The sequence below is a fragment of the Roseateles sp. GW821-FHT03B02 genome, from assembly GCF_059421025.1.
Genome location: NZ_JBWKUV010000007.1, coordinates 1 through 56,448 on the forward strand (window position 1 = coordinate 1; position 56,448 = coordinate 56,448).

Annotated in this window: 47 protein-coding genes and 1 tRNA gene (1 of these 48 only partly in view); 22 read left to right on the top strand and 26 right to left on the bottom strand. The window is 68.8% G+C overall.

The window, feature by feature from the left end:
• The coding region (locus AC07VX_RS18280) for an IS3 family transposase (RefSeq protein WP_493166085.1) at positions 1-513 on the top strand (513 nt) is incomplete at its 5' end.
• 49 nt (positions 514-562) lie between these two features.
• Here AC07VX_RS18280 and AC07VX_RS18285 read toward each other — a convergent pair.
• Positions 563-835: a hypothetical protein gene (locus tag AC07VX_RS18285; RefSeq protein WP_493166084.1), complete on the bottom strand. Its 273-nt coding sequence runs from the start codon at positions 833-835 to the stop codon at positions 563-565.
• Positions 836-844: 9 nt separating this feature from the next.
• On the opposite strand from AC07VX_RS18285, the gene AC07VX_RS18290 reads away from it, so the two are divergent.
• A complete protein-coding gene (locus AC07VX_RS18290; RefSeq protein WP_493166083.1) occupies positions 845-1,099 on the top strand; it encodes a hypothetical protein in 255 nt (84 codons plus the stop codon).
• On the top strand, positions 1,099-1,422 hold the full coding sequence (locus AC07VX_RS18295) for a hypothetical protein (protein ID WP_493166082.1): 324 nt from the start codon (positions 1,099-1,101) through the stop codon (positions 1,420-1,422). Before AC07VX_RS18290 ends, AC07VX_RS18295 begins: the two co-directional genes overlap by 1 nt.
• Positions 1,423-1,532: 110 nt before the next feature.
• Here AC07VX_RS18295 and AC07VX_RS18300 read toward each other — a convergent pair.
• The 3 genes from AC07VX_RS18300 to AC07VX_RS18310 form a co-directional block, all read right to left on the bottom strand.
• A tRNA-Val gene (locus tag AC07VX_RS18300) sits at positions 1,533-1,609 on the bottom strand.
• A gap of 45 nt (positions 1,610-1,654) precedes the next feature.
• Entirely contained in the window at positions 1,655-3,922 is a 2,268-nt protein-coding gene (locus AC07VX_RS18305) for a RelA/SpoT family protein (RefSeq protein WP_493166081.1), read from the bottom strand.
• Entirely contained in the window at positions 3,919-4,803 is an 885-nt protein-coding gene (locus AC07VX_RS18310) for an alpha/beta fold hydrolase (protein ID WP_493166091.1), read from the bottom strand. Before AC07VX_RS18310 ends, AC07VX_RS18305 begins: the two co-directional genes overlap by 4 nt.
• A gap of 45 nt (positions 4,804-4,848) precedes the next feature.
• On the opposite strand from AC07VX_RS18310, the gene AC07VX_RS18315 reads away from it, so the two are divergent.
• A complete protein-coding gene (locus AC07VX_RS18315; RefSeq protein ID WP_493166080.1) occupies positions 4,849-5,619 on the top strand; it encodes a 3-hydroxybutyrate dehydrogenase in 771 nt (256 codons plus the stop codon).
• Positions 5,620-5,694: 75 nt separating this feature from the next.
• Here the strand turns inward: AC07VX_RS18315 and AC07VX_RS18320 are convergent, their stop codons facing one another.
• Positions 5,695-6,390, bottom strand: coding sequence for an SIMPL domain-containing protein (locus tag AC07VX_RS18320; RefSeq protein ID WP_493166079.1), 696 nt, complete (start codon positions 6,388-6,390; stop codon positions 5,695-5,697).
• A 137-nt stretch (positions 6,391-6,527) separates the two neighbouring features.
• Between AC07VX_RS18320 and ompR the strand changes: the two genes are divergently transcribed.
• The 3 genes from ompR to AC07VX_RS18335 are packed head-to-tail and all read left to right on the top strand — an operon-like array spanning position 6,528 to position 9,317.
• Positions 6,528-7,262, top strand: coding sequence for an osmolarity response regulator transcription factor OmpR (gene ompR, locus AC07VX_RS18325; protein ID WP_493166078.1), 735 nt, complete (start codon positions 6,528-6,530; stop codon positions 7,260-7,262).
• 3 nt (positions 7,263-7,265) lie between these two features.
• On the top strand, positions 7,266-8,585 hold the full coding sequence (locus AC07VX_RS18330) for an ATP-binding protein (RefSeq protein ID WP_493166077.1): 1,320 nt from the start codon (positions 7,266-7,268) through the stop codon (positions 8,583-8,585).
• A gap of 24 nt (positions 8,586-8,609) precedes the next feature.
• Positions 8,610-9,317, top strand: coding sequence for a substrate-binding periplasmic protein (locus AC07VX_RS18335; protein ID WP_493183939.1), 708 nt, complete (start codon positions 8,610-8,612; stop codon positions 9,315-9,317).
• On the opposite strand, the gene ispF is transcribed toward AC07VX_RS18335, so the two are convergent.
• The gene (gene ispF, locus AC07VX_RS18340; RefSeq protein ID WP_493166075.1) at positions 9,307-9,798 is read right to left on the bottom strand and encodes a 2-C-methyl-D-erythritol 2,4-cyclodiphosphate synthase; all 492 of its coding nucleotides are present in this window, start codon (positions 9,796-9,798) and stop codon (positions 9,307-9,309) included. The genes AC07VX_RS18335 and ispF overlap by 11 nt on opposite strands.
• 78 nt (positions 9,799-9,876) lie before the next feature.
• Here ispF and AC07VX_RS18345 point away from each other — a divergent pair, with 78 nt between their 5' ends.
• The 3 genes from AC07VX_RS18345 to AC07VX_RS18355 all read left to right on the top strand — a co-directional run bounded on the left by AC07VX_RS18345 (position 9,877) and on the right by AC07VX_RS18355 (position 13,605).
• A complete protein-coding gene (locus AC07VX_RS18345) occupies positions 9,877-10,656 on the top strand; it encodes a substrate-binding periplasmic protein (RefSeq protein ID WP_493166074.1) in 780 nt (259 codons plus the stop codon).
• Between the two features lie 30 nt (positions 10,657-10,686).
• Positions 10,687-12,882 (top strand): patatin-like phospholipase family protein, encoded by a 2,196-nt coding sequence (locus tag AC07VX_RS18350; RefSeq protein ID WP_493166073.1) that lies wholly within the window; start codon positions 10,687-10,689, stop codon positions 12,880-12,882.
• Between the two features lie 231 nt (positions 12,883-13,113).
• The gene (locus tag AC07VX_RS18355; RefSeq protein ID WP_493166072.1) at positions 13,114-13,605 is read left to right on the top strand and encodes a hypothetical protein; all 492 of its coding nucleotides are present in this window, start codon (positions 13,114-13,116) and stop codon (positions 13,603-13,605) included.
• A gap of 1 nt (position 13,606) precedes the next feature.
• On the opposite strand, the gene ispD is transcribed toward AC07VX_RS18355, so the two are convergent.
• Genes ispD through AC07VX_RS18370 form a run of 3 tightly spaced genes read right to left on the bottom strand, consistent with a single transcriptional unit; the run spans position 13,607 to position 16,109 of the window.
• Positions 13,607-14,308: a 2-C-methyl-D-erythritol 4-phosphate cytidylyltransferase gene (ispD, locus tag AC07VX_RS18360; protein ID WP_493166071.1), complete on the bottom strand. Its 702-nt coding sequence runs from the start codon at positions 14,306-14,308 to the stop codon at positions 13,607-13,609.
• Complete coding sequence (locus AC07VX_RS18365) at positions 14,308-15,255, bottom strand: bestrophin family protein (RefSeq protein WP_493166070.1); 948 nt, start codon at positions 15,253-15,255, stop codon at positions 14,308-14,310. Before AC07VX_RS18365 ends, ispD begins: the two co-directional genes overlap by 1 nt.
• Positions 15,256-15,287: 32 nt before the next feature.
• Positions 15,288-16,109 (bottom strand): class II aldolase/adducin family protein, encoded by an 822-nt coding sequence (locus AC07VX_RS18370; RefSeq protein ID WP_493166069.1) that lies wholly within the window; start codon positions 16,107-16,109, stop codon positions 15,288-15,290.
• Between AC07VX_RS18370 and AC07VX_RS18375 the strand changes: the two genes are divergently transcribed.
• A complete protein-coding gene (locus tag AC07VX_RS18375) occupies positions 16,108-17,154 on the top strand; it encodes an RNA methyltransferase (RefSeq protein WP_493166068.1) in 1,047 nt (348 codons plus the stop codon). The genes AC07VX_RS18370 and AC07VX_RS18375 overlap by 2 nt on opposite strands.
• Here AC07VX_RS18375 and AC07VX_RS18380 read toward each other — a convergent pair.
• From AC07VX_RS18380 to AC07VX_RS18395, 4 genes are all read right to left on the bottom strand, one after another.
• Positions 17,139-18,497 carry a sigma-54-dependent transcriptional regulator gene (locus AC07VX_RS18380; RefSeq protein ID WP_493166067.1) on the bottom strand — a complete coding sequence of 453 codons (1,359 nt, stop codon included), beginning with the start codon at positions 18,495-18,497 and terminating at the stop codon, positions 17,139-17,141. The genes AC07VX_RS18375 and AC07VX_RS18380 overlap by 16 nt on opposite strands.
• Before the next feature lie 10 nt (positions 18,498-18,507).
• Positions 18,508-20,298, bottom strand: coding sequence for a sensor histidine kinase (locus tag AC07VX_RS18385; RefSeq protein ID WP_493166066.1), 1,791 nt, complete (start codon positions 20,296-20,298; stop codon positions 18,508-18,510).
• 13 nt (positions 20,299-20,311) lie between these two features.
• Positions 20,312-21,655 carry an MFS transporter gene (locus AC07VX_RS18390; protein WP_493166065.1) on the bottom strand — a complete coding sequence of 448 codons (1,344 nt, stop codon included), beginning with the start codon at positions 21,653-21,655 and terminating at the stop codon, positions 20,312-20,314.
• Between the two features lie 164 nt (positions 21,656-21,819).
• Complete coding sequence (locus AC07VX_RS18395; RefSeq protein ID WP_493166064.1) at positions 21,820-23,589, bottom strand: DUF885 domain-containing protein; 1,770 nt, start codon at positions 23,587-23,589, stop codon at positions 21,820-21,822.
• A 121-nt stretch (positions 23,590-23,710) separates the two neighbouring features.
• Here AC07VX_RS18395 and mfd point away from each other — a divergent pair, with 121 nt between their 5' ends.
• Positions 23,711-27,178: a transcription-repair coupling factor gene (gene mfd / locus AC07VX_RS18400; RefSeq protein WP_493166063.1), complete on the top strand. Its 3,468-nt coding sequence runs from the start codon at positions 23,711-23,713 to the stop codon at positions 27,176-27,178.
• A gap of 23 nt (positions 27,179-27,201) precedes the next feature.
• Positions 27,202-27,918: a phosphoserine phosphatase SerB gene (gene serB / locus AC07VX_RS18405; RefSeq protein ID WP_493166062.1), complete on the top strand. Its 717-nt coding sequence runs from the start codon at positions 27,202-27,204 to the stop codon at positions 27,916-27,918.
• 24 nt (positions 27,919-27,942) lie between these two features.
• Here serB and AC07VX_RS18410 read toward each other — a convergent pair whose 3' ends face one another.
• From AC07VX_RS18410 to AC07VX_RS18440, 7 genes are all read right to left on the bottom strand, one after another.
• Positions 27,943-28,161: an RNA-binding S4 domain-containing protein gene (locus AC07VX_RS18410; protein WP_493166061.1), complete on the bottom strand. Its 219-nt coding sequence runs from the start codon at positions 28,159-28,161 to the stop codon at positions 27,943-27,945.
• Positions 28,154-29,866 carry a thiamine pyrophosphate-binding protein gene (locus tag AC07VX_RS18415; protein ID WP_493166060.1) on the bottom strand — a complete coding sequence of 571 codons (1,713 nt, stop codon included), beginning with the start codon at positions 29,864-29,866 and terminating at the stop codon, positions 28,154-28,156. The genes AC07VX_RS18410 and AC07VX_RS18415 overlap by 8 nt, the downstream gene beginning before the upstream one ends.
• 31 nt (positions 29,867-29,897) lie before the next feature.
• Positions 29,898-31,001 carry an AI-2E family transporter gene (locus AC07VX_RS18420; RefSeq protein WP_493166059.1) on the bottom strand — a complete coding sequence of 368 codons (1,104 nt, stop codon included), beginning with the start codon at positions 30,999-31,001 and terminating at the stop codon, positions 29,898-29,900.
• Positions 31,002-31,067: 66 nt separating this feature from the next.
• A complete protein-coding gene (locus tag AC07VX_RS18425; protein ID WP_493166058.1) occupies positions 31,068-31,463 on the bottom strand; it encodes a hypothetical protein in 396 nt (131 codons plus the stop codon).
• Positions 31,464-31,553: 90 nt separating this feature from the next.
• Positions 31,554-33,122, bottom strand: a complete 1,569-nt coding sequence (locus AC07VX_RS18430; RefSeq protein ID WP_493166057.1) for a methyl-accepting chemotaxis protein — start codon at positions 33,120-33,122, stop codon at positions 31,554-31,556.
• A gap of 139 nt (positions 33,123-33,261) precedes the next feature.
• Positions 33,262-35,187: a bifunctional diguanylate cyclase/phosphodiesterase gene (locus AC07VX_RS18435; RefSeq protein WP_493166056.1), complete on the bottom strand. Its 1,926-nt coding sequence runs from the start codon at positions 35,185-35,187 to the stop codon at positions 33,262-33,264.
• 13 nt (positions 35,188-35,200) lie between these two features.
• Entirely contained in the window at positions 35,201-35,878 is a 678-nt protein-coding gene (locus tag AC07VX_RS18440; RefSeq protein WP_493166055.1) for a transglutaminase-like cysteine peptidase, read from the bottom strand.
• 72 nt (positions 35,879-35,950) lie between these two features.
• Here AC07VX_RS18440 and AC07VX_RS18445 point away from each other — a divergent pair, with 72 nt between their 5' ends.
• Positions 35,951-36,850, top strand: coding sequence for an HDOD domain-containing protein (locus tag AC07VX_RS18445; protein ID WP_493166054.1), 900 nt, complete (start codon positions 35,951-35,953; stop codon positions 36,848-36,850).
• 5 nt (positions 36,851-36,855) lie between these two features.
• Positions 36,856-37,422, top strand: a complete 567-nt coding sequence (locus AC07VX_RS18450) for a hypothetical protein (protein WP_493166053.1) — start codon at positions 36,856-36,858, stop codon at positions 37,420-37,422.
• Here the strand turns inward: AC07VX_RS18450 and AC07VX_RS18455 are convergent.
• The 4 genes from AC07VX_RS18455 to aceE all read right to left on the bottom strand — a co-directional run bounded on the left by AC07VX_RS18455 (position 37,419) and on the right by aceE (position 43,949).
• Complete coding sequence (locus tag AC07VX_RS18455) at positions 37,419-37,631, bottom strand: hypothetical protein (RefSeq protein WP_493166052.1); 213 nt, start codon at positions 37,629-37,631, stop codon at positions 37,419-37,421. The two genes, AC07VX_RS18450 and AC07VX_RS18455, sit on opposite strands and share 4 nt — an antisense overlap.
• A 122-nt stretch (positions 37,632-37,753) precedes the next feature.
• Entirely contained in the window at positions 37,754-39,547 is a 1,794-nt protein-coding gene (lpdA, locus tag AC07VX_RS18460) for a dihydrolipoyl dehydrogenase (RefSeq protein WP_493166051.1), read from the bottom strand.
• Positions 39,548-39,562: 15 nt separating this feature from the next.
• Positions 39,563-41,218, bottom strand: coding sequence for a dihydrolipoyllysine-residue acetyltransferase (gene aceF / locus AC07VX_RS18465; RefSeq protein ID WP_493166050.1), 1,656 nt, complete (start codon positions 41,216-41,218; stop codon positions 39,563-39,565).
• A 19-nt stretch (positions 41,219-41,237) separates the two neighbouring features.
• Positions 41,238-43,949 carry a pyruvate dehydrogenase (acetyl-transferring), homodimeric type gene (gene aceE / locus AC07VX_RS18470; protein WP_493166049.1) on the bottom strand — a complete coding sequence of 904 codons (2,712 nt, stop codon included), beginning with the start codon at positions 43,947-43,949 and terminating at the stop codon, positions 41,238-41,240.
• A 193-nt stretch (positions 43,950-44,142) separates the two neighbouring features.
• Between aceE and AC07VX_RS18475 the strand changes: the two genes are divergently transcribed.
• The 7 genes from AC07VX_RS18475 to AC07VX_RS18505 all read left to right on the top strand — a co-directional run bounded on the left by AC07VX_RS18475 (position 44,143) and on the right by AC07VX_RS18505 (position 53,232).
• Positions 44,143-46,734 carry a PAS domain S-box protein gene (locus AC07VX_RS18475; RefSeq protein ID WP_493166048.1) on the top strand — a complete coding sequence of 864 codons (2,592 nt, stop codon included), beginning with the start codon at positions 44,143-44,145 and terminating at the stop codon, positions 46,732-46,734.
• On the top strand, positions 46,731-47,354 hold the full coding sequence (locus tag AC07VX_RS18480; protein ID WP_088483486.1) for a response regulator transcription factor: 624 nt from the start codon (positions 46,731-46,733) through the stop codon (positions 47,352-47,354). Before AC07VX_RS18475 ends, AC07VX_RS18480 begins: the two co-directional genes overlap by 4 nt.
• A gap of 60 nt (positions 47,355-47,414) precedes the next feature.
• Positions 47,415-48,275, top strand: coding sequence for a bifunctional methylenetetrahydrofolate dehydrogenase/methenyltetrahydrofolate cyclohydrolase FolD (gene folD, locus AC07VX_RS18485; RefSeq protein ID WP_493166047.1), 861 nt, complete (start codon positions 47,415-47,417; stop codon positions 48,273-48,275).
• A gap of 2 nt (positions 48,276-48,277) precedes the next feature.
• Complete coding sequence (locus AC07VX_RS18490) at positions 48,278-50,266, top strand: M3 family metallopeptidase (protein WP_493166046.1); 1,989 nt, start codon at positions 48,278-48,280, stop codon at positions 50,264-50,266.
• Positions 50,267-50,394: 128 nt separating this feature from the next.
• Entirely contained in the window at positions 50,395-50,976 is a 582-nt protein-coding gene (locus tag AC07VX_RS18495) for a hypothetical protein (RefSeq protein WP_493166045.1), read from the top strand.
• A 62-nt stretch (positions 50,977-51,038) separates the two neighbouring features.
• Positions 51,039-52,709 (top strand): amidohydrolase, encoded by a 1,671-nt coding sequence (locus tag AC07VX_RS18500; RefSeq protein WP_493166044.1) that lies wholly within the window; start codon positions 51,039-51,041, stop codon positions 52,707-52,709.
• Position 52,710: 1 nt separating this feature from the next.
• Positions 52,711-53,232, top strand: a complete 522-nt coding sequence (locus AC07VX_RS18505; protein WP_493166043.1) for a DUF1697 domain-containing protein — start codon at positions 52,711-52,713, stop codon at positions 53,230-53,232.
• Positions 53,233-53,241: 9 nt separating this feature from the next.
• On the opposite strand, the gene AC07VX_RS18510 is transcribed toward AC07VX_RS18505, so the two are convergent.
• A complete protein-coding gene (locus AC07VX_RS18510; protein WP_493166042.1) occupies positions 53,242-55,398 on the bottom strand; it encodes a DNA/RNA non-specific endonuclease in 2,157 nt (718 codons plus the stop codon).
• A gap of 177 nt (positions 55,399-55,575) precedes the next feature.
• A protein-coding gene (locus tag AC07VX_RS18515; protein WP_493166041.1) for a patatin-like phospholipase family protein crosses the window boundary here: on the bottom strand, positions 55,576-56,448 show its 3' portion. It continues 234 nt past the right edge of the window; only the last 873 of its 1,107 coding nucleotides appear in the window; its start codon lies off the right edge, out of view — the gene reads right to left on this strand; its stop codon occupies positions 55,576-55,578.

A 56,448-nucleotide genomic window follows, 5' to 3' on the forward strand; every position in this document is an offset into this window, starting at 1 on the left:
CCGGCAGCGCCGGATCGCGTGTGGACGAGCGACATCACCTACGTGGCCACGGACGAAGGCTGGCTGTACCTGGTGGCTGTCATCGATCTGTTCAGCCGCCAGGTGGTGGGCTGGTCGATGAAGCCACACATGCGGCGAGAGATGGTCATCGACGCCCTGCGAATGGCCTGGTTCCGACGCAGGCCCGAGGCCGGGCTGATCTTCCACAGCGATCGCGGCAGCCAATACTGCAGTGGGGACTTCCAGGCGGCGCTGGCCGAGTACGGCATGCGCAGCTCGATGAGCCGCAAGGGCAACTGTTGGGACAATGCGCCCACCGAAAGCCTGTGGGGGTCGCTGAAGGTCGGTAGGCTGCACGGGCAGCGCTTCGAGACCCGGCGCGCGGCGATGGACGAGATCGTCGATTGGCTGACGTTCTACAACCACCGGCGGCTTCACTCGTCGCTGGGCTACGTCAGTCCGATGCAATTCGAGAGGGCATGGCTTGCCGCCCAGCAAAGGCAAGCCGCGTAACGGTCTCAGCTATGGGATCCGGGAAACGCGGGCAAGGTCATCCAGAAACTCAGTCGGCCACTCGCGCCTCAGCAGGCTCGCTCTTCAGCGCCGCGGCGTACAGCGCATTCGCCGGCATCGCGTGCAGCAGGAATGGACGGAATTCGCCGCGCCCGCCAACCACGCGCACGGCGTCGCCCAGCTGCTCTAGCGTCGGCCCTGCCAGGGCACCGACGCCCGCGCCGCCATGGTTCACGTCCTTGAGCACGTCCACGCCGAACTGGCCGACGCCGAGCACGCGAGGGCTGAGCGTGCTGGGTGGACGTTGCGGTTTCTCAACCATCCTCGGGCCATGGGCTTTGCCCTTACGACTCACGTTCCTCGTGATGACGTGCCTTCGGCCTTCAAGGACCATCTCGATGTCTGGGAATACGTGCTGCGCTATTCCGATTCACAACGTCAGTGCCGCGCCGCTGTTGAGTTCATGGCCAAGTGGAACCCGATCAAGTTTTTGTCGGTCATCGAGTCACCCCGCGCTGCTAAGTTCCGCGGCAAGGATTGGCTGGAGGTCTGCGTCGTCAGCGCTCAACTCCGAGGAGGTGAGTGATGGACGACTTTGCGGCCTGGTGCCACGACCATGAGCCCTTGGCCGTCATGCAAGGCTGGCAACTTATCGACAACGGCCCGCGTTACAGCATTCAGCGAATCGACAGCCCCGAGCCCAGCCAGAGCTGGTTCGACAGCGACATCTCTGCCTGGCGCCACGTGCTGGAGTCTGCGCCCCACGACGCAACGTGCATGGCCGCGCTGCAGTTCCTGCTGAAGCACTGCCCTGATGAGCTGGTCTTCATGGTCGGCGGGTGGCACGTCCCGGCCGAAGTTCGAGTGATGCTGGTCACCGCGGAGTTGACGATGAGCACTGTGACTTAGATCGTGTCCACGGGCTGCGTTCTCACGTTGCTCTACGCTGTTCTCACTGAGATCGGCGCAAAACAAAAGGGTTAGCGTTGCCGCTAACCCTTTGTTTTTCCTACCAAATTTGGTAGGCGCGATTGGATTCGAACCAACGACCCCCACCATGTCAAGGTGGTGCTCTAACCAACTGAGCTACGCGCCTGAAGAGCTGCGCACTATAGCATGGATTTTTCCGACCTGTCCAGACTCACTTCCGGCGCGCTGAACGGACACCTGAAATCGCACAGAGATCGCGCAGCACCTTCGCGAGCCTGGAGGCATCCGACAGCTCCAGCGTGAAGCTCATCCAGGCCGTGTCGCCGCCGCCTGCCCTGGGCTTCACGGCGCCGGGCTTCATCGACTGGGTGTTCACGGCGACGACGTTCATCTTCTCCTTGGCGAACACCTCCAGCACGTCGCGCAGCAGGCCCTGGCGATCGCCGGCTTCCACCAGCACATCGACCGGGTAGACCGGCGCGTTCCTGCCCGCCGCCTCACCGCCGCCCCACTCCACCTCGATGACGCGCTCGGGCGACCGGCGCTTCATCTCGGCGAGATTGCTGCAATCGCTGCGATGGATGGCCACGCCCTTGCCACGCGTGACGAAGCCCTGGATAGCGTCTGGCGGCGCGGGCCGGCAGCAGCGCGACAGAGTCGTCAACAACGAGTCGATACCAACGACCAGCACCCCCCCGCGCGACCCGCTGCTGGCGCTGCGCGTGTGCTTCTGCGCCAGCAGTTCGTCCTCGTCGGCTACCGGCTCGGGCGGGCGCAGCAGCAGCTCGATGTTGCGCAACGAGTACTCGTCCTTGCCGACCACCTCGAAGAGTGCGTCCGCCCCCTTGAAGCCCAGGCGCGCGGCCAGCTCGTCGAGCTTGAGCGCCGTCCTGCCCTCACGCTGCAGCAGCTTCTCGACCAGTTCGCGGCCCTTGGCAATCGTCTGCGCCTGCTGCAGCGCGTTGAACCAGGCCCGCACCTTGGCGCGCGAGCGCTGGCTCTGCAGATAGCCGAGCTCGGGGTTGAGCCAGTCCAGCGACGGGCCGCCCTCCTTGGCTGCGATGATCTCCACCGTCTGGCCACTCTGGAGCGGCGTGTTCAGCGGCAGCATCTGGCCGTCGATGCGTGCGCCGCGGCAGCGGTGGCCGAGGTCGGTGTGCACGGCATAGGCGAAATCCACCGGCGTCGCGCCCGCTGCCAGCTCGACGACGGTGGCCTGCGGCGTAAAGACGTAGATGCGGTCGCTGAACCCATCCCTGTCGGGGCCGCCCTCGGCCTGCGCCGTGTCGCGCTCCCAGGCCAGCAACTGGTTCAGCACCGCCTTGCGCGCCCGCGCCACCTGCTCCTCGAACTCGCCGGCCGCGCTGACTCCCGCATAGCCCCGCGCGCCCGCTTCCTTGTAGGCCCAGTGCGCGGCCACGCCATGTTCGGCATGCTCGTGCATCTCGCGGGTACGGATCTGCACCTCCATGGCGCGGCCGTCCGGCCCGAGCACGACGGTGTGCAGCGACTGGTAGCCGTTGGGTTTGGGCTTGGCGATGTAGTCGTCGAACTCGCCGGGCACCGGCGGGTAGATCTCGTGCAAGCGCGCAAGGGCCGCATAGCAGTCCGGCACGCTGGCGACGATGACGCGCAGCGCGCGCAGATCGAAGACGCGGTCCAGCGACAGATCCTTGCCCTGCATCTTCTTGTGGATGCTGTAGAGATGCTTGGGGCGTCCCTGCACCTCGGCGGCAAGACCCTGGGCGTAGAGGTCGGCCTGAAGCGCCGCACGGGCGGCCTCGACGCGCTGCTCGCGCTCGACGCGGGTCTCGTGCAGCGCCCTGGCCAGGGCCTTGTAGGTCTCGGGCTCGCGGAAGCGGAAGGCCAGGTCCTCCAGCTCCCATTTGATCTGCCAGATGCCCAGGCGGTTGGCCAACGGCGCAAACACCGCCTGCGATTCATCGGCCAGCTCGGCAGGGCAGGCCTGCTTGCTGGCGGCATACCAGCGCAGTGTCTGCAGCCGCGAAGCCAGGCGCAGCAGCACCACGCGCAGGTCTCGCGAAAAAGCCAGCAGCATCTTGCGCACGCGCTCGGTCTGCTCCGCGCGGACCTCCGTGCGGCGATCGGTATGGACCTTGGCGTCGCGCGCGGCGCGCTGCAGCTGCACCAGGCGGCGCGTGTGCGTGACCAGGCTGGTGTAGCTGTCACCGAAGGCTTTGGCAACAACTTCTTCGGGCTTGTTCAAGAAGTCGGCCGCATAGACCAGATAGGCCGCCGCCTGCAGTTCTTGGGCGGCACCCACGGCGTGCAGGATGGCTGCCACACCGTCCGCGTGGGCGAGCGCGTTCTCGCCGGTATCGAGCAGTTCACCGCCCAGCAGCGGCTCCGCGAAGGCACGGGCGCGCACGACCTCGGCGTTGGAATGGGCAGCACCGGCATCCAGCAGCGCAACGATGGGCGCCGTGGCCGCGCCCTCAGGCATCAAGCCGGTCTTCATGAACTCAGGAAATCCCTCACGATGGAGATCTGATCGTCGTGGATCAGCGTCGGCGCGTGGCCGACGCCGGGCAGCTCGACGAGTCGGGCGTTCGGGCCGCGCTGGGTCATCGCACGCGCAGTCTCGGCCGTCAGCAGGTCGGACTCTGCGCCGCGGATCAGCAGCGTCGGGCAGCGCAGTTGGTCATAGGCCGCCCACAGCGCCGCCTCGCCGGCGGCGACGAGCTCGGGCGTCACAGCCGTGAAGGGCAAGGCGATGGCCGGGTCGTAGAGCAAGCGCCACTCGCCGCCCTCTTCGCGGAACATCGGCGCGGACAAGCCCAGCCACTGGGCGTCGGTGTGCGGGCCGAAGCCCTCGGAGATGCTCCGCAGGTAGGCCGCTCCCTCCGCCAGCGTCGCGAAACGGGGCGCCTTGCCGAGGTAGGTGCCAATGCGCTGCAGCGCCTCGAAACGGATGGCCGGGCCAACATCGTTGAGCACCAGACGGCGGATGGGGCTGGCCACACCGTCGGGGCGCGGGAGGGACGCCAGGCCAAGCCCGATCAGCCCGCCCATGGAGGTACCCACCCAATCCACCTGCTCCGCGTCCAGCCGCGCCAGCAACGCGACCATGTCGGAGACGTAGGTCGGGATCTGGTAGCCAGCCGGCTGGCGCAGCCAGCCGGAGCGCCCGCGGCCGACGACGTCAGGGCAGACGACGCGGTAGCGACTGCTCATCGCCAGGGCCAGCGCATCGAAGTCACGCCCCTGGCGCGACAGGCCGTGCACGCAGACCAGCACGGGTGCATCCGAGCTGGGGCCGGCCCACTCCCAGTAAGCCATGCGGTGCAGGCCGGTCGTGTCCAGGCAATTGACGAAGCGCAGTCGGGGCTGGGTCATGATTCAATCCTTTCGAGTCATCCTAGCAACCCAAGAGGAATCCCCACCATGTTGAAAGGCAAGACCGCCCTCGTCACGGGCTCCACCAGCGGCATCGGCCTCGGCATCGCGCTTGCGCTGGCCCGCCAGGGCGCCAACCTCATCCTCAACGGCTTCGGCGACGCCGAGGGCCCCAAGGCCGAAGTGGCAGCCCTGGGCGTCAAGGTGGGCTACCACGGCGCCGACATGAGCAAGCCCGACGACATCGCCGCCATGGTGGCCTATGCCGATGCCGAGTTCGGCGGCATCGACATCCTCGTCAACAACGCCGGCATCCAACACGTCGCGCCGGTGCAGGACTTCCCGGCCGAGCGCTGGGACGCCATCATCGCCATCAACCTCAGCTCCGCCTTCCACACCACCCGCCTAGCCCTGCCGGGCATGCTGAAGAGGGGCTGGGGCCGCATCGTCAACGTCGCCTCGGTCCATGGCCTCGTGGCGTCTGCGCAGAAGTCCGCCTATGTCGCGGCGAAGCACGGCCTCGTCGGCTTCACCAAGAGCATCGCGCTGGAAACGGCGACGACGCCCGTCACCGTCAACGCCATCTGCCCGGGTTGGGTGCTGACGCCGCTGGTGCAGAAGCAGGTCGACGCACTCGCCGCGAAGGACGGCGTGGACAACGAGGAGGCCAAGCGCCGCCTGCTGGCCGAGAAGCAGCCCTCGCTGCAGTTCACGACGCCGGACGAGCTTGGCGCGCTGACCGTCTTCCTGTGCTCGGACGCCGCCATCAACGTGCGCGGCCAGGCCTGGGCGATGGACGGCGCGTGGACCGCCGTCTGATCACATCGCGGGCCGAGCGCCGGCCCGGCCCGGCCCCTCGGGGGGTGGCTTGGCGTACCCGCCAAGCCGGGGGCCTCATTTCGTCAGTTGCACCGACCCGCTGACGTTCACCGTCACGGTCGCCTTGCCGGCCTCGGTCGGCAAGGCGTCGTCGGCCCCGGCCACGCCCACGCGCATGGCCTTCATCAGCACCGGCCGCGGTGCCGCCTCGTCGCTGCTGATGCTGACTTCACCGACGACATAGCCGCCATAGCCGAATTGGCGCGCGTAGTCGGCCGCCTTCGCGCGGTAACGGGTGATGGCCTGGACCGTGATGTCGGCCTCGGCCTTCTCGCGCGCTTCGCGGGACAGGCTGTAGCCCACGCGGGCGATGGACAGGGTGCCGATGCGCCCCGTCAGCTGCGCGATGGCCGCGGCGTCCCGCCCCTCCACCAGCAGCTCGGCGCTGCCCTGCCAGCCGCTGATCTTGCCGGTCCTGGGATCATTGCGCGGAAAGAGCGAGAAGCCACCGGTCTGCACGTCCACCTGGCCGGGCTTGGCGATCTTGCGCGCCTCGGCCAGTGCCGCATCCAGCGCCTGCTTCAGCGCCGCCTGCACCACGGCCGCATCGGGGCCCTCCCGCGTCGTCGAGAAGCTCACGCCCAGCACGTCGCGCGTGACCTCGGTGCTGGCGCTGGCCGACAGGCTGAGGCGCTCGCGCGGTGCACTGTCGGGGGCGGCCTGGGCCGACAGCGTCAGCGCAAGCGCGGAAATGAGGAAGGCTTCACGCATAGGGAGCTCTCTTTGCAAGGAGGGAAAGCCCAGCTTAACGAGTCAGTTGGCAACGAGCTGTAACCGCTGCACCCTGTCCTACAAGACGCGGTTTCAAACCTGCTCACAATGGCGCTGTTACAAATTCAGGAACCGCGATGAACAGCAGCGCGACACCCCGCCCCAACCGCATCCTCGTCGTCGATGACGACGCCCGCATCCGTGACCTGCTCCGGCGCTACCTGACCCAGGAAGGCTTCGAGGTGCTGCTGGCCGAGGACAGCCGAGCGCTGAACAAGCAGCTGACCCGCGAGACCGTGGATCTCATCGTGCTGGACTTGATGCTGCCCGGCGAGGACGGCCTGACCATCTGCCGCCGCCTGCGCGCCGCCAACGACAGCACGCCCATCATCATGCTCACCGCCAAGGTCGAGGACGTGGACCGCATCGTCGGCCTGGAGGTGGGCGCCGACGACTACCTGGCCAAGCCCTTCAACCCGCGCGAGCTGCTGGCCCGCATCAACGCCGTGCTGCGCCGCCGCCCGCCGCCGGAAGCCCCCGGCGCGCCGAGCAAGGAGCCGATGACGGTCAGCTTCGGCCCCTTCGAGTTCGACCTCGCCCTGCGCCGCCTGACCAAGAACGGCGAACAGCTTCCGCTGACGACCGGCGAGTTCTCCATGCTCAAGACCCTTGTGCGCCACCCGCGCCAGCCGCTGTCGCGCGACAAGCTGGCCCAACTGGCCCGCGGCCGCGAGTTCGAGCCCTTCGACCGCAGCCTGGACGTGCAAATCTCGCGCCTGCGCAAGATGCTGGAGGCCGACCCGGCCCAGCCGCGCTACATCCAGACGGTCTGGGGCGTCGGCTATGTCTTTGTGCCCGACGAAAACAGCTAGGGCATGCCACGGCCCCACCTGGCGCTGAATCTCTTCTGGCGCACCTTCGCCTGGCTGGCCCTGCTGCTGGCCGGCGCGGTGCTGGCCTGGCAGTACACCTTCAAGCTGCTGGAGGCCCAGCCGCGCGCGCTGGAGGCCGCCGAGCAGCTGGCCGGCCTCGTCAAGCTCAGCCGCATCGCGCTGGAGCACACCGACCCCATCAACCGCGTCGCCGTCATCAGCTCGATGTCGCGCGGCGACACGGTGCAGGTGCGCGTGGCCGAAACCAGCGACCGCTGGCTGCCCTACGACACCAGCCCCTTCGCCAAGCAGCTGGCCGCCGAGCTGCGCAGCACGCTCGGGCCGGACACCGTCGTCGCCCGCAGCGTCAACGACGTGGCCGGCCTGTGGGTGCGCTACGTCGTCGGCGAGGACGCCTTCTGGCTGCGCACCAGCCCCACGCCGCTGTCCATCTCGCTGGCCAGCAACTGGTGGTGGGTGCTCATCGCGCTGCTGGCCACCGTCGTCGGCTCGGCGCTGATCGCCCGCCTCATCAACCAGCCGCTGCGCGAGCTGGCTGAGGCCGCTGGCCGCATCCGCGAGGGTGAGTACGACTCGCGCCTGGACGAGACGACGATGACCAGCGAGATCCGCGAGGTCAACATGGGCTTCAACCGCATGGCCCGCGAGTTGGCCAAGCTGGAGGAGGACCGCGCCGTCATGCTCGCCGGCATCTCCCACGACCTGCGCACGCCACTGGCGCGGCTGCGGCTGGAGACGGAGATGAGCGTCGCCGACGAGCAGGCCCGTCACTTCATGGCCCAGGACATCGACCAGCTCGACGCCATCATCAGCAAGTTCATGGATTACGCGCGTCCCAACGAGACGCAGCTGCGCGAGACCCGGCTGGCCGACATCGTCGAGCGGGAGGTGCAGGGCTTCCGCGACCCCGACCAGATCCGTTTCCGCGTCCAGGTCAGCTCGGCGCTGAAGGTCTTCGTCGACGACACGGAACTGGGCCGCGTGCTGCTCAACCTGTTCGAGAACGCGCGCCGCTACGGCCACGAACCCGGCGAGCCGGCGCGCGTGGACGTGAGCGCCACGCGCCAGGGCTCCTGGGTGGAGCTGCGCGTGCGCGACCACGGCCCCGGCGTTCCGCCCGACCGCCTGCAGCGACTGACCACGCCCTTCTACCGTGGCGACGCCGCGCGCACCGCCGCCAGCGGCGCCGGCCTGGGCCTGGCCATCGTCGAGAAATCGGTGCAGCGCCTGGGCGGCACCCTGTCCATCAGCAATGCGCAGGGCGGCGGCCTCATCACGGTGCTCAAGCTGCAGGCGGCGTGACGGGTCTGCGCTAATCTGGCCGCCATGCACCGGGCCGCCCTGCTTTCGCTGCTGCTGCCTCTCACCATGACTGTCCACGCCCAGTCCGTGGAAATGCTGGTCTTTCCCAGCCCCGGTCTGTTCGACGTCGACCCACAGGGCCGGATCTCGGGCCCGGGCGGCATGCTGCTGGGTCGAATCGGCGAGCTCAGCGGCGTGCAGCTGCGGCTGCGTGTGATGCCCGTCGCCCGGGTGCTGCAAACCCTCACTCGGCAACCCGACAGCTGCGCCGCCGGTGTGCCGCGCCTGCCTGAACGCGAGACCGCCCTGAGTTGGGCAGGCGTGGTCGCCAGCAGTTCGCTGATGCTCTACGGCCGGCACGACGAGCCTCGCAGCGTCGCCGGCGTCGGCGATCTGCAGGGTGCCGTCATCGCTGCTCAGCGCGAGTCATTGCCTGCCGCCTGGTTGCACCGGCACGGGCTGAAGGTGCAGGAGGTGCGCGACGCCATGACCGGTCTGCGCATGTTGCAGGCCAGGCGCGTGGACTACTGGCTGGTCAACGAACTGGTGGCCCAGCACGCATTCGCCAGCCTGGGCGAAGCAGCGGCCAGGCCGCTTCAGAACTTCGGCCGCATCGAGGCCCATCTGGCGTGCAACGCCCAGACCTCGCCTGCCACCCTCGACAAGCTGCGCGCTGCCGCCGAGCAGTTGCGCCGGGACGGCGAACTCGTGCCCTTTGGCGTCAGGCCCTAGCCAGCAGGCAGACGGCGCGCGCCTCGATGGCCCGGCCCTCGCCCACCGGCCCCATCTTCTCGGCCGTCTTGGCCTTCACGTTGACCTGGCCGACGTCCACGCCCAGCGCTTGGGCCAGGCGCACGCGCATGGCCGGGATGTGCGGCGCCATCTTGGGCGCCTGGGCCACGATGGTCGTGTCCAGGTTGACGAGCTGCCAGCCCGCCTCCCTCACACGCCGGTAGGCCTCTGTCAGCAGCACCATGGAATCGGCGCCCTTGAACTCGGCGGCCGTGTCGGGGAACAGCTTGCCGATGTCGCCCAGGGCCGCCGCGCCGAGCAGGGCGTCGGTGATGGCGTGCGCCAGCGCGTCGGCGTCGGAGTGGCCCAGCAGGCCATGCGTGTGCGGGATGGTGATGCCGCCCAGGATGAGCGGGCGGCCGGTGACGAGCTGGTGGGTGTCCCAGCCCTCGCCGATGCGCAGGGAAGTCAGGGCAGTCATGCCCGGATTGTCGAGGAGAGACGAAAGCCGGCCCAGCGATTAGGCTGCATGCGCCTCGTCGAGCCTTCGCCCAAACCCATGTTCCGGTTGCCCGCCCTGCTGCCCCTGCTGACCCTCGTCTGCGCCCCGGCAGCAGCGTTGGAGCTGAACCTGGCGGTCATCCCGAGCCCGGGCCTGTTCGACCTGGAGGCGGGGCAGCCCGTCGCCGGGCGCGGCGTCACGCTGCTGGGCAAGCTGGGGACGGCCAGCGGCCTGAGCTTCAATCTGCAGGCCCTGCCGGTGCCGCGAGCGCTGGCCACCGGTGCGGCGGCACCGGGCAGCTGCCTGGTGGGCCTGACCCGCACGCCCGAGCGCGAGGGGAGCTACCTGTGGATCGGTCCGCTCGCCAGCGGCGCCCTCACCGTCTACGCGCGTGCCGACGAGACCCGCCCGCTGCGCGAGGGCAGCGACCTGCGGGGCCACAGCGTCGTCGTGCAGCGGGAATCCGCGGCAGCCCAATGGCTGCGACAGCGGGGCATTGCCCTGCAGGAGAGCGCCCACCCCGTGTCGGCCCTGCGCATGCTGCAGGCCGGCCGCGTCGATTTCTGGCTGGTCAATGAACTGGTAGCCAATGCGGTGATCAATGCCGAAGGCGGTGCCAATGCCGAAGGCGGTGCCAATGCCGAAGGCGGTGCCAATGCCGAAGGCGGTGCCAATGCCGAAGGCGGTGCGCGGATACGGCCGCACCTGGTGGTCGCGCGCGTCGACGCCTTCATCGCCTGCCATCCAGGCACCGACCCTAACACCGCGGCCCGCCTGCAGCAGGCCATCCAGCGCCTGCGCCGGCAGGGCGAGCTCGCCGAGTTCGGTCTGCGCTGAGCCCGCATGCGCCTGCTATGGTGCCGCGCCATGCGACGCCACCTTCTCTGCGCCCTGATCGCCCTGCTGACTGCGACGACCACCCTCGCGCAAGCACCGCCGCGTCCCAAGATCGGCCTCGTCCTCTCCGGTGGCGGTGCCCGCGGCCTGGCCCACATCGGCGTGCTGCGGGTGCTGGAGGAGTTGCAGGTGCCAGTGGATGTCATCGTCGGCACCAGCATGGGCGCCGTCGTCGGCGGAGCCTATGCCTCGGGGCGCAGCGTCGACGAGCTGGAAGCGCTGGTGAAGAGTGCCAACTGGAACGCCATCCTGGCCGACCGCCCGGCGCGCGACCGCCTGGCCATCCGCCGCCGCGAGGACGATGAGCGCCTGCCCTCGCGCATCGAGTTCGGATTCGACCTGCAACGCGGCGCCATGCTGCCCGGCGGCGCCGCCGGCAACGGCCAGCTGGAGGCGACGCTGTCATCCCTGCTGCCCGCCACCCGCACCGACGACCCGTTGCGCAAGCTGCCCGTCCCCTTCCGCGCCGTGGCGACGGACCTGCTCTCCGGCGCCATGCTGGACCAGGCCGACACGCCGCTGTTTGAGGCCCTACGCGCCTCCATGGCCGTGCCCGGCGTGTTCGCGCCGCTGCGTGTGGGCGGCCGCCCGCGCGTGGACGGCGGCCTTGTGCGCAACCTGCCCATCGACCTGGCGCGCCAGCTCGGCGCCGACATCGTCATCGCCGTCAATGTCGGCACGCCGCTGCTGGAAGACCGCGAGATCACCAGCGCAGTCATGGTGGCCAACCAGATGCTGCAGATCCTGACTGAGCAGAACGTGCAGCGCTCGCTGCGCGAACTGCGGCCGCAGGACATCATCATCGACCCCGACCTGCCCGGCATGGGCTTCATGGACTTCCAGCGCGCCGACGAGGCCATGGCCACCGGGCGGCGCGCCGCGCTGGCGGCCGGCGCGCGCCTGGCCGCACTGGCCGCGCCGGCCGACCAGGCCGCGCTGCAGGCCCGCCGCCTGGGCCTGCCCGAGGCCGCGCAGAACGCCCTGCCGCTGGTGGAGCTGAAGTTCAGCGGCACGCGCCGCGTCAATGCCGAGGCGCTGCGCGCCGAGCTGGCCCTGCCAGTGGGCGGCGCAATCGGCCGCGCGGAGCTGACGCGCGCCGCCGAGCGCCTGGACGGCATGGGCGACTTCGAGCGCATCGAGACCGACGTGGACGACCGCGACGGCCGGCGCAGCGTCGAGTTCAAGCTCACCGAGGCCGACTGGGCCGCCAGCCGCGTGCGCCTGGGCCTGGAGCTCTACAGCAACTTCGCCGACGCGAGCAGCTACTCGCTGGTGGCCATGCACGTCGCCAACTGGCTCAACCCCTGGGGGGCCGAACTGCGCAGCGTGGCCCGCATCGGCTCCACGCGCGGCCTCAACACCGAGCTCTATCAGCCGCTGGGCCCCGGCTCGCGCTGGTTCGCCAGTGCCAAGCTGGCCTACACCGCCGGCAGCAACGATGTCTTCGACCAGGGCCAGCGCGCGCTGCGCCTGTCCAGCAGCCTCACCAGCGCCCAGCTGGAGCTGGGCCGCCGCATCGCCGGCCTGGGCGATCTGCGCGTCGGCGTCGGGCGGCTGCGCGCCAGCGACGAGGTGGTACTGCCGGTCACCCCGGGCAACGGCACCCGCTCGCAGAGCTATGCCCAGCAATACCTGGAGCTGCACACCGACTCGCTGGACTCGCTGGCCTTCCCCAGCCGCGGCCAGTGGACGACGGCGCGCATCGAGTGGCTGCAGCCGCGCGGCGAGGCCGGCGTCATCAATGCCTCGCTGCTGGGCCTGTCGGCCTTCCGCCTGGGCGAATGGGCCGGGCAGCTGTACGGCGAGTTCGCCCATGCCGAGCGCGGCCAGACGCGCTCGCTGGGCGGCTACCTGCGTCTTTCGGGCACGCCCGACGGCTCGCTGACTGGCGAGAACATGGTGCTCACTCGCGTCGTCATGGCACGGCGCATCGGCGAGATGCCCGTGGGCCTGGGCGGTGCCGTGCGCATCGGCTTCTCGCTGGAGGCCGGCGCGGTCGGCGCTGGCGAGGGGCTGAAGTTCTCCAACCTACCCCGCAACGGCTGGAAGCAGGCCGTCAGCGGCTTCCTCAGCGTGGACACGCGCTTCGGGCCGTTCTTCCTGGCGCTGGGCAGCACGCGCGGCGGCGACACCTCGGCCTACCTGCTTCTGGGTCCCACGTGGTGAGCCGTCGTCGACCGCAGCATGAACGCCATCAGCGCCCCCTGCGAGGACTTGACCTCCGAGCCTCTAGCCGCCGCCCGCAGCACTGTGGCCACCGATGTCTTGTAGCTGGCGGCCAAGGCCCCGAATGATGTGCATCTTCACCTTCGAGGTGACAACCTCAGGACCTCGGGCGTTGATCTCGACAATGAGTAACCGTCTACCCATCTACAAGCCGCCGAAAAAGGGCCTTCGATGCGCGCCGCTATCGCCACTGCCATCCTGACCATCGCCCTCACAGGGTGCGCTGCCTATCAGCATTCGCTGCCCGAAGGCTACAAGGGCCCGGTCGCCACCATCCACGACTCGTCCGGCCCGGCAGAGTCCAAGAAGGCCGATCTGTTCTTCATGACGCAAATCGACGGGCGGACGGTCAAGGACAGCCTTACGGAAACCATTGCCAGAAATCGAGGGCGCGGTTTTTCGCTGAGTCCGTTCATGCTTGAGCACGACGTCCCAGCAAAGCCTATCCTTGTATCGCTCACCGGGATCACCCACTACGCCGCCCCTATCCTCGCGTTGACCGGCAAGGTCTACCGGGTTGAGGGCACGGTGAACTTCACGCCGGAGGCCAATCGAGACTATGTTGTCAACGGCTCGCTTGGCCCCGAAGTGACTGCAGTCTGGATCGAGGAACGGGGCACTGGCAAGATCGTCGCTCGGGTCGAAGGACAGCCCAAGCGCTGATTCAGAAGCTGCTAGCAGGCACCGTCAGCAGCCGCTCGGCGAGCGCGAAGTCTTCCGGCCAAGTCACCTTGAAATTGGCTATCGACGCCCGCACCAGCTGAGGCGCGAGACCTAGCATTTCGACGGCGCTGGCCTCGTCGGTGGCGGCGGCACCCATGGCCGTCAGCCCCTTCACCATCAGACCGAGCCGGAACATCTGCGGCGTCTGCGCCGACCATTTATCGCGGCGGTCCACGGTGGCCGTGACGCGGCCCTCGGCGTCGCACGCCTTCAGCGTGTCGGCCACCGGCTGTGCCAGCAGCCCACCGACGGCGTCGGGCAGGCAGGCATCGATGAGGGCGTCGATCCAGGCCGGCTGCACCAGGCAGCGCGCGGCGTCGTGCACCAGCACCCAGTCGTCGTCGGTCGCACCTCGCTTGCGCAGCTCGGCCAGGCCGCCCAGCACGCTCTCGGCGCGGCTGGCGCCGCCGACGCGGGCCACCCAGCCGGCATAGGCGGGCACGGCGGCCTCGAAGCGGTCGTCGGCCGGCGACAGCACCACCAGCGTCTGCGCCAGGCGCGGCACCGCGGCCAGCGCAGCCAGCGTGTGAGCCAGCATGGGCCGGCCGGCGATGGGCACGTATTGCTTGGGGATGCCGGCGCCGGAACGTTCACCGATGCCGGCGGCGGGCACGAGGGCAAAGCAGCGTGAGGTGGATGTCATCAGAGCAGGAGGTAGTCCACCGGCTGCAGCGCGGGCGGGGTGTCGGGGTCACCCAGGGCCTGGCGCAGGTCGATCTCGATGCCGCGGCAGATGGCGTCCAGGGCCAGGTCGTTGGCCAGCAGGCCGAAGGGCTCCTCGATCTCGTCGCCCAGCGCGTCCAGCCCAAAGAAGGTGTAGGCCACGATGGCCACCACCACCGGGGTCATCAGGCCGATGGAGTCCACCAGGCCGAAGGGCAGCAGGAAGCAGTAGAGATAGGCCGTACGGTGCAGCAGCAGCGTGTAGGAGAAGGGCAGCGGCGTGTTCTTGATGCGCTCGCAGCTGGCGGCAGCGGCCGTGAGGGCGGAGAGCGTGGCGTCCATCTGCATGGCGCGCTGGCTGTCCAGCCGGCCCTCGCGCCGCCACTGGGCCAGGTCGGCGCCCAGGCTCATCATCAGCGTGGCCGGGCGGTTGCGCGCGGCGGCCAGCGCCTCGCGCTCGGCCGGCAGCAGCAGCTCGCCCAGGCCGGCGTCGTCGGCCGGGCGGTCGCGCAGCAGATTCTTCAGCGTGATGCAAAAGGCCAGCGCCCGCAACAGCAGGCGCACGCGGGGGTCGGCCAGGTCGCGCGGGCTGGCCACGGGCGCGGGCCAGTCGGCCAGGTGCAGGGCCTGGCGTGCGAGGTTGCGGCAGCGCAGCAGCAGCTCGCCCCAGAGCTTGCGGGCCTCCCAGAAGCGGTCGTAGCAGGCGCTGTTGCGAAAGCCCAGGAAGATGGCCAGCGGCAGGCCCATCAGCGTGAAGGGCACAGTGGACACCAGCACCGCGTTATGGCTGGCCAGCGCCCGGTGCGCCAGCGTGACGACGACGGCCAGCAGCACATTGGCCAGCAGGGCGCCCCGGATGCTGCCCAGGATGGAGCCGCGCAGCAGGAAGAAAAGTCGCAGGCCCGAGGGCCGGTCTCGAACGATCATGGGGCGGCATTGTCGCCAGTGCCGCGGCGAACTCAGTCGTCGTGCCCGGGGTTCTGGCGTTGCAGCCGCCGCAGAAGCCCCGGCCACGCCAGCTCGGCCCCCGAACCACGCATGACCTTGTCGCTCTGCGAGCGGATGCCGGCCAGGATGGCCGACGGAATGCGGATCAGCTCGCCGCCGCCCGCCTGCGCCGCGATCTGGATCTCGCAGGCGCGCTGCAGCATGAACATCTTCAGGAAGGTGTCGGCCGCGCTGTGGCCCAGTGTGAGCAGACCGTGGTTGCGCAGCAGCATCAGCGAGGTCTTGCCGAGGTCGGCGACCAGCCGCACCTTCTCCTCCGGGTTCAGCGCCACGCCTTCGTAGGCGTGATAGCTGAGAGACGCGAGCGGGAACAGGCTGTGCTGGGAGATCGGCAGCAGGCCCTCGCGCTGCGTGCTGACCGCCACGCCCGCCACCGTGTGCAGGTGCATGACGAACTTAGCGTCCTCGCGCGCCTCGTGCACGGCGCTGTGGATGATGAAGCCGGCCGGGTTGACGTTGTAGTCGCTGGGCGCGACCTTCTCGCCCGCCTGGTCCACCTTCACAAGGCTGCTGGCGGTGATCTCCTCGAACATCATCCCGTAGGGGTTGATGAGGAAGTGGTGCTCGGGCCCCGGCACACGCGCCGAGATGTGGGTGAAGATGAGGTCGTCCCACCCGTGCAGCGCGGCCAGGCGGTACAGCGCTGCGAGGTCGCAGCGGACGGCCCATTCCTCGGGCGCGCAGTTCGGCATCTGGCTCACGGCGGTCTCCTCTTGGGGTGTTGATCCAGCATAGCGCCGACAATCGGGGGCTGTTGTCACCTCCGTTCCCATGCTGATTGCCGACCTCCGCCAGCGCCTGCGCGCGCTCGGCGCCAACCCTGCCCACGAGAGCCGCGTGCTGCGCCACTGGGTGCGCGCGCTGCCGCTGGACGCAGGCAAGCAGCCGCTGCAGGGTTTTCTGCCCAAGGCCGTCATGCAGGCGCTGCCTGGGCTGATGGCCGAGCTGGAAGGGCTGCTCACGCTGAGAAGCGAACACGCCGGTGGCGACGGGCAGTCGGCGCGCCTGCTGCTCGGGCTGAACGACGGCCAGACGGTGGAGACCGTGCTGCTGCCGCGCGACGGGGTCTGCGTGTCCAGCCAGGTCGGCTGCGCGGTGGGCTGCCGGTTCTGCATGACGGGCGTGGATGGCCTGATCCGCCAGGTCGGCAGCGCCGAGATCGTGGCCCAGGTCGTCCTGGCCCGCCGCAAGAACGCGAGGCTGAAGAAGGTCGTCTTCATGGGCATGGGCGAGCCCGCCCACAACCTGGCCAATGTGCTGGACGCGATCACGCTGCTGGGCCAGGAGGGTGGCTTCGCGCACAAGCAGCTGGTGTTCTCGACGGTGGGCGACGAGCGCGCCTTCGAGGCCTTGAACGAAGCGGTGGTCAAGCCAGCGCTGGCGCTGTCCCTGCACACGAGCGACGCCGCCAAGCGCGCTGACCTGCTGCCACGCGCTCCCAGGCTGGCACCCGAGAAACTCGTCGAGGCCGCCGACGCCTACTCCCGCGCCAGCGGCTACCCCACGCAGTACCAGTGGACGCTGCTGGATGGCGTCAACGACGGCCCCGAGGAGCTGGACGGCATCGTGCGCCTGCTCAAAGGCCGCTACGGCCTCTTGAACATGATCCCGTTCAACAGCGCGCCCGGCCTGCCTTTCACGCGGCCCAGCTGGGAGCGCGCACGCACCATCGCCGCCGAGCTTTGCAGCCGCGGTGTGCTGACCAAGCTGCGCGACTCCGCCGGTCAGGACGTGGAGGGCGGTTGCGGCCAGCTGCGCGCCCGCGAGGCCGTGGGGCGGCCGGTACGGCTGGTACGGCCGGATCAGCCCGCGCGATAGGCGTCGGCGTCCAGGCCCAGGCGGCGGATGCGGTCGTGCAGCGTCTTGCGTGCCAGGCCCAGGCGCTCGCCGGCCTTGGCGATGTTGCCGCCGCTTTCCCGCAGGGCCTGCACGATCCACTGGCGCTCCACCGACGCGAGCGCCTCGTCCAGCGGGGCCTCGGGCAGGGCCGTGGGTTCGGTGGGCGTCGGCGCCACCGGCGCGGCCTCGGTGACGAGGCCCAGCACCCAGCGCTCGGCGAAGTTGCGCAGCTCGCGCACATTGCCGGGCCAGTCGCGCGCCTGCCAGGCTGCGAGCTGGGCGGCCGTCCAGGCCGGCACGGGGCGCTGCAGCCGCTCGGCGGCCCGGGCGCAGAAATGGCCCAGCAGCAGCGGGATGTCTTCGCGGCGCTGGCGCAGCGGCGGCAGCGCCAGGCTGGCCACGTCCAGGCGGTAGAACAGGTCTTCCCGGAAGCGCCCGTCCCTCGCCAGCGCCAGCAGGTCCACCTTGGTGGCCGCGACGATGCGGCAGGCCAGCGGCACGGCCGTGTTGGCACCCAGGCGCTCGACGCTGCGCTCCTGCAGGACGCGCAGCATCTTGACCTGCAGCGCCAGCGGCATGGACTCGATCTCGTCGAGGAAGACCGTGCCGTCGCCCGCGAACTCCAGCTTGCCGATGCGGCGTCTGGTCGCACCCGTGTAGGCGCCGGCCTCGGCGCCGAAGATCTCGGACTCGAAGACGCTCTCGGGCAGCGCGCCGCAGTTGATGGCGACGAAAGCGCCGCGCGCACCGCTGGCGGCGTGCAGGGCGCGGGCGACGACCTCCTTGCCGGCACCGGTCTCGCCGTGGATGAGCACGTCCACGCGCGCCGGGCCCAGCGTGCCGATCAGCGTACGCAGCTGCTCCATCGCCGCACTGGCCCCCAGCAGGCCGTCGGCCGGGCCGCCGCCAAGCTGCGCCTTGAGCCGGCGGTTCTCCAGCACCAGGCGGCGCTGGGCCAGCGCACGGCGCACGACCTCGACGAGGTGCTCGGCCGAGAACGGCTTCTCGATGAAGTCCCAGGCGCCGTCGCGCATCGCCTCCACGGCCATGCCGATGTCGCCATGGCCGGTGACGAGGATGACGGGCAGCTCGGGGTCCTGCTCCTTGAGCGCGTGCAGCAGCTGCAGGCCGCTGTCGCCGGGCAGCTGCACGTCGCAGACGACGATGCCGCCGAAGCCGGGCTTCAGCCAGGCCTGCGCGGCCTCGGCGGAATCCACGCCCTGGGCCTGCAGGCCGGCCAGGCGCAGGCTCTGCGTGGTGGCCAGGCGCACGTGCTCGTCGTCTTCGACGAGCAGCACATCCGCGGGTTCGGTCAGGGCCATGGTGGCATTGTCAGGCGAGGGGCAGGCGCAGCGTGAACTGCGCCCCGCCCTGCGCGAGGTTGGCGCCCTGCAGCGAGCCGCCCAGCGCGTTGGCAATCGACGCCGAGATGGACAGGCCCAGGCCCAGCCCGTCGCCGCGGCGCTTGGTGGTGAAGAAGGGCTCGAACAGCCGCGCCTGCACGTCTTCGCTGAGGCCGGGGCCGTCGTCGCTCACGCGCAGCAGCGCCTGGCCGGCCTCCACCTCGGCCTGCAGCCTGACCGTGCCGCCGCCCTTCTCGGCACTCGCGTCGATACCGTTGCGCAGCAGGTTCACCAGCACCTGCTCGATGCGCACCTGCTGGCCCAGCACGACCAGGCCGTCGGGCACGGGTGGACAGTCCAGCGTCACCCGCTGGCGGCGGGCCTCGGCGCCGACCAGGGCCACGGCCGCCCGGAAGGCCGCGGCCACATCCACCGGCTGCACGCGCAATTCGTCGCGCCGCGCAAAGCCCTTGAGCTGGGCCACGATGGCGGCGATGCGCTGCGTGAGGCTGTCGATGGCTTCGAGGTTGCCTTCGGCATCGGCCTGCATGCCGCGCTCCAGGAACACGCGGGCGTTGTCGTTCAACGCGCGCAGCGCCGCCAGCGGCTGGTTGATCTCGTGCGTGATGCTGGCCGCCATCTGCCCCAGCACGGCAAGCTTGCCCGCCTGCACCAGCTCGTCCTGCGTGGCGCGCAGCGTCAATTCGGTGCGGTGCAGCTCGTCGACGCGCGCCTGCAGCTCACGCGTGCGCTCGGCAATGCGGGCCTCCAGGCTGTCGTAAGCCGCGCGCAGCTCGCCCTGCGCGGCCAGACGCTCGCGGGCGCGCCGGCGGCGCAGCTGCAGATAGGCCAGCAGCAGGCCCAGCGACACCCAGGCCAGCGCCGCGGCCCAGGCGCGGCCGGCGGCGATCTGTTCGGCGCCGCGGATCTCGGTGAAGGACAGCAGCGTCCAGCCGCGCCTGTCGACGGGCTGCTCGGTGACTAGTGCGCGCCACTTCGCAGTGGCCGTGGCGATGCGCTCCACGCGCAGCTCGCCCGACACGCGGGACGCCTCACGCGACAGCGGCGCCAGCGGCAGGTCGCCGTACTGCTGCGTGTCGTGCAGCTCGGCGCGCACGGCGGCGCTCAGCGGCTGCAGTGTGCGGTACTTCCACTCGGGCCGGCTGGCGAGGAAGACGACGCCGCGCGCGTCGGCCAGCATCAGCTCGCCGGCGCTGCGCGCCCAGTTGGCCTCCATCTCGTCCAGCGACACTTTCAGCACGACAACGCCTGACGCGGGACCGGCGAGGCGGTGGGCGATGAAATAGCCTGGCGTGCCGGTGGTGGAGCCGCGCGCGTAGAAATGCCCACCACCGCCGGCCATCGCATCGCGGAAGTAGGGCCGGTAGGCGTAGTTCTGGCCGACGAAGGTCTGCGGGTCGCGCCAGTTGCTGGCGGCCAGCGTCAGGCCCTGGGCGTCGATGAGGAAGATGGCGGCGACCGCGGCGTCGCGCGCTACGCCTTCGAGCAGCCCGTTGACCTCGGCGACCCGCGCCTTGGAGGCGGGTTCGGCGAGCAGGCCAGACAACGCCGGGTGGCGCGCTAGCACCTGCGGCACGGTTTCGTACTTGTCGAGCGCACCGGTCAGCTCGTGGGCGACGAAGCGCAGATGGCGCTGGGCGTCGTCCTGCGTCTGCGCCAGAGCCAGGTCCAGCGAGATGCGCCACGCGGCATACGCAACCGCCGCGCCGCCCAGCACCACCACCAGCAGCAGCGCGAGGCTGCGTCGCCAGCGGGGCATCCTATTGGGTCGGTCAGTGGGCTGCGGACTCGGCATCAATTCGCGAATGCCGGCGCGTGTCACGCATCAACAGGTAGACGAGCAGCGAGCAGGCGATCACCGCGCTAGCGTACCAATAGAAGCCGCTCTCCATCCCCTGCTGCTTGAACCACAGCGCGATGTACTCGGCACTGCCGCCGAACACCGACACCGCGATGGCATAAGGCACGCCCACGCCGGTGGCGCGGATGGACGCCGGAAAGAGCTCGGCCTTCACGACCGCGTTGATGGAGGTGTAGCCGCTGACAATGAGCCAGGCGCAGGCGATCAGGCCGAAGGCTTCCCAGGGCCCCTGCGCGTGGCGGATGGCGGTCAGCAGCGGCACGGTGAAGATCGTGCCCAGGATCGCAAAGCCCAGCAGCAGCGGCTTGCGGCCGACGCGGTCCGACAGCGCACCATACAGCGGCTGCAGCAGTGCGGCGAAGACGAGGCTGGCAGCCGACACGGCCGTGGTCTGCGCGTCCGTCAGGCCCACCGACAGCTTCAGGAACTTCTGCATGTAGGTGGTATAGACGTAGAAGGCCAGCGTTCCGCCCATGGTCAGGCCGATGACGATGAGGCATTCGCGCGGATGTTGCAGCAGCAGCTTGAAGCCGCCCATGCGGTCCTTGTTACGCTGCTTCTCGGCCTTGAAGGCGTTCGTCTCAGGCAGATCCGACCGCATGATCAGCGCGACGACGGCCAGCCCCGCACCGATGAAGAACGGGATGCGCCAGCCCCAGGCCTTGAGCTCGGCGGTATCGAGCACGAAGTTCTGCAGCACCAGCAGCACGATCAGCGCCGTCAGCTGGCCGCCGATCAGCGTCACGTACTGGAAGCTGGAATAGAAGCCGCGGTGCCTGGACGTGGCCATCTCGGACAGGTAGGTGGCGCTCGATCCGTACTCGCCGCCCAGGCTCAGGCCCTGCAGCAGCCGTGCGATCAGCAGGATGGCCGGCGCCCAGACACCGACGCTTGCGTAGGTGGGCGAGCAGGCGATCAGCAGCGAGCCGCCACACATCAGCAGCACCGACAGCATCAGCGCCAGGCGCCGGCCATGGCGGTCGCCGATGTAGCCGAACAGCAGGCCGCCGATGGGCCGCACGAAGAAGCCCAGCGCGAATATGGCCGCGGTGGACATGGACTGCGCCACCGGGTCGCTGGACGGAAAGAAGGCCGACGAGAAGTACAGCGAGAAGGCGGCGTAGCAGTAGAAGTCGTACCACTCGACGAGGTTGCCGATGGAGCCGACGAAGATGGCCTTGATGCGCTTGAACTCGATGGCATCCGGCGGCGCTGCCGCGGGGCGAGCCGATGTCGGGGGATAGATCGCTGACATGCTGTCTCCTGGGGGTTGTGTGCCCCAGGATGAGCAGCTTGCGTGCCAAGAGGGTGCAGGGCGGCGCCCCAGGGTGGCGCGGCCTTGCCGGGCCGCGGCTTCGGCGGATTCCCGCCGTGTCGGCGCGCCGCCCGGCCGCCAGCGGCGGTGATCCGCCGCCAGCCTCAGCGGCTGCGCTTGACCCAGTCCATCACCAGCTCGCGCAGCACCGGCAGCGGCACCTGGCCTGCCGTCAGCACGACGCGGTGGAAGCCCTTGATGTCGAATTTCGCGCCCAGGGCTGCAGCAGCCTCGGCGCGCAGCTTCGTGATCTCCAGCTGGCCGATCTTGTAGCCCAGCGCCTGGCCGGGCCAGACGATGTAGCGCTCGACCTCGGAGACGACGTCGCTCTCTGCCATGGATGAGTTGTCCAGCATGTACTGGATCGCGCGCTCGCGCGTCCAGCCCTTGTGGTGCAGGCCGGTGTCCACCACCAGCCGCATGGCGCGCAGCTGCTCATCGGAGAGGCGGCCATACCACTGGTAGGGGTCGGTGAAGAGGCCCAGCTCCTTGCCGATGCTCTCGGCATACAGCGCCCAGCCTTCCACATAGGCCGTGTAGTGGCTGCCATAGCGGCGGAACTTGGGCAGGCCCTGGTCTTCCTGTGCGATGGAGATCTGGAAGTGGTGGCCCGGAGAGGCTTCGTGCAGCGACAGCGTCTCCATGCCGAAGATGGGCTGGGCCTTCAGGTTGAAGGTGTTGACGTAGAAGACGCCGGGGCGCGAGCCGTCGCTCGACGGGCTCTGGTAGGACGCGCCCGCCGCACTCTCGGCTCGGAAGGCCTCGACTTCGCGCACCTCATAGTCGGCCTTCGGTTGGATGTCGAAGAGCTTGGGCGTCAAGCCGTTGATCTTCTTCTGCAGGTCGCGGTAGCCGGCGAGCAGGTCCTCGGGCTTGGTGAAGTAGAACTTGGGGTCGTCCTGCAGGTGCTTGAAGAAGGCCTTGAGGTCGCCGTCGAAGCCGACCTGCCGGCGCACGCCCTCCATCTCGCCCAGGATGCGCGCGACCTCCTTCAGGCCAATGGCGTGAATCTCGTCGGGCGACAGCGGCAGCGTGGTCGACTGGCGCACGCGCTGGGCATACCAGGCCTTGCCGTCCGGCAGCGCAGACCAGGCCGTGCTGGCGCGCGCCCTCGGGGTGTACTCGTCGCGCACGAAGGCCAGCAGCCGGGCATAGGCCGGCAGCACCTGCGCCGACAGCAGCTCGCGCATCGCGGCGGTGATGCGCTCGCGGTCGGCCGCCGGCATGGCGTCGGGGAAGTTCCTGATCGGGCCCCAGAACAAGCTCTTCTCGGGATCGCTCACGGCCAGCGCAGTCAGCTGCGGCAGCACCTTCTCCATGACGGCGCGGGGCTGCGTCACGCCAGCCTTGAGGCCCTCGCGCATGTTGGCGATGGTGCCGTCGAAGACGGGCACGGCGAGCCCCAGGCGCTTGAGCCAGTCGTCGTAGTCCTTGGTCGTCCTGAAGGGCTGGATGGACTGGCCCGTGCCCATCTGCGCCAGGAAGCTGGGCAGGCCGCCGATCTGGCTGATGGGCTGCATCCAGTCCGGGAAGCGCTCAGCCGCAAGGTTCTGCTGCAGGTCCAGCTTGAGGATGCTGTAGGAGATGCGGTCCTTGGGATCGAGCCTGGCCTTGCTGAAGCCGCCCAGCTCCTTGAGCTGCTGCTGCACCTCGCGCCGGGCCTGGGCACGCCAGGCGGCCGTCGTCGTGTCGATGAGGCGGTCGTTGTAGCGCGCGTCGCCCAGGGACGTGGCCAGGACGGGCTGGCGCTGCAGCGTCAGTTCCCACTGGGCGTCCAGCCACTGGTGAAAGCGTTCGCTCTCGGTGGCGGCGAAGGCGGGCAGGCTGACAGCCAGGGAGGTCGCAAGCAGGCTGAGGGCGTGGCGGCGGCGCATGAAGTCTCCGGTTTCGAATGGCAGAGATGCTAGCCATGCCCCTGACGAACAGCCAAAGGGCATGGGCTGCCTAAAATTCCCCCAAGCCCCGCTCCGGGGCTGTTGTCGTTTGTAGGTCCGCATGAGTCTTCCGTCGCTGCCGGCTGTTCTGCCCGGCAAGAAGTTCACCCACTCCCGCCCCCTGGGCTCGGCCGATGCCCTGCTGCTCGCCCGCTTCGTGCAGCAGCAGCGCGACGCCGGGCGGCTCGCTGCCGTCTTCACGGCCGAGCCAGGAGACACGCAGCGCCTGGAAGACGAGCTGAAGTTCTTCGCCCCTGAGCTCAAGGTCGCCGTCTTCCCGGACTGGGAAACCCTGCCCTACGACAGTTTCAGCCCCCACCAGGACCTGATCTCCGAGCGCCTGGCCACGCTGTGGGAGCTGCTGCAGGCCAAGAAGACCAAGACCATCGACGTGGTGCTGATGCCGGCCTCGACCGCCCTCACCCGCCTGGCGCCACCGAGCTTTCTGGCCGGCACCACCTTCAACTTCAAGCAGAAACAGCGGCTGGACGAAGCCTCGCTGCGTTCGCAGCTCACGCTGGCGGGCTATACCAACGTCAGCCAGGTCGTGCAGCCCGGCGAGTACGCCGTGCGCGGCGGGCTCATCGATCTCTTTCCCATGGGCTCGGCCGTGCCCTTCCGCGTGGACCTGTTCGGCGACGAGGTGGACTCCATCCGCACCTTCGACCCCGACAGCCAGCGCAGCCTCTACCCCGTGCCCGAAGTGCGGCTGCTGCCGGGCCGCGAATTCCCGATGGACGAGGCCGCGCGCAAGGTCTTTCGCAACCGCTGGCGCGAGAAGATGGAGGGCGACCCGACCAAGTCGCGCCTGTACCGCGACATCGGCGACGGCATCGCCTCGGGCGGCATCGAGTACTACCTGCCCATCTTCTTCGAGCAGACGGCCACCGTCTTCGACTACCTGGGCGACGAGGCGGGCCTGGCCCTGCACGGCGAGGTGGACGAGGCCATCCAGCGCTTCTGGACCGACACCCGGGAGCGCCACCGCTTCCTGCAGCACGACCCCGAGCGGCCGCTGCTGCCGCCGCAGGAGATCTTCCTCACCAGCGAGGACTTTTTCGGCCGGACCAAGCCCCATGCCGTGCTGTCGGTGCGTGGCAACGAGCCGGTGGACTTCGCCCGGCCACTGCCCGACGTCAGTGTCGAGCGCGGCGCGCAAGAGCCGCTGGCCCGGTTGGAGGCCCACCTCAAGGCCACGCCACACCGCGTGCTGCTGCTGGCCGAAAGCGAAGGTCGGCGCGAGAGCCTGCTGGAGCAGTTGCGCGACCACAAGATCGACCCGCCCTCGGTGGCCAGCCTGGCCGAGTTCTGGGAGGGAGACGAGAAATACGCCATCACCGCGGCGCCCCTGGCCGCGGGCTTCTTCTGGGTCGACGGCAAGCGGCCAGTGCAGCTCATCACCGAGACCGAGCTGTTCGCGACGACGCCCACCACGCGCCGCCGACGCAAGCAGGAACAGGTCAGCGACGTCAACGCGCTGATCAAGGACCTTTCCGAGCTGAAGGTGGGCGACCCGGTCGTGCACATCAACCACGGCATCGGGCGCTACCAGGGGCTCGTGAACATCGACCTCGGAGGAACGGGAGACGAGGGCCAGAAGAGCGAGTTCCTGCACCTGGAGTACGCCGACAAGGCGACGCTCTACGTGCCGGTGGCGCAGCTGCACCTGATCGGCCGCTATACCGGCGTGTCGGCCGAGGAAGCCCCGCTGCACAAGCTGGGCTCGGGCCAGTGGGAAAAGGCCAAGCGCAAGGCCGCCGAGCAAGTGCGCGACACCGCCGCCGAGCTGCTCAACCTCTACGCCCGACGCGCCGCCCGCGAAGGCCATGCGTTCAGGTATTCCGGCCACGACTACGAGGCCTTCGCCGCAAGCTTCGGCTTCGAGGAGACGCCCGACCAGCGCGCGGCCATCCACGCCGTCATCCAGGACATGATCTCACCCAAGCCTATGGACCGCCTGGTCTGCGGCGACGTGGGCTTCGGCAAGACCGAGGTGGCGCTGCGCGCGGCCTTCGTCGCGGTCATGGGCGGCAAGCAGGTCGCCATCCTGGCGCCGACGACGCTGCTGGCCGAGCAGCATTACCAGAACATCGCCGACCGCTTCGGCGCCTGGCCCGTGAAGGTGGCGGAGATGAGCCGCTTCCGCTCGGCCAAGGAGATCAAGGCGGCGATGGAAGGCATCGCCGACGGTTCCATCGACATCGTCGTCGGCACGCACAAGCTGCTGTCGGCCGACGTGAAGTTCAACCGCCTGGGTCTGCTGGTCATCGACGAGGAACACCGCTTCGGCGTGCGCCACAAGGAGGCGATGAAGGCGATGCGCGCCGAGGTGGACGTGCTGACGCTGACAGCGACGCCCATCCCGCGAACCCTTGGCATGGCACTTGAAGGGCTGCGCGACCTGAGCGTCATCGCCACCGCGCCGCAGCGCCGCCTGGCCATCAAGACGTTCGTCCGCGCCGAGAGCAGCGGCACCATCCGCGAGGCCGTGCTGCGCGAGTTGAAGCGCGGCGGCCAGGTCTATTTCCTGCACAACGAGGTCGAGACCATCGAGAACCGGCGCCAGAAGCTAGAAGAGCTGGTGCCCGAGGCGCGCATCGTCATCGCCCACGGCCAGATGCCCGAGCGCGAGCTGGAGCGTGTCATGCGCGAGTTCGTGCAGGGCAAGCACAACCTGCTGCTGTGCTCCACCATCATCGAGACTGGTATCGACGTGCCCTCGGCCAACACCATCGTCATCAGCCGCGCCGACAAGTTCGGCCTGGCCCAGCTGCACCAGCTGCGCGGCCGCGTGGGCCGCAGCCACCACCAGGCCTATGCCTACCTGATGGTGCCCGACATCCAGGGCCTGACCAAGCAGGCCACGCAGCGCCTGGACGCCATCCAGGCCATGGAGGAGCTGGGCTCGGGCTTCTACCTCGCCATGCACGACCTGGAGATCCGTGGCGCCGGCGAGATGCTGGGCGAAAACCAGAGCGGCAACATGATGGAGGTGGGCTTCCAGCTCTACAACGACATGCTGGCCGAGGCCGTGCGGTCGCTGAAGGCCGGCCGCGAACCCGATCTGCTGTCACCCTTTGCCGCCACCACCGAGATCAACCTGCACGCGCCCGCCCTGCTGCCCGACGCCTACTGCGGGGACGTGCAGGTGCGGCTGAGCCTGTACAAGCGCCTCGCGACGGCCGAGAAGAACGAGCAGATCGACGCCATGCTCGAAGAAATCACCGACCGCTTCGGCAAGCTGCCCACGCAGGGCCAGACGCTGTTCGACACCCACCGCCTGCGCGTGCTGGCCAAGCCCTACGGCGTCATCAAGGTGGACGCCTCGCCGGCCATCATCAACCTGAACTTCCGCCCCAACCCGCCCATCGACCCGATGCGCGTCATCGAGCTGGTGCAGAAGAACCGCAACATCAAGCTGGTGGGCAACGAGAAGCTACGCATCGAGAAGCAGCTCTCCAGCCCGCAGGACCGTGCCCAGGCCGTGCGCGAGGTGCTGCGCCTGCTGGGCCAACCCGTCAAGGCCTGAACCCGCTCTCCGGAAAATCCCCCATGTCCACGATCTCCTCCTCGCCCACCCCCGGCCTCGTGCTGCGCGACGGCCCCGCCCTGCCGCCCCTGTCCCATTTCAAGCTCGCCGCCTTCGACATGGACTCGACGCTGATCGGCATCGAGTGCATCGACGAGATCGCCGCACTGTCCGGCAAAGGCCGGGAAGTGGCAGCCATCACCGAGGCCGCGATGCGCGGCGAGATCACCGACTTCAAGGACAGCCTGCGCCGGCGCCTGGGCCTGCTGGCCGGCGTGCCCGCCACTGTGCTGGACCGCGTGCTGGCCGAGCGCCTCACCTTCAACCCCGGCGCGCGCGAACTGTGTGCGGCGCTGAAGGCCGCAGGCCTCAAGCTCGTCCTAGTCTCCGGCGGCTTCACCTTCTTCACGCGCTTTGTCGCCGCCGAGCTGGGCATGGACTTCGTGCGCAGCAACGAGCTGGAGACCCAAGGCGGGGCCCTCACCGGCCGCGTCGCCATGCAGGCCTGGGGCGACATCTGCGACGGCGAGCAGAAGCGGCTGATGCTGCTGGAATGCTGCGACAAGATCGGCTGCCGGCCCGACCAGGCGATTGCCGTCGGCGACGGCGCCAACGACCTGCCGATGATGGGCGCAGCCGGCCTCTCGGTGGCCTACCACGCCAAGCCCAGGGTGCGCGAGCAGGCCCGCATCGCCATCAACGACGGCGGCCTCGATCGCCTGCTCGAGCTGCTGCGCTGAACCCGTCCGGCGTGCCGGCCGCCGTCAGCCGCCGGCGGCCAGCACCCGGACCTGCTGGCCCGCGAAGGCCACCACCTGGCCGGCGCGGATCTTGGCCGTCTTGCGCTGCTCGACCTGGCCGTCGACCTTCACCTCGCCAGCCGCGATCAGCACCCGCGCCCGGCCACCACTCTCCACCAGGCCCATGGCCTTGAGCAGCTTGTCGAGTTCGATGAACTCGCCGCGCAATGTCAGCTCAAGCATGCTGCGCCTTCCTGGCCGCTTCGCGGATCGCCGTTAACGTGCTGCGCGAGGTGGACACGTCGCTGGAAAGACGCAGATGCAGCAGCGCCGGCCTGCCCGCCGCGATAGCCGCGTCCAGTGCCGGGCCGACCTGCTCCGTGCTCTCGGCCTTGAAGGCGGCGAAGCCGAAGGCCTCGGCCAGCTTGGCGAAATCCGGGTTGAAGAGGTCGCTGCCCGACACCCGCCCCGGGTATTCGCGCTCCTGGTGCATGCGGATGGTGCCGTAGGTGCCGTTGTCGACGACGACGACCAGCAGCTTTTTTGCGCCATAGCCGGTGGCCGTGGCCAGCTCCTGGCCGGTCATCAGGAAATCGCCGTCGCCAGCGATGTTGACGACCCAGCGGTCCTGCAGCAGCGCCGCCGCCACGGCCGCCGGCACGCCGTAGCCCATGGCGCCCGAGGTCGGTGCGAGCTGCGTCTTGCCGAAGCGGTGCAGCGCCGTGTAGCGGTGAAAACGATGCAGCCAGCCGCTGTAGTTGCCGGCGCCGTTGGTGAAGATCGAGCCCTCGGGCAGCCTTGCGTCGATGAGCCGGATGACCTCGGCCATGTCCAGCGGCGCGACGGGCGTGGGCACCAGGTTGGCCCGGTAGTCGGCGTTGGCGGCGGCGGTCCAGTCGCGCCAGGAGACGTCGGCGGGCGGGCTCAGCTCAGCAAGCGCCGGCGCGGCCTGGCTCATGCTGGCGTTGATGAGAAGCTCGCCCGTGTAGACGCGGCCCAGCTCCTCGGCGCCGGCGTGGATGTGGATGAGCTGCTGCGTGGGGCGCGGGGCCTGCAGCAGCGTGTAGCCGCCAGTCGTCATCTCGCCCAGGCGCGGGCCGATGGCGAGGACGAGGTCGGCGGCCTTCACGCGCGCGGCCAGCCTCGGATTGATGCCGATGCCGACATCGCCGGCGTAGTTCGGGTGGGCGTTGTCGAACAGGTCCTGGAAGCGGAAGGCGCAGCCCACCGGCAGGTTCCAGGCTTCGGCAAAGCGCTGCAGCGCGGCCGTGGCATCGGGCGTCCAGCCGCCACCACCGGCGATGACGAGGGGCTGCTTGGCCGCGGCCAGGCGCTCGCGCAGCTCGGCCAGCGCGGCCGGCGTGGGCGCGGCTTCGGCCGGTCGCGCGGGCGCGACGACGGGCGCCGTGATCGGCTTCGTCAGCATGTCCTCCGGCAGCACCAGCACAACCGGGCCGGGCCGCCCCTGCATGGCCGTGTGGAAGGCACGCGCGACGTACTCGGGCAGGCGCTCGGCGTCATGCACCTCGCCCACCCACTTGGCCATGCCGAGGGTGCCGGGGCCGAACATCTGGCGGTAGTCCACCTCCTGGAAGGCCTCGCGGTCGCGCTGGTCGCTGGCGACCTGGCCGATGAAGAGGATCATCGGCGTGCTGTCCTGGAAAGCCGTGTGCAGGCCAATGCTGGCATTCGTCGCACCCGGGCCGCGCGTGACGAAGCAGATGCCGGGGCGGCCGGTGAGCTTGCCCTGCGCCTCGGCCATGAAGGCCGCGCCGCCCTCCTGGCGGCAGGCGACGAAGCGGATCTGGCCGGCGTACTCGTGGAAGCCGTCGAGCACGGCGAGGAAGGATTCGCCAGGCACGCCGAAGGCCGTGTCGACGCCCTGGGCGATCAGCGCCTCGACCAGCTTGTGGCCGGCGAGGACGGGGGGATTAGCTTGTCTAGTCATGTGGGAACTTTATCCGGCAACGACAGATCCTTCAGCGCGCCGACGGGTCGGCACCCGGCTCTGCAGCCGCTTCCTCCCGGGCGGTGGCGAACAGGTCCCAGACCGCCATGAACATAGCCGCGATCACCGGCCCGATGACGAAGCCGTTGATGCCGAACACGGCCATGCCGCCGATGGTGGAGATGAGCACGAGGTAGTCCGGCATCTGGGTGTCCTTGCCGACGAGGATGGGGCGCAGCACGTTGTCCACCAGGCCGATGACGAGCACCCCGTAGGCGATCAGGGTCGCACCCTGCCAGATCGCGCCCGTGACCAGGAAATACAGGGCCACCGGCAGCCAGATCAGCCCCGCGCCGATGGCCGGCAGCAAGGACAGGAAGCCCATCACGACGGCCCACAGCAGCGCACCCTTGATGCCGAGGAACCAGAACGCCATCCCACCCAGCGAGCCCTGCGCAGCGGCGACGAGCACGTTGCCCTTCACGGTGGCACGGATGACGGTGATGAACTTGGACGCCAGGTGGCGCCGGTGCTCGGGCGCGAGCGGCACGGCCTGGCGGATGCGCCGGCTCAGCGCGGCACCGTCACGCAGCAGGAAGAAGGCCAGGTAGAGCATCACGAAGAAGCTGACCACCAGGTCGAGCGCGTTCTGCCCCATGCTGTAGACCTGGGTCGCGATGAGCTGGCTGCCGCGCCCGATGGCCTCGCTGATGCGGGTCTGCAGTTCGTTGAAGTCGGTCAGGCCGAAATGTTCCAGCAGGTCGTGCAGCCAGGCCGGCGACACGGCCACCATCTGTTCGAAGTAGCGTGCGAAGTTGGTCTCGCCCGACTGCACGCGCTGATAGAGCGCAGCGCCCTCCTTCAGCAGCATGCCCATGAGCAGGGTGACAGGCACCACGACGATGACCAGCACGAGCGACATCGTCACCAGAGCGGCCATGGTGCGCCGCTGCGGCCACCGGCGCTGCAGCCGCCCAAAGACGGGAGCGAAGACGATGGCGATGACTGCGCCCCAGAACACCGCGCCGCCGAAGGGCAGCAGGATCCACACGAAGGCCAGGTTCACCGCGACCATCAGCGCCAGGAAGGCGCGATGCTCGAAGGCAGGAGACGTGGCGAAGCTCTTGAATTTCATGCAGCGCGGCGCTCGTGGCCGGGGCAGTGGTGCTGGCGCATGGTATGCCGGGCCCCGAGGGGCTCGTCAGCGCGCGCCCTCGATCTGGCGCTCCATGATCTTCTCGTGCAGGGTGTCGTCGCGCGTGATGTCCAGCGCCTTGTGCAGCGCGGAGGGGCCGCTGCCGGCCGCGGCGGGCCTGGCGACCGGCGTGCCGGGGACGACGGTCACTGCCCCCGCGGCCACGGCCTGCTCCTTGGCACCGGGCGGGCATTCGACGTTGGAATAGGACACCTGCTGGCCATTGACGCATTTGCGCAGCTCGCCGGCGCGGAGCCTGGGCGCCGCCTTGGACGCGTTGGCCGGCGGCTGCGGCTCGCTGAAGCCGAGGCTTGGCGCGGCCGGCAGTGTGGTCGCCCCTGCCCAGGCCTGCATCCGTTCACGCTGCTGCCAGCCGAGGCCCAGCGCAGCCAGGAGGGACACCAGGGCAACGAGACCACGGATTGACATGGAGGGGGCGGCGGAAGACGAGGTGGCCGGGACTGTACCGGCCAGCTTCACAGCCGCCTGCGTTCAGCGCGCCAGCGAGAACACGCTGACGGCCTGGACCAGACGCTCGGACTGGCTGCGCAGGCTCTCGGCCGCGGCGGCGCTCTGCTCCACCAGCGCCGCATTCTGCTGGGTGACCTGATCCATCTGCGAGACGGCGTCACCCACCTGGCCGACGGCCGTGCTCTGCTCGCGGCTGGCCACGCTGATCTCGCGCACGATGCCGCTCACGCGCTGGATGGCCTCGACGACCTCCTGTGTGGTGGCGCCGGCGCGGTCGACCAGGGACGATCCCTTGTCCACATGGCCCACGCTGGTGTCGATCAGCGACTTGATCTCCCTGGCCGCCACGGCGCTGCGCTGGGCCAGCGTCCGCACCTCGCCCGCCACGACGGCAAAGCCGCGGCCCTGCTCGCCTGCGCGGGCAGCTTCCACCGCAGCATTCAGCGCCAGGATGTTGGTCTGGAAGGCGATGCCGTCGATGGCGCTGATGATGTCGGCCATGCGCTTGGAGCCGGCGTCGATGTCACGCATGGTCGCGATGACGGCGTCCATCACTTCGCCGCCCCTGGTCGCGATGTCGGTGGCCGTGCGGGCCAGCTCGCTGGCCTGCTCGGCGTTGTCGGCATTGCTGTGCACCGTCGTGCCGAGCTGGTCCATCGTCGCGGCGGTCTGCTGCAGGGCGCTGGCCTGTTCCTCCGTGCGCTCACTGAGGTCGGCGTTGCCCACGGCGATCTGCGCCGATCCGGTGGCAATCGATTCGGACACGTCGCGCACCTGGTGGACGATTTCCGCCAGGCTGTCGCGCATCGCGCCCAGCGAGGCCAGCACGCTGCCGGCGGGCGCACGCTCGCAGCCGGCGACCGGGCTCAGGTTGCCGGCGGCGACCAGGCCCGCCGCTGCGCTCAGTTCGCCCGGCTCGGCGCCGAGCGCACGCAGGATGCCGCGCACGATGAGCACGCCGCTCACCACGGCGACCAGCAGGGCACAGGCGACGACGGCCAGGAAGCCGTTGCGCTGGCGCGCAACCCTGGCGTCCGACTGGCTGATCATCTCCTCGGCACGATGCGCGGTGTAGGTGGAATAGGCGTTGGTGGCGCGGACGAGTTCGTCCAGCAGCGGGCGACATTCCTCGTTCATGCGCCGCACGGCCTCTTCATGCTTCTGGTCGACCGCCAGCCTGACGATGTCCAGGGCCACCACCGCGTACTTCTGCTCGATGCGCGCGACCTCGCCGATCAGGCCCCGGGCCTGGGCCGACACGTCGGCGGCCTGCGCCATCTGCTGCAGCTTCTCCAGCTGCCGGGAGGCGGTCGCATGCGCGCGCTCCACCCTGGCCCGCTCGGCCTGCATGTCCTCGGGCCGGGTCACCAGCACCAGGTTGCGGGCCGCGATGGCGCGCTCGTCCACGGCCAGCCGCACCGCGTTGGCCACGCCGGCCCGGGCATTGATGCCCGTCACGAAATGCTCGAAGGCGTCGCTCTCGGCCTCCAGGGCATGCCAGGCCAGTCCGGCGACGAGCAACAGCAGGGCGATCAGCGTGCCGAATACGGCCGTCAGCCGGGCGCGGACGGTGAGCAGAGAGAACTTCATGGGGCCTTCCTTGGACGGTCAACGTTCGACCGGCCGCCAGCTTAACCCCGGTTCAGCAAATTTTGATTTATTTGATAATTTTGATTTGCTAACAATTGCACAAACAAGCGCGCCGTCTGTGCTTGTGCTCGCCCGGGACTCAGCGGCCCTGCAGGCTGCGCGTCACCCAGGGGCCGGTCAGCCCATCCAGCTCGCAGTCCCACAGCGCCTGCGCATCCATCTCGTCGACGACGCCCTCGCCATAGACCTTGAGCGCCAGGCTGCGCAGCATGATGACCATGCCCCGCACGAAGGCCGCGCGCCCTGCCTCGCCGGCCACGCCCAGCAGCACCGAGGCATCGAGCTTCACGTAGTCCAGGCCTGCCTGGTAGAGCCGCTCCACCTGGGCCAGGCCGGCGCCGGCATGCTCCAGGCCCAGCTTGACGCCCAGCGGGCGCAACTGCTGGCCCAGTTCCAGCAGGCGGTCGAAATGCTCGGTGGCAGCGGCCTCGGTCAGGTCCAGCAGCAGCGCACGCGCGGCCTGGGGCCACTGGATCAGCAGTTCTCGCAGCTGGGGCAGGAAGGCGGCATCGGCCAGCGAGGCCGGCGCCACGTTGATGCAGCGGGCCTGACTGTCGGCCGCGATGTCCTTGAGCGCCAGGCCGACGGCAAACAGATCGACCTGTGCCGTCAACCGGGCCCGCGATGCCAGGGGGAGCCAGGTCGCCGCCGGCAGGAACTCGCCGTCCAGCTGCAGTTGCAGCGGGCATTCCAGGTGCAACACGCGTCCGGCGCGGTCACGCACCGGGAATTCGACGAGACGGCCGCGCCGCTGGCCGACGGCCTCCTGCAACTGGGCACGCCACAGGCCCTCGCCCTGCTCCCGGCCGATGCCAGGCTCGGCCACGATCTCGACGACGAAGCCGCCGCGCGCCTCGCTCAGGTGCTCGGCCCGCGCCAGCGCCGCGTCGGCCTCGCCCAGCCAGACGCTGCTCGGGCGCTCCCTGGGCAGCTCGATGGCACCCAGCGCCACCTGCACGCCGGGCCCGAAGGCCGGCAGGCTGGCGCGCAGCGCATCGGCCAGCGCATGGGCCGTCTCGGCAGCCACGCCCTCGGCAGGCAGCCAGAGCGCGAAGTCGCCGCCGTTGAGGCGGCCGACCCGGCAGCCCGGCACCGACTCTGGGTAGGCCTGCAGCGCCGTGACGACGGTCAGCAGCACATCATCGACGGCGGCCCGGCCCAGCCGGGCATTCAGGCCATGCAGGTCGCGCAAGCGCACCAGCACCAGGGCGGCGATGACCGGGCCGTCGTCGCGCTGCAGGGCGGCGTCCAGCTCGGCCAGGAAATGCTTGCGCGTCGAAACGCCGGTCAGCGGGTCGTGATGGACCTGCTCGCGCAGCACCAGCAGCTGGCCGGCCTGGGCTTCGAAGAGATCCTTGACCCGCTGCACCATGGCGTTCATCGCGCGGGTGAGGCGCTGCAGCTCGGGCACGCGCGGCTCGGTGACCTGGCCGTAGCTGCCGGACAGCACGCCCTCGGCCTGCGCGACGGCGGCGTCCAGCGGGCGGCGGATGCGGCGCAGGCCGACCCAGGCGGCAATGGCCGCGCCGATGCCGACGATGAGCAGCCAGGCCAGCAGCCGGCGCGAGCTGAGCCAGAGTGCGTCATGGGCGTAGCTGGAGTGGCTCTTCAGCTCGACCGCACCGATGGCATTCCAGCCGTTGGACACCAGGGCCACGCCGGTCGCGGCGTCGATGGGCAGCAGCGCCCGAAACCAGGCCGGCGCCTGACCGGGACGGGGCGCCTCGCCACGCTCGAACAGGGTCTCGCCGTTGGAACCACGCCAGCGCACGAACTCGTAGGCGCCAGTGTCGAACTGTGCCGACACGAGCAGCCGGATGAGCTCGCCGTCGCCCTTCTGCTGCGAAATGGCCAGCGCCAGGGACTGGGCGTTGTCGGCGTTCTTCAGCGCCAGCTGGGTGCGCATCAATTGCTGCGTGGACAGCGTGGACAGACCGACCGCGCCCACCAGTGCCGCAAGCACCACGCCCAGCACCAGCCAGGCGATCTGCCGCATCAACGACATGTCTCACTCCCCATCACAAGAACCCCTCTGCTCTGACCTTGGCCACCAGCTCGCGCCACAACGACAGCCTCACCATCGGGTCACCCGACGTGACCTCGCCGACGCCCTGCCACAACCCCTCGGTGTTGAAGCTGAACACCGGCGTCAGGTCGGCCCGCTGCGACGCCGGCAGCACCTCGGGGCGCAGGTTGTCCAGGATCAGCGGCTCGGCGCCCGGCTGGGCATAGTAGGCCAGCACCATGTGCGCCAGCGACTGGCCCGACAGCCGCGCCCGCACATAGACCATGCGCAGCTTGGCCGTCGGCACCCCCGTGGCGGCGAGGCTGAAGTACTTGGCGATGGCGTAGTCCTCGCAGTCGCCGGCACGCTTTTCCAGGCTTTCCAGCGGCGAGGCCCAGTAATCGGGCACGCCCCAGGTGACCGAGTCGTCCTTGAAGGCCAGGCGGCGGTTGAAAAAGTCGTTGATCTCCCTGAGCCGAAGGAGCTCCTCCTGCGTGCCGCTGCGCTCGATCTGCTGCACGAGCGCCTGGGCCTGCTCCACGACGCGAGGCCCGCGGCCGGCCGCGGCCTGCAGCACACGCGCAGCGTCGTAGGCCGCCGCCGCCAGCAGGGGACTGACCAGCAGGACGGCCAGCCACCACCGCCGGCGCGAGCGGGGAGCATGGGCGACGCAGGGCTGGGAAGTGGGCAAGATTGACGGCAGGCTGCTTTGAATTCACTGTACCCGGCCCGATCGCGCCTACGGCACCTCTAAGATTTTCGGATGACGCAGAACCCGGCACCTTCCCACGCCAGCGGCGCCCGGACGCAGCAGATCCGCGACGACCTCGACCAGTCGCGCCGCCGCGGCCCCTTGCAGCAGATCCAGATCCCGCCCTGCCCGGAGTTGCTGGCCCAGCTGCAGCAGGCCATGAGCGAGCCGGAGCCCGACCTCAACGTCGTCGGCCGCATCGCCTCCAGCGACGTGGCCATGGCCGCGACGCTGCTGCGCATCGCCAACGGGCCCTTGTTCAAGCCGGTGGGACCGCCCTGCAACACCGTGGGCCAGGCGATGACACGCATCGGCTTGCGCGAGAGCGTGGCGGTGATGACCGGCTTCCTCGCCCGGCACGCCATCCCCGTCAACGCGCCGCAGCTGGCGCGCTTCTGGGAGCGCAGCACCAAGCGCGCCGTCGCGATGGCCACCATCGCCCAGCAGCTGCCGGGCCTGTCGCCCGACCTGGCGCACAGCTTCGGCCTGTTCCTGCACGTGGGCATGCCGGTGCTGCTGCAGAGCGTGCGCGGCTACGCGTCCACCATGGTCGAGGCGGCTGCTCGCATCGACCGGCCCTACATCGCCACCGAGAACGCCAACCACAAGACGGACCATGCCGTTGTCGGCGCGCTGGTCGTGCGGGTGTGGAACCTGCCGCCACTGCTGATGGCGGCCATCCGCTTGCACCACGACTTCGCCGCCCTCGGCCATGCCGACATCGACCCCGAGGTGCACACCCTCGTCGCCGCCGGCCTCATTGCCGAGCACCTGATGCGCCGCCACGAGGGGCTGCCCGAGGACGCAGACTGGTCCGGCCACCATCAGGCGGCGATGGACTGGCTGCACATCGGCTGGGACGATCTGGCCCAATGGGAAGAGGCCGTGACCGCGCAGCTCGACGCGGCCTGAGCCGGATGCGGCTGCCGCGCCTGCGCGTCCAGGTCCTCATCGCCATGGTGGTGGCAACGCTGGGCACGGTGGGCTGGTGGGTGTTCGGGCCACCCGGCGTGGCCGTCGAGCTGATCAGGCGCAGCTGGCGCATGGAGATCGTCATCGAGCGGCTGCGCACCGAGTCCGGGTCGGACTGGTGCGATGAACTGCCGGCCGACGCCCGCGACGTGACGCGGCGACTGATGGCCGACCCCACTGGCAAACGCACTGAACCCGCTGAGCGCTGCAGCTACACCCAGCTGGCCTGGCGGCGCAGCTGGATCGTGAAAAGCGAGGGCGGGCCCGACGAGCGCCCCGACTGGCCGCGCCCGCCGCTGCGCGTAGCCCCGCCGGGCGAGGCCGGCAGCGAGCGCATGGGCAAGCGCGAGGCCTTCTACGAGATCGAGCTCAGCGATGGCGGCGACCATGCCTGGACCTGCCGCGTCGACCTCGCGCGCTGGCAGCAGCTGCGCGTGGGGCAGCGCTTTCGCGTCCCCGTGGACCGGTTCGGCACGGCGGACTGCCCGCGCATGTACGAGTCCAGGCTCTAGTGGATCAACTGCCAGGCCCCGACGACGACATTGCCCCAGACCGTGACGTTGAACGCCAGCAACGTGAACACGCGCAGGAAGTTCCAGAACTTGCGCGCGCGCTCCAGTGCCTCATCGGAGCCGGTGAACACGTAGATGCCCATGAAGAGGGCCGACGGCAGCAGGGTGGCGGCCATGACCAGGGCCATGAACCAGTAGAAAACGCTCATGCCGGCATTGTCGCGAGACTCGGAACCCGGCAAACCCAGCGTTAGCCCGCAGGCGGCCGGCCATGAAAAAAGGCCCGCTCCGTTGCCGGAGCAGGCCTGCTTGACCGCCTGGCGATCAGGCCTTATTTCTTGCGCACCGGCGGAACGTCCGTGCAGGAGCCGTGGGCCACTTCGGCGGCCATGCCCAGGCTCTCGCCCAGCGTTGGGTGCGGGTGGATGGTCTTGCCGATGTCCACCGCGTCGGCGCCCATCTCGATGGCCAGGGCGATCTCGCCGATCATGTCGCCGGCATGCGTGCCGACGATGCCGCCGCCGATGATGCGGTGGCTCTCCTCGTCGAAGATCAGCTTGGTGAAGCCCTCGTCGCGGCCGTTGGCGATGGCGCGACCCGAGGCCGTCCATGGGAACAGGCCCTTGGTGAACTTCACGCCCCTGGCCTTGGCCTCGTCCTCGGTCATGCCCACCCAGGCCACTTCAGGGTCGGTGTAGGCCACGCTGGGGATCACGCGGGCGTCGAACTGGCTCTTCTTGAGCTTTTCATCGCCCAGGATCTCGCCGGCGCAGACCTCGGCCGCCACATGGCCCTCGTGCACCGCCTTGTGGGCCAGCATGGGCTGGCCGACGATGTCGCCGATGGCGAAGATGTTGGCGACGTTCGTGCGCATCTGCACGTCAACCGGGATGAAGCCGCGGTCGGTCACCACCACGCCGGCGTTCTCGGCAGCGATCTTCTTGCCGTTGGGCGTGCGGCCCACGGCCTGCAGCACCAGGTCGTAGCGCTGCGGCTCCTTAGGAGCACCTTCGCCTTCGAACGTCACGTAGATGCCGTCCGGCTTGGCCTCGGCACCCACCGTCTTCGTGTTCAACATGATGTTGTCGAAGCGGCCCTGGTTGAACTTCTGCCAGACCTTGACGAGGTCGCGGTCCGCGCCGGTCATCAGCGTGGGCAGCATCTCCACCACGTCAAGGCGGGCGCCCAGCGTGGAGTAGACCGTGCCCATTTCCAGGCCGATGATGCCGCCGCCGACGATGAGCATCTTCTGCGGCTTGACACCCATTTCGAGCGCGCCGGTCGAGTCGACGATGCGCGGGTCGTCGGGCAGGAAGGGCAGGCGCACGGCCTGTGAGCCGGCCGCGATGATGAGGCGCTTGAAGGCCACGGTCTGCGCCGTGCCGGTCTTGGCCTGGCCCGTGCCTTCGGTAGCTTCTACCTTCAGGTGCTGGGCATCCAGCAGCGCACCGTAGCCGCGCAGCACGGTCACCTTGCGCATCTTGGCCATGGCCGCGAGGCCGCCGGTCAGCTTGCCCGTCACCTTGTTCTTGTGGGCGCGCAGCTTGTCGATGTCCACCGTCGGCTCGCCGAAGGCCACGCCCAGGTCGGCCATGTGGCTGACCTCGTCCATGACAGCCGCGACGTGCAACAGCGCCTTGGACGGGATGCAGCCCACGTTCAGGCAGACGCCGCCCAGCGCCGCATAGCGCTCGACGATGGCGACCTTGAGGCCAAGGTCGGCCGCACGGAAGGCCGCCGAATAGCCGCCGGGGCCGCCGCCAAGGACGACGACGTCGAAGGCCTGGTCGGCGCTGCCGCTGTAGGTGGCGGCCGTGGGCGCCTGAAACGGTGCGGCAGCAGCTGCCGGTGCCGGCGCCGCCACGGCGGGCGCAGGCGCAGCGGCCGCGTCCGATTCCAGCGTCAGCACGACCGAGCCCTTGCTGACCTTGTCGCCCAGCTTGACCTTGAGTTCCTTGACGACGCCCGCGGCAGACGACGGAATCTCCATCGACGCCTTGTCGCTTTCGACGGTGATCAGGCTCTGCTCGACCTTGACGGTGTCGCCGGCCTTGACCAGCACCTCGATGACGCCGACTTCGTCGAAGTCGCCGATGTCGGGAACTTGAACTTCAATGAGTGCCATGAGTCCGGCTCCCGATCACAGGGCGATGCGGCGGAAGTCCGCCAGCAGCGACGCGAAGTAGACGTTGAAGCGCGCGGCGGCAGCGCCATCGATGACGCGATGGTCCCAGCTCAGCGACAGCGGCAGGATCAGGCGCGGCTGGAAGGCCTTGCCGTCCCACACGGGCTCCATCGAGCTCTTGCAGACGCCCATGATGGCCACTTCCGGCGCGTTGATGATGGGCGTGAAGTACTTGCCGCCGATGCCGCCGAGCGACGAGATGGAGAAGCAGCCGCCACTCATGTCTGCCGGGCCCAGCTTGCCATCACGCGCCTTCTTGGCCAGCTCCGACATCTCGGCGCTGATCTGGAAGATGCCCTTCTTGTCGGCGTCCTTGATGACGGGCACCACGAGGCCGTTGGGCGTGTCGGCCGCGAAACCGATGTGGAAGTAGTTCTTCAGCACCAGCGTGTCGCCGTCCAGCGAGCTGTTGAACTCGGGGAACTTCTTCAGCGCCGCGACGGCCGCCTTGATCATGAAGGCGAGCATCGTGACCTTGATGCCGGCCTTCTCGTTCTCCTTGTTCAGCTGGACGCGGAAGGCTTCCAGCTCGGTGATGTCGGCATCGTCATGGTTGGTGACGTGCGGGATGACGACCCAGTTGCGATGCAGGTTGGCGCCCGAGATCTTCTTGATGCGGGACAGATCCTTGCGCTCCACGGGGCCAAACTTCTCGAAGTCGACCTTGGGCCAGGCCAGCAGGTTCAGGCCTGCGCCGCCACCGCCTGCGGTTGCTGCAGGAGCTGCCGCCTTCTGCGCCGCAGTCTGCACGGCGCCCGACATGACGGACTTGACGAAGCCCTGAACGTCGCTCTCGACGATGCGGCCCTTGGCACCCGTGCCCTTCACTTCAGCCAGCGGCACGCCCAGCTCGCGGGCGAGCTTGCGGATGCTGGGCGAGGCGTGGGGCAGCTGGCCGGTCGGCGCGGTGGGCTGGTGGGCCGGCAGTGCGGCGGCAGCGGGCGCAGCGACCGCAGCGGCCACGGGCGCTGCAACGGCGGGCGCCGGAGCTTGAGCAGGCGCAGCAGAGGCAGGCGCAGGTGCACCGCCGGTGGCGGCCACACGGGCCAGCGGCGAACCCTTGCTGACCTTGTCGCCCACCTTGACCAGCAGTTCCTCGACGACGCCGGCGTGCGACGAGGGGATCTCCATCGACGCCTTGTCGCTCTCGACCGTGATGAGGCTCTGCTCGACCTTGACGGTGTCGCCGACCTTCACCAGCAGCTCGATGACGGCCACCTCGTCGAAGTCGCCGATGTCGGGAACCTCGATGGTGACGGGGCCGCTGCTCTGTGCCGGCGCTGCCACCGGAGCCGCCTGGGCGGGTGCAGCCGGTGCGGGGGCCGGTGCGGCGGCGGCCTGCGGCTGTGCCGTCGGCGCCGGCGCAGCTGCGCCCTCGCCTTCGACGAGGACCAGCACGCTGCCTTCCTTGACCTTGTCGCCCACGACGACCTTGATTTCCTTGACGACGCCGGCCTGCGAGGACGGGATCTCCATCGACGCCTTGTCGCTTTCCACCGTCACGAGGCTCTGCTCGACCTTGACGGTGTCGCCGACCTTGACCAGCACCTCGATGACGCCGACCTCGTCGAAATCGCCGATGTCGGGAACCTTGACTTCAACCAATGCCATTTGTTGTCTCCCCGGATGCTCAGGCGTAGAGCGGGTTGATCTTGTTGATGTCGATGCCGTACTTGGCGATCGCCTCTGCCACCTTGGCGACCGGGATCGCGCCTTCGTCGGCCAGCGTCTTCAGGGCCGCCACGACGATGTAGTGACGATTGACCTCGAAGTGCGCGCGCAGCTTGGATCGGAAGTCCGAACGCCCGAAGCCGTCGGTGCCCAGCACCTTGTAGGAACGGCCCTTGGGGATGAAGGCGCGGATCTGCTCGGCGTAGTTCTTCATGTAGTCGGTCGAAGCGATGACCGGGCCCTTGGTGTGGCCCAGCTGCTGCGTGACGAAGGGCACGCAGGCCAGCTCGGTCGGGTGCAGCAGGTTCCAGCGCTCGGCGTTCTGGCCGTCGCGGGCCAGTTCGTTGAAGCTCGGGCAGCTCCAGACGTTGGCGCCGATGCCCCACTCCTCTTCGAGCAGCATCTTGGCGATCTGGCTTTCGCGCAGGATGGTGCCCGAGCCCAGCAGGTTGACGCTGAGGGGCTTGGACGCGTCCGCCTCTTCCAGCAGGTACATGCCCTTGAGGATCTGCTCTTCGGTACCAGCCTTCAGGCCCGGCATCGGGTAGTTCTCGTTCAGCAGGGTGATGTAGTAGAAGACGTTTTCCTGGTCTTCCACCATGCGCTTCAAGCCGCGCTGCATGATGACGGCGACTTCGTGGGCGAAGGTCGGGTCATAGGACACGCAGTTGGGGATCGTGCCGGCCAGGATGTGGCTGTGGCCGTCCTCGTGCTGCAGGCCTTCGCCGTTCAGCGTCGTGCGGCCGGAGGTGCCGCCCAGCAGGAAGCCACGGGCCTGCATGTCGCCAGCGGCCCAGGCCAGGTCGCCGATGCGCTGGAAGCCGAACATCGAGTAGTAGACGTAGAACGGGATCATGATCCGGTTGTTCGTCGAGTAGCTCGTGGCGGCTGCCACCCAGCTGGCCATGCCGCCGGCTTCGTTGATGCCTTCCTGCAGGATCTGGCCGGCCTTGTCCTCCCGGTAGTACATCACCTGGTCCTTGTCGACCGGGGTGTAGAGCTGACCCTTGGGGTTGTAGATGCCGATCTGGCGGAACAGGCCTTCCATGCCGAAGGTGCGGGCCTCGTCGACGAGGATGGGCACGACGCGCGGGCCGATCTCCTTGTCGCGCAGCAGCTGCGTCAGGAAGCGGACGTAGGCCTGGGTGGTCGAGATCTCGCGGCCTTCGGCGGTCGGGTCAAGCACGGCCTGGAAAGTGGTCAGCTCGGGCACCTTGAACTGCTCGTCGGCCTTGGCGCGGCGATGCGGCAGGTAGCCGCCCAGCGCCTGGCGGCGCTCGTGCAGGTAGCGCATCTCGGGCGTGTCGTCGGCAGGCTTGTAGTACGGGAGCTTGGGCAGCTCGCTGTCCGGCACCGGGATGTTGAAGCGGTCGCGGATGTACTTGATGTCGTCGTCCGTCAGCTTTTTGGTCTGATGGACGGTGTTCTTGCCCTCGCCGGCCTTGCCCATGCCATAGCCCTTGACGGTCTTGACTAGCAGCACGGTGGGCTGGCCCGTCGTGTTGTTGTGGGCCTTGTGGAAGGCTGCATAGACCTTCTCGGGTTCGTGGCCGCCGCGGCGCAGCTCGAAGATCTCGTCGTCACTCATGTGCGCGACGAGCTTGGCGGTCTCGGGGTACTTGCCGAAGAAATGCTTGCGGACGTAGGCGCCGTCGTTGGCCTTCATGGCCTGGTAGTCGCCGTCCAGCGTCTCGGCCATCAGCTGCTTGAGCTTGCCGCTCTTGTCACGCGCCAGCAGTTCGTCCCAGCCCTTGCCCCAGATCAGCTTGATGACGTTCCAGCCGCTGCCGCGGAACTCGCCTTCCAGCTCCTGGATGATCTTGCCGTTGCCACGCACCGGGCCGTCCAGGCGCTGCAGGTTGCAGTTGACGACGAAGACCAGGTTGTCCAGGCCCTCGCGCGCGGCCAGGCTGATGGCGCCCAGGCTTTCGGGCTCGTCCATCTCGCCGTCGCCCATGAAGGCCCAGACCTTGCGGTTCTCGGTGTTGGCGATGCCGCGGGCGTGCAGGTACTTCAGGAAGCGGGCCTGGTAGATCGCCATCAGCGGGCCGAGGCCCATGCTGACGGTCGGGAACTGCCAGAAGTTGGGCATCAGCTTGGGGTGGGGGTAGCTGGACAGGCCCTTGCCGTCCACTTCCTGGCGGAAGTTGTCGAGCTGGTCTTCGGTCAGCCGGCCTTCCAGGAAGGCGCGCGCGTAGACCCCCGGCGCGCTGTGGCCCTGGATATAGAGGCAGTCGCCACCATGGCCTTCGCTCTCGGCGTGCCAGAAGTGGTTGAAGCCGGCGCCCAGCATGGAAGCCAGCGAGGCGAAGGAGCCGATGTGACCGCCCAGGTCACCGCCGTCAGCCGGGTTCAGGCGGTTGGCGCGCACCACCATGGCCATCGCGTTCCAGCGCATGTAGGCGCGCAGGCGCTTCTCGATCTGGATGTTGCCGGGGCAGCGGGCCTCCTGGTCGGCGGCGATGGTGTTGACGTAACCCGTGGTGGCCGAGAACGGCAGGTCGATGTTGTGTTGGCGCGCGTGCTCCAGCATCTCCTCGATCAGGAAGTGCGCGCGCTCGGCGCCTTCACGGTCGATGACGGCGGACAGCGCGTCCAGCCACTCCTTGGTTTCCTGTGGGTCAGCGTCGTTCGATGCGACGCCTAGAAAGTCTTGCGGCTGGGCTGACATGGCCGGTCTCCTGGTGAATTCCGCCTCTGACGGGCGGAAGTGGCTGTTCTAACAGGGCTACAGGGTGCAAAGCGCAGGCACCAGGCCCGCGAGCGGCCGAAGTGTCTCATAAGCTCTGCCATTTCCCAAATGGTGCGAAGCGATTTCTTATTGTGAAATTCATCAAGCCGACATCGCCCCGGATAATTTGCCCATGCCCCCTGTTTCCGCCCCGCCCAACCGCAGCCAGCGCTGGATCGCCACGCTGCGCCGACTGGTCACCACCTGGTGGTTCCGCCAGTCGCCCTCGCGCCAGGACCGGCTGGCAACGCTGGGCCCGCTGATCTCGGTGCTGCTGTTCCTGGCGGCCATCATTTCGGCCTTCTGGTACCTGCGCAACGAGGAAATCGAGCGCGAGACCGAGTCGGTCAAGCGCGACACCGAGATCGCCCAGCAGCAGATCCGCCTGCGCCTCATCGAGAACCAGGAGCAGCTGGTGCGCATCGCGCGCGAGGTCGTCACGCGCCAGATCGACGCCCATGAGTTCTCCGCCCAGGCCCAGGCCTTCGCCCGCGAGCGACCCGAGCTGATGCATGTGACCTGGCTCAGCGCCAAGCGCGAGCGCCGCAGCAGCGTGGGCGCAGCAGGCTTCCAGGCCGACGGGCTGATGTCGGCCAGCGGCGACGACCCCTCCATGCCCGTGTCCAACCAGTCGAACGCGGCCGAGATCGCATTCGAGGCCGCCAAGGACCGGCGCCAGCCGGTCTACTCGCCGCCATTCACGGACGCCAACGGCACCACCGTCTTCCAGCTCCACATCCCGTTGATCGACCGCGGCGGCTTCGCCGGCGTGCTGATCGCCGAGTACACCGTCGAGGCTCTGCTGCGCTATTACGTGCCCAGCGAGGTGGCCACCCGCCACAGCATCGCCGTGCTGGATGCGCGCGATCAGGTCGTCAGCAGCACCGTCACGCCCATGCCCGGACAGGTGCTGCGTCGCGCCTCGCTGCTGCACGACGTGCCGCTGGCGCCGGCGCTCAACGGCCTGGTACTGCGCGGCCAGGGCTGGCGCACGTCCATCGGCCTCATCAACAACGCGCTGTTCTGGCTCGTGCTCGCGCTGGCGGGCATGACGGTGTGGATGCTGCTGGGCACCTGGCGTCACATGCGCCGGCGCACGCAGATCCAGAACGCGCTGACGCTCGAGACCAATTTCCGCCGCGCCATGGAGAACTCCATGCTGACGGGCATGCGCGCCATGGATATGGAAACGCGCATCACCTACGTGAACCCGGCCTTCTGCGCGATGACGGGTTTCTCGGAGGCCGACCTGGTGGGCCGCACGCCGCCCTACCCCTTCTGGCCCGCTGACCGGCGCGAGGAGAACGCGCGGCTCCTGCAGCAGGAACTGCAGGGCCGCAGCCCGTCCGGCGGCGTCGAGGTGAAGATCCAGCGCAAGGACGGCAGCCAGTTCGACGCCCGCGTCTACGTGTCGCCACTGGTGGACACCAAGGGCAAGCAGACCGGCTGGATGACCTCGATGACCAACATCACCGAGGCCAAGCGCGTGCGCGACCAGCTGTCGGCCTCGCACGAGCGTTTCACGACCGTGCTGGAAGGCCTGGACGCAGCCGTGTCCGTGCTGTCGGTGCAGCCGCCCGAGCTGCTGTTCGCCAACCGCAGCTATCGCCTGTGGTTCGGCGCAGACCCCGCCGGTCATGCGCTGCTGGCCGGTGGCCACCTGCTGGGCACGACCAGCCGCCGCGGCCCGCTGGACGACGGCGCCGACGAGGTCGACGACTACTCCGGCCTGCCCGCCGAGGCCCTGACTGATGTGGGCTCGGATCCGCGCGAGGTCTATGTCGAGTCCCTGGCCATGTGGTTCGACGTTCGCGCGCGCTACCTCCAATGGACCGACGGACGCCTGGCGCAGATGCTGATCGCCACCGACATCACCATGCGCCGCCACGCCGAGGCGCAGGCCGCGCTGCAGGCCGAGAAGGCGCAAGTGACGAGCCGGTTGATGACCATGGGCGAGATGGCCTCCAGCGTGGCCCACGAGCTGAACCAGCCGCTGACCGCCATCACCAACTACTGCAACGGCATGGTCAGCCGCGTGCGCAATGACAGCATCGACAAGGATGCACTGATGGCCGCGCTGACCAAGACGGCCAAGCAGGCCGAGCGCGCCGGCCAGATCATTCACCGCATCCGCAACTTCGTGAAGCGCAGCGAGCCGCAGCGCCAACCGGCCCACGCGGCCGACATCGTGGAGGACGCGGTCGAGTTGGCCGGCATCGAGCTGCGCCGCCGCAACGTCGCCATCCACACCTATGTGGCCCAGCGTCTGCCGCAGCTGATGGTGGACCCCATCCTCATCGAGCAGGTGCTGATGAACCTGCTGAAGAACGCCGCCGAGGCCATCGACAATGCCTCGCTGCCCACCTCGCGCCGCCACATCGAGCTGCGCGTCGTGCCCAAGCACAGCGCGGAGCTGGGAGGGCAGATCGAGTTCTCCGTGACCGACATGGGGCCGGGTTTGCCCGATGAAGTGCTGGCCCGTATGTATGAGGCATTTTTCTCGACAAAAGCCGACGGATTGGGCATCGGATTAGGGTTATGCCGGTCTATCGTCGAGTCCCACCAGGGCCGGATAAAAGCCGAGAACCTCTACAATGGCTCCTTGGTCGTTGGCTGCCGATTCGCCTTCACGATACCCGTCACCATCACCTCAGAACAACTGCGTCAGGAAGCCTCGCCAGGCACTCCCGGCAGCGCTCAGAGAACCGAACCCACAGCACCATGAGCTTGATCCCCAAGAAGGGCAACGTCTACGTTGTCGATGACGACGAAGCGGTCCGCGACTCCCTGCAGTGGCTTCTCGAAGGTAAGGACTACCGGGTCAAGTGCTTTGACTCCGCCGAGTCCTTCCTCGCCCGCTACGACCCCCGCGAAGTCGCCTGCCTGATCGCCGACATCCGCATGGACGGCATGACCGGCCTGGAACTCCAGGACCGCCTCATCGAGCGCAAGAGCCCATTGCCCATCGTCTTCATCACCGGCCACGGCGACGTGCCCATGGCGGTGCAGACGATGAAGAAGGGCGCGATGGACTTCATCGAGAAGCCCTTCAAGGAAGAGGAGCTGCTGGCCCTCGTGGAGCGCATGCTCGACCAGGCCCGCGACGCCTTCTCCAGCCACCAGGAAGCCGCCAGCCGCGACGCCCTGCTGGCCCGCCTGACGACGCGCGAGGCGCAGGTGCTGGAGCGGATCGTCGCCGGCCGCCTGAACAAGCAGATCGCTGATGACCTCGGCATCAGTATCAAGACGGTCGAGGCGCACCGCGCCAACATCATGGAAAAGCTCAACGCCAACACCGTTGCCGATCTGCTGAAGATCGCGCTCGGTGCCACCGCCAAGGCTTAAACACCCGCATCTCACCTAGAGGCCGCTGCATGCGGCCTCTTTGCATTTAGGAGTTCAAAGATGACTGCCCAACTGATCGACGGCCTCGCCCTGGCCAAGCAACTGCGTTCTGAGGCCGCCACCCGCGCCGCTGCGCTGACAGCCCAGGGCCGCCAGCCCGGCCTCGCCGTCGTCCTCGTCGGCGACAACCAGGCCAGCCAGGTCTATGTGCGCAACAAGGTCAAGGCCTGCGAGGAAGCCGGCATCCGCTCGGTGCTGGAAAAGTACGACGCCTCCATGACCGAAGCCGAACTGCTGGCCCGCGTCGACGCGCTGAACAATGACCCGACCATCCACGGCATCCTGGTCCAGCTGCCCCTGCCCAAGCACATCGACGACCACAAGGTCATCGAAGCCATCGCTCCCTCCAAGGACGTGGACGGCTTCCACGTCGCCAGCGCCGGCGCGCTGATGGTGGGCGAGCCGGGCTTCAAGGCCTGCACGCCTTACGGCTGCATGAAGATGCTGGAGAGCATCGGCATGGGTAATCTCAAGGGCAAGCACGCCGTCGTCATCGGCCGCAGCAACATCGTCGGCAAGCCCATGGCCATGATGCTGCTGGCCGCCAACGCCACCGTCACCGTCTGCCACAGCGGCACGGCCGACCTCGGAGCCATGACCCGCCAGGCCGACGTCATCGTCGCCGCCGTCGGCAAGCGCAACGTGCTGACGGCCGACATGGTCAAACCCGGCGCCGTGGTCATCGACGTGGGCATGAACCGCAACGACGAAGGCAAGCTCTGCGGTGACGTGGACTTCGACGGCGTGAAGGACGTGGCCGGCTGGATCACCCCTGTCCCCGGTGGGGTCGGCCCGATGACCATTGCCATGCTGCTGGTCAACACGCTTGAATCCGCGGAACGTGCCGCCAAGTCCGCCTGACCATGACCAATCCCCTGCTCTCCACTGCCCCCCTGCCCGACTTCGCAGCCATCCGCCCCGAGCATGTGCAGCCCGCCATCACGGAGCTGCTGGCCGCCGCACAGGCCGCGCTGGACGAAGCCGTAAAGCCAGAGACGCCGGCTGACTACGATGCGCTTTCGCGCATCCTCGACACCGCCACGGAGCGCATGGGCACGGCCTGGGGTGCCGTGGGCCACCTGAACGCCGTCGCCGACACGCCGGCGTTGCGCGAGGCTTACAACGCCATGCTGCCGGCCGTCACCGAATTCAGCACGGCCATGGGCGCCAATGAGGCACTGTTCGCCAAATACAAGGCCGTCATGGCCGCTCAGGGCGCCAGCCTGAGCAAGCCCCGCCAGCAACTGCTCAAGCACGCCATCCGCGACTTCGTGCTGTCCGGTGCCGAGCTGCAGGGCAAGGCCCGTGAGCGCTATGCCGCCATCCAGGAGCGCAGCGCCGAGCTGCAGCAGCAGTTCAGCGAGCATGTGCTGGACGCGACCGACGGCTGGAGCTATGTCGCCAGCGCCGAGGAACTGGCCGGCGTGCCTCAGGACGTGCTGGACGCAACCCGACTCGACGATGGCGGCCACAAGCTGACGCTGCACTTCCCGGTCTACCTGCCCGTCATGCAGTACGCCGAGAACCGCGAGTTGCGCGAGAAGCTCTACCGCGCCTACGTGACCCGCGCCAGCGAGTCCGGCAAGCCCGAGTGGGACAACACCGCCGCCATGCGCGAGATCGTCGCGCTGCGCCAGGAAGAGGCACAGTTGCTGGGCTACGCCAGCTTTGCCGAAGTGTCGCTGGCGCCCAAGATGGCATCCACGCCCGCCGAGGTCAAGACGTTCCTGCGCGACCTCGCCAAGCGCGCCCGTCCATTCGCCGAGAAGGACCTGGCCGAGCTGCGCGAGTTCAGCAAGGGTCAGCCACTGGAATCCTGGGACGTCTCCTACTGGAGCGAAAAGCTCAAGGAAGCCCGATACGCCTTCAGCGACCAGACTGTGAAGCAGTACTTCACGGCCACCAAGGTCGTGCCCGGCCTGTTCTCCATCATCGAGCGCCTGTTCGATGTGTCCATCTCGGAGGCCAAAGCGCCGGTCTGGCACGAGACGGTGAAGTTCTACGAGATGCGCCGCGGCGGTCAGCTCATCGCGCAGTTCTACCTCGACCTCTACGCCCGCACGGGCAAGCGCCCCGGCGCCTGGATGGACGAGGTGCGCAGCCGCTGGCTCAAGCCCACGGGCGAGCAGCAGACGCCCGTCGCGCTGCTGACCTGCAACTTCGCGTCACCGCTCGGCGACAAGCCGGCGCTGTTGACCCACGACGACGTTATTACCCTCTTCCATGAGTTCGGCCACGGCCTGCACCACATGCTGACGCAGGTGAACGACCTCGGCGTGTCCGGCATCTCCGGCGTGGAGTGGGACGCCGTCGAGCTGCCCAGCCAGTTCATGGAGAACTTCTGCTGGGAATGGGATGTGCTGCAACAGCTCAGCGGCCACGTCGACAGCGGTGCACCGCTGCCGCGCGAGCTGTTCGACAAGATGACCGCGGCCAAGAACTTCCAGAGCGGGCTGATGACACTGCGCCAGATCGAGTTCGCCCTGTTCGACATGCGCCTGCACGGCGAGCCTGGCGCGGAAGACGACGTGCAGAAGGTGCTGGACGAGGTGCGTGCCGAGGTCGCCGTGCTGATCCCGCCCAGCTTCAACCGCTTCCAGCACAGCTTCTCGCACATATTCGCGGGCGGCTACGCGGCGGGCTACTACAGCTACAAGTGGGCGGAGCTGCTCAGTGCCGACGCCTGGAGTGCCTTCGAGGAAGAAGGCGTGTTCAACGCTGCCACCGGCAAGCGCTTCTTGACTGAAGTGCTGGAGCAAGGCGGCGCGCGCGACGCCATCGAAAACTTCAAGGCCTTCCGCGGTCGCGAGCCCCGGATCGACGCGCTGCTGAGGCATCAGGGCATGGGCTGAGCGCGCGGCCAGATCCGCCAAATAGTTCGCGGCATTGCGGCCCGGCTGCGGGAATTCCACCCGACTGCGGGTGGCCGGAGCCGGACGACGGCCAAGACAATCCGAGGCTCAGGGATCACCAAAAAACCATGAGCACTCGCCTCCTGTGCGCGCTCGTCGCGCTGTCCGGCCTCGGCCTCTCTTTCCACGCTGGCGCCGCCACCTATCGCTGCGACGTCGGCGGGACAACCTACATCACCGACAAGCCCTGCGCGGCCCCGCCCGCCGGGCCGGCCCCGATGGGCTCCATCGGCCCGGCCCGCCAGCTGTCTTCCTACCAGCCGCGCCCGGCCGGCATGGAGCAGGCACCCGAGCACCACCGCTTCCTAAGCCAGCGCTGCGCGGAGCTCAGCGATGCCGTCCGGACCGCCCCAGCCCGCGGCGTCGGCTCCAGCACGATCGGCGAGCTGCGTCGCGAGTACGAGCAGAAGTGCAGCGAGGACGACCAGTACGCGCGCCGGCAGGCCAGCGATGCACGCCGCAAGGAACGCGAGAACGTGCAGGCCATGCGCACCGAGGCCGAGCGCTCGCGCCAGAACGCCGAGCTGCTCCAGCAGCGCTGCGTCGCACTGCGCGACGCCCTGCGCAACCGTCGCATCGAGAACGACGCCGACCGCGCCACCCGGCGCGTCACCGAAGAGGCCTACAACGCCAACTGCCTAGGCAAATGAGCCGGCGCCCGATCAGGGCATGAGCTGATGCCCGCGCCCTCGGCGTCGCCGAGACTGCGGGCATGCGCATCCCGTCCCTACTCGCCGCCGTCCTGCTCACGCTAGCCAGCAGCATTGCCTCGGCTCAGGCCTTCATCGTCCACAACGCCCGCGGGCTGACGCTCGACGAACGCGGCCGCGTCATCCGCTTCGACGCGATGCAGGTCGGCGCCGACGGCCGCGTACTGGTCATCGGCAAGCTGAACGAGCTGCCGCCCGGCGACCTGCCCCGCCTGGACGTCCGAGGCCGCGTGCTGATGCCCGGCCTGATCGACGCCCACGGCCATGTGCTGGCGCTCGGCGCCGCACGACGCAGCCTGCAGTTGCGCGGCACCACCGACCTGCCCGCCGCACTGGCGGCCATCCAGGCCCACGCCCAGGCCCGGCCGCAGGCGGCGTGGATCACCGGCGGCGGCTGGAACCAGGCCGCGTGGAAGCTGGGCCGCTTCCCGACTGCCGCCGAGCTGGACTCGGCCGAGAGCCAGCGCCCCGTCTGGCTCAGCCGTGTGGACGGCCATGCCGGCTGGGCCAACAGTCGAGCGCTGCAGCTGGCGGGCATCACGCGCGACACGCCCGACCCGGCCGGCGGTCGCATCGAACGGGATGCGGGCGGCGAGCCGACCGGCGTTCTCGTCGACGCGGCCATGAGCTTGATCGAGCGTCAGGTGCCCGCCGAAGATTCGGCTGAACTCGCCGCCAACCTTGACACCGCCGAGCGCGAGCTGCTGTCGCTGGGCATCACCAGCACCCACGACGCCGGCATCTCCGACGCCGCCGATCAGCTGCTGCGCCAGCGCGCCGCGGCGGGCCAGCTCAGGATCCGCGTCTACGGCATGGCCCGCGGCAGCGAAGCGGCCTTCATGGCCCGGCTGCGCGCTGCCGGGCCGCTGCTGGATACGGGCGATGGCCACTACGCGCTGCGCGCGGTGAAGCTGTTTGCCGACGGCGCTCTCGGCAGCCGCGGCGCCGCGCTGCTGGCGCCTTACAGCGATGCCCCGGCCACGCGCGGCCTGCTGTTCCGCAGTGACGCCGAATTGCAGGCCCAGATGCGCGCCGCTGCCAAGGCGGGCTTTCAGGTCAACGTCCACGCCATCGGCGATGCGGCCAACCGCCAGGCGCTGGCCGGCTTCGAAGCACTGGCCAGGGAAATGGGCGCACGCAGTACGGCGCTGCGCCACCGCATCGAACACGCGCAGGTGGTGGCACTGGCCGACATTGCACGCTTCGCCAAGGGCCAGGTCATCGCGTCGGTCCAGCCCACCCATGCAACCTCGGACATGAACATGGCCGAGGACCGCGTCGGCCCTCAGCGCATCCAGGGTGCCTATGCCTGGCAACGCCTGCTCAGGAGCGGCGCACGCCTGGCTTGTGGCTCCGACTTCCCCGTCGAGGAGCCCAGTCCCTGGGCGGGCCTGTACGCCGCCATCACGCGCGAGGATGCTGCCGGCAAGCCCATCGGCGGCTGGTACCGACAGCAGGCGCTGAACCCCGTGCAGGCCCTGGACTGCTTCACGCGTGGCGCAGCCTTTGCCGGCCACGCCGAGAAGGACGTGGGTTTGCTGACGCCCGGCCACCGTGCCGACTTCATCTTCGTCGACCGCGACCCGCTGACCTCGTCACCCGCGGCCCTGCTCAAGACCCGCGTGCTGCAGACCTGGGTCGGTGGCAGGCTGGTGCACCAGGCGGAGGACTGACATGCGCTACGTCGCCCTCTGGCGCGGCATCAATGTCGGCAAGGCCAAGCGCCTCGCGATGGCCGATCTCAAGGCCCTGCTCGCCGGGCTGGGCGCCACCAACGTGACGACGCTGTTGAACAGCGGCAACGCAGTATTCGACGCGAAGAAGAAGCTCGGCGCCGACAGGATCCGCGCGGCCGTGCTGGACAAGCTCGGCGTCGATGCCGCCGTCATCCTGAAGACCGCTGCCGAATGGTCCGGCATCGCCGCAGGGCACGGCATCGCCGAGGCGGACGACGCAAGCCGGCTGCTCGTCGCCATCACGGCTGACGCAGCCTCGCTGAAGGACGTCGCAGCCATCACGGCCCAGGGCGAGGAACGCTTCGTCGTCACCGGGCACGCAGCCTATTTATGGTGCGCCCACGGCATCCTCGAAAGCAAGGCCGCCGTCGCGCTGCTGAAGAAACTCGGCGACGCCGGCACGACACGCAACTGGGCCACCGTCGAGAAGCTCAACGCGCTTGCCCAGGCGACGGACTGACCGGCAGGACTAGGGCTGTTCGGCGTCCAGCACGACCTTGGGGAAGACCACGCCCGTCAGCTTGCCCAGCTCGGCGAGCTTAATGCGGTTCTTGGAGAACTTGGGCAGTTCGAGCGCCTCGAACGCGAAGCCGTACTTCTGCTGTACATCGACCTGGCTGAAGACGTAGCCGTAGGCAAGCAGCCGCGGCTTCTTCTTCGGGCCGTCGGGGACGATGACGACCTTCCAGAACTGCTTGGGGATGTGCAGCGGCTCGTTGTCGCCGATCTTGATGCTGGCGAAGAAGTCCTTCAGCACCGGCCCGGCAAAGATGACGGCCCGCCCGCCACCGGCTTCGATCTGCGCGGCCACCGCCGTCTCGAACTGGCCCCAGATGCCCTTCTGCCCATCGCCCGAGTAAAGGGAAGGCAGCTTCTGGTTCCTGGGGTTCTCCTGGTTGAAGGCCTCGTGCTGGGGCGTGCAGTTGGTCCAGTGGTAAGTGTCCGAGTTCGCATGGTCGGTGGCCAGGCCGGCCGGTCCCCAGCAGTTGTCCTCGCGGCGAACGATGTGGCCCCTGTCGATCCGCTTGCCGGGCCCGTACACGTCCTCGTTCTTCAGCTGCAGGGCCTCGGGCACGCGCGGATCGGGCGCCCAGTCTTCGCCGCCCAGCTCCTTGCGCGGGCGGGTGTCCTGCCGCGAGATGGGCCGGTAGTCGCAGTTGGAGGCCGTCCACATGCACATGCGGAACTTCTTGTTGAAGGCCAGCGAGTAGTGGTGATAGGGCAGCACCAGCGCGCTGCCGTCTGCCAGGCCCGCCAGGTCCAGCTTGGGCACGTCAAGGTAGTCGTCGAAATAGGCCTTGTAGTCCCGGACCAGGTAGAGCTCCTGTTGGCGGGCGGCCACCACGCCGGGCAGCGGCACCTCGGCGCCCAGAAAGTTCCTGGCATAGCCGTCGCGGTGCTCGTAGTCGGGGTCGAACACCAGCTTCTTCTCGGGCACGGACTCCGCCGGTGCGACTGGCACCTCGGGCGCGACGGTCGGCGCCGCCGCGGGCTGGGGCGCGTAGACGTGCACGGTCACCGGGCCGCTGAAGTTGAAGAGATTGCCTGCCATGTCCATCCTCCTGCCCGTGTTGTCCTGGCCGATGACGCTTGCTGCGCCGTCGGTGGCTTCAAAAGGATCTGCCGTCTGCGCGATCAGGCGCTCCAGGCGCTGCTGCTGCGGGCCTTCCAGCGTCACCTTGCGCAACTCGTCGACCAGCCGGCTCACGCGGATGCCTTCGTTCGCCACCCAGTCGACGGCGGAATCGGGGTCGTGCGCCTCGTCCCAGTCGCCGCCACCGGCCGCATCGCTCTTCTGGATGCGCCCGTTCTTCAGGCGCGGCACGGCCGAGTGGTGCAAGGCCACGAGTTCCCAGCCGGTGCTGTAGACGGGTGCCCCCGAGGAGCCGGGTTCCGTGTCGGTCTCGTAGTGCAGAAAGCCCTCCGGCAGCAGGTCCACCAACCGGTTGTTGGAGATGGCGAACTTGCGCGGCCCGCCCAGCGGGTGCTGGATGATGTTCAGCCCGCTTCCCACCAGCACCTTGCCCGTCGCCTCGATGAGCCGGGTGGAGCCGATCGCATCCAGGCTCTCGCCCTTCAGCCCCTTGGGCTTGACCGCGACGATTGCGAAGTCGAACTGCGCGTTCGCATGGAAGAACGCCGCGGGATCCAGCTCGAAATAGACGCCGTCGTTCACACCCCGCTCATCTTGCGCGTAGCGGAAGTTCGCCGCATGCCCCGTGGCATAGGCCACGCCAGGGAACACGTGGTAATTCGTCAGCAGCAGCGAGCCCGGCAGCAGCAACCCCGTTGCCACGCCCTCGGCGACGTAGCCGCCGTCCGGCACGGTCGTGATGCGCGCCACCGGCGTGGCCGCGGCGCCGGCCTGGGCACTGGGCGCATAGGCCACGAAGTCGCGCGTGCCGATGATCCGCTCGGCAAATACTGGCATGCCGGCCGCGGCCTTTCGTGCCTCGCGCTGCGCGAACTGGAGCTGACGCTGCGTCGAGTCCGCGGCGCCCGGCCCGAGCTTGGCGAGCTTGTCCAGCCCCATCTCGCGTTCGGCGGTGCGCTGCGCCCAACGGGCCGCGGCGGCGAACATCAGTTCCTTCTTGGCCTTGGCAATCTCGCCGACGACACTGGCCATCAATCCCTCCCGGTTGCACCACGGCAGACAAGACAGGCCTGGCGCGTCACGGAGCCGCCAACAGCCGCTGCAGCTGCAGCTGCGCAGGTTAGGCAGTCAGCTTTTCAGTTTTGTGATGCGCCTACATCCCCAGGAGTGAGGATCCCGCCCGGGGCCGGCAGCACGACTGGCGCAAGCTCAGTCCGCGCCCTCGAGCGTGTGTACCCGCAGGCCGACGCGCTCCCGCGCGGGCTCCTTCCAGGGCGCGCGGGCCAGCATGCGGCGGCCGTCCTTCAGACCCGTGGTCCAGCGCGCGCGCAGGCGCGAGTCGCTGAAATCGATGTCGCGCCAGGAGTCCTCGCCGGGCAGCGCCCGCATGACGAGGTGGACGATGTCGATGCGCGAGTCGCAGCCCAGCGCGAGCAGCTCCTTGATGGCCGGGTCGGCGGCAGTCCGGGCGTCGAGCTTGCGGCCGACCAGGCGCAGCGCGCGGCGCAGGTTCTGCAGCCGCTCGTGGTCGTCCAGGTGCTCCAGGATGCGGCTGGCGTACTGGATGTCCTTGTAGCGCGTCAGCGTCTGCGCCATGGTCTGCGGCGCGGCCTCGCTGGCGTCCCACAGGTCCACCATGAAGCACAGCGTGTCGCGACGCTCGGCGTCGTCCAGCACCACGTCCAGCGGCGTGTTGGAGTAGATGCCGCCGTCCCAGTAGGCATCCTTGCCGATCTGCACCGGCGCGAAACCCGGCGGCAGTGCGCCGCTGGCCATCACGTGCTCGGGGCCGATGCGCGTGTGTCCGTCGCGGTTGTCGAACAGGGCCAGCTCGCCCGAGCGCACGTTGACGGCACACAGCGTCAGCCGCGTCTCGGCCGCAGCGATGCGCTCGAAGTCCACCAGCTCGCGCAGCGTATCGGCCAGCGGCGCCGTGTCGTAGAAGCTCAGCTCGGGCAGCGGCGCGCGGCGGTTCATGTCCCAGGCCTGCGGGCCGCGCGGGCGGAAGAAACCCGGGATGCCAGATGTCAGCGTCTGCCAGGTCTGCCACGCTGCCGTGAAAGGGTTGGCCGGCAGGTGAGG

Excerpts from the sequence above, each read along its gene's own strand:
- AC07VX_RS18285 (WP_493166084.1), bottom strand. The coding sequence starts at position 835 with ATGGTTGAGAAACCGCAACGTCCACCCAGCACGCTCAGCCCTCGCGTG.
- AC07VX_RS18290 (WP_493166083.1), top strand. The coding sequence starts at position 845 with ATGGGCTTTGCCCTTACGACTCACGTTCCTCGTGATGACGTGCCTTCG.
- AC07VX_RS18295 (WP_493166082.1), top strand. The coding sequence starts at position 1,099 with ATGGACGACTTTGCGGCCTGGTGCCACGACCATGAGCCCTTGGCCGTC.
- AC07VX_RS18305 (WP_493166081.1), bottom strand. The coding sequence starts at position 3,922 with ATGAAGACCGGCTTGATGCCTGAGGGCGCGGCCACGGCGCCCATCGTT.
- AC07VX_RS18315 (WP_493166080.1), top strand. The coding sequence starts at position 4,849 with ATGTTGAAAGGCAAGACCGCCCTCGTCACGGGCTCCACCAGCGGCATC.
- AC07VX_RS18320 (WP_493166079.1), bottom strand. The coding sequence starts at position 6,390 with ATGCGTGAAGCCTTCCTCATTTCCGCGCTTGCGCTGACGCTGTCGGCC.
- ompR (WP_493166078.1), top strand. The coding sequence starts at position 6,528 with ATGAACAGCAGCGCGACACCCCGCCCCAACCGCATCCTCGTCGTCGAT.
- AC07VX_RS18330 (WP_493166077.1), top strand. The coding sequence starts at position 7,266 with ATGCCACGGCCCCACCTGGCGCTGAATCTCTTCTGGCGCACCTTCGCC.
- AC07VX_RS18335 (WP_493183939.1), top strand. The coding sequence starts at position 8,610 with ATGCACCGGGCCGCCCTGCTTTCGCTGCTGCTGCCTCTCACCATGACT.
- ispF (WP_493166075.1), bottom strand. The coding sequence starts at position 9,798 with ATGACTGCCCTGACTTCCCTGCGCATCGGCGAGGGCTGGGACACCCAC.
- AC07VX_RS18345 (WP_493166074.1), top strand. The coding sequence starts at position 9,877 with ATGTTCCGGTTGCCCGCCCTGCTGCCCCTGCTGACCCTCGTCTGCGCC.
- AC07VX_RS18350 (WP_493166073.1), top strand. The coding sequence starts at position 10,687 with ATGCGACGCCACCTTCTCTGCGCCCTGATCGCCCTGCTGACTGCGACG.
- AC07VX_RS18355 (WP_493166072.1), top strand. The coding sequence starts at position 13,114 with ATGCGCGCCGCTATCGCCACTGCCATCCTGACCATCGCCCTCACAGGG.
- ispD (WP_493166071.1), bottom strand. The coding sequence starts at position 14,308 with ATGACATCCACCTCACGCTGCTTTGCCCTCGTGCCCGCCGCCGGCATC.
- AC07VX_RS18365 (WP_493166070.1), bottom strand. The coding sequence starts at position 15,255 with ATGATCGTTCGAGACCGGCCCTCGGGCCTGCGACTTTTCTTCCTGCTG.
- AC07VX_RS18375 (WP_493166068.1), top strand. The coding sequence starts at position 16,108 with ATGCTGATTGCCGACCTCCGCCAGCGCCTGCGCGCGCTCGGCGCCAAC.
- AC07VX_RS18370 (WP_493166069.1), bottom strand. The coding sequence starts at position 16,109 with ATGGGAACGGAGGTGACAACAGCCCCCGATTGTCGGCGCTATGCTGGA.
- AC07VX_RS18380 (WP_493166067.1), bottom strand. The coding sequence starts at position 18,497 with ATGGCCCTGACCGAACCCGCGGATGTGCTGCTCGTCGAAGACGACGAG.
- AC07VX_RS18385 (WP_493166066.1), bottom strand. The coding sequence starts at position 20,298 with ATGCCCCGCTGGCGACGCAGCCTCGCGCTGCTGCTGGTGGTGGTGCTG.
- AC07VX_RS18390 (WP_493166065.1), bottom strand. The coding sequence starts at position 21,655 with ATGTCAGCGATCTATCCCCCGACATCGGCTCGCCCCGCGGCAGCGCCG.
- AC07VX_RS18395 (WP_493166064.1), bottom strand. The coding sequence starts at position 23,589 with ATGCGCCGCCGCCACGCCCTCAGCCTGCTTGCGACCTCCCTGGCTGTC.
- mfd (WP_493166063.1), top strand. The coding sequence starts at position 23,711 with ATGAGTCTTCCGTCGCTGCCGGCTGTTCTGCCCGGCAAGAAGTTCACC.
- serB (WP_493166062.1), top strand. The coding sequence starts at position 27,202 with ATGTCCACGATCTCCTCCTCGCCCACCCCCGGCCTCGTGCTGCGCGAC.
- AC07VX_RS18410 (WP_493166061.1), bottom strand. The coding sequence starts at position 28,161 with ATGCTTGAGCTGACATTGCGCGGCGAGTTCATCGAACTCGACAAGCTG.
- AC07VX_RS18415 (WP_493166060.1), bottom strand. The coding sequence starts at position 29,866 with ATGACTAGACAAGCTAATCCCCCCGTCCTCGCCGGCCACAAGCTGGTC.
- AC07VX_RS18420 (WP_493166059.1), bottom strand. The coding sequence starts at position 31,001 with ATGAAATTCAAGAGCTTCGCCACGTCTCCTGCCTTCGAGCATCGCGCC.
- AC07VX_RS18430 (WP_493166057.1), bottom strand. The coding sequence starts at position 33,122 with ATGAAGTTCTCTCTGCTCACCGTCCGCGCCCGGCTGACGGCCGTATTC.
- AC07VX_RS18435 (WP_493166056.1), bottom strand. The coding sequence starts at position 35,187 with ATGTCGTTGATGCGGCAGATCGCCTGGCTGGTGCTGGGCGTGGTGCTT.
- AC07VX_RS18445 (WP_493166054.1), top strand. The coding sequence starts at position 35,951 with ATGACGCAGAACCCGGCACCTTCCCACGCCAGCGGCGCCCGGACGCAG.
- AC07VX_RS18450 (WP_493166053.1), top strand. The coding sequence starts at position 36,856 with ATGCGGCTGCCGCGCCTGCGCGTCCAGGTCCTCATCGCCATGGTGGTG.
- AC07VX_RS18455 (WP_493166052.1), bottom strand. The coding sequence starts at position 37,631 with ATGAGCGTTTTCTACTGGTTCATGGCCCTGGTCATGGCCGCCACCCTG.
- lpdA (WP_493166051.1), bottom strand. The coding sequence starts at position 39,547 with ATGGCACTCATTGAAGTTCAAGTTCCCGACATCGGCGACTTCGACGAA.
- aceF (WP_493166050.1), bottom strand. The coding sequence starts at position 41,218 with ATGGCATTGGTTGAAGTCAAGGTTCCCGACATCGGCGATTTCGACGAG.
- aceE (WP_493166049.1), bottom strand. The coding sequence starts at position 43,949 with ATGTCAGCCCAGCCGCAAGACTTTCTAGGCGTCGCATCGAACGACGCT.
- AC07VX_RS18475 (WP_493166048.1), top strand. The coding sequence starts at position 44,143 with ATGCCCCCTGTTTCCGCCCCGCCCAACCGCAGCCAGCGCTGGATCGCC.
- AC07VX_RS18480 (WP_088483486.1), top strand. The coding sequence starts at position 46,731 with ATGAGCTTGATCCCCAAGAAGGGCAACGTCTACGTTGTCGATGACGAC.
- folD (WP_493166047.1), top strand. The coding sequence starts at position 47,415 with ATGACTGCCCAACTGATCGACGGCCTCGCCCTGGCCAAGCAACTGCGT.
- AC07VX_RS18490 (WP_493166046.1), top strand. The coding sequence starts at position 48,278 with ATGACCAATCCCCTGCTCTCCACTGCCCCCCTGCCCGACTTCGCAGCC.
- AC07VX_RS18495 (WP_493166045.1), top strand. The coding sequence starts at position 50,395 with ATGAGCACTCGCCTCCTGTGCGCGCTCGTCGCGCTGTCCGGCCTCGGC.
- AC07VX_RS18500 (WP_493166044.1), top strand. The coding sequence starts at position 51,039 with ATGCGCATCCCGTCCCTACTCGCCGCCGTCCTGCTCACGCTAGCCAGC.
- AC07VX_RS18505 (WP_493166043.1), top strand. The coding sequence starts at position 52,711 with ATGCGCTACGTCGCCCTCTGGCGCGGCATCAATGTCGGCAAGGCCAAG.
- AC07VX_RS18510 (WP_493166042.1), bottom strand. The coding sequence starts at position 55,398 with ATGGCCAGTGTCGTCGGCGAGATTGCCAAGGCCAAGAAGGAACTGATG.